At 68.2% G+C, this 56656-nt stretch carries 55 protein-coding genes and 1 pseudogene (1 of these 56 cut by a window edge); 39 read left to right on the top strand and 17 right to left on the bottom strand.

Going from position 1 to position 56656, the window contains the following annotated elements:
• The 5 genes from GOHSU_RS03120 to GOHSU_RS03100 all read left to right on the top strand — a co-directional run.
• A protein-coding gene (locus GOHSU_RS03120) for a non-ribosomal peptide synthetase (RefSeq protein WP_155820903.1) crosses the window boundary here: on the top strand, nt 1-10041 show its 3' portion. Its footprint begins 507 nt before the window's first position; the window shows 10041 of its 10548 coding nt (coding positions 508-10548); the start codon falls outside the window, past its left edge; the stop codon is at nt 10039-10041.
• Nucleotides 10041-10274, top strand: a complete 234-nt coding sequence (locus GOHSU_RS03115) for an MbtH family protein (protein WP_005936710.1) — start codon at nt 10041-10043, stop codon at nt 10272-10274. The genes GOHSU_RS03120 and GOHSU_RS03115 overlap by 1 nt, the downstream gene beginning before the upstream one ends.
• A gap of 252 nt (nt 10275-10526) precedes the next feature.
• A complete protein-coding gene (locus GOHSU_RS03110) occupies nt 10527-10832 on the top strand; it encodes a hypothetical protein (RefSeq protein ID WP_005936707.1) in 306 nt (101 codons plus the stop codon).
• A 147-nt stretch (nt 10833-10979) separates the two neighbouring features.
• The gene (locus GOHSU_RS16185; protein ID WP_005936704.1) at nt 10980-12134 is read left to right on the top strand and encodes a sensor histidine kinase; all 1155 of its coding nucleotides are present in this window, start codon (nt 10980-10982) and stop codon (nt 12132-12134) included.
• Between the two features lie 53 nt (nt 12135-12187).
• On the top strand, nt 12188-13252 hold the full coding sequence (locus GOHSU_RS03100; RefSeq protein WP_155820901.1) for a DUF8320 family protein: 1065 nt from the start codon (nt 12188-12190) through the stop codon (nt 13250-13252).
• A gap of 115 nt (nt 13253-13367) precedes the next feature.
• On the opposite strand, the gene GOHSU_RS03095 is transcribed toward GOHSU_RS03100, so the two are convergent.
• A complete protein-coding gene (locus GOHSU_RS03095; RefSeq protein ID WP_005936699.1) occupies nt 13368-13898 on the bottom strand; it encodes an MTB12 C-terminal domain-containing protein in 531 nt (176 codons plus the stop codon).
• Nucleotides 13899-14143: 245 nt separating this feature from the next.
• Here GOHSU_RS03095 and GOHSU_RS03090 point away from each other — a divergent pair, with 245 nt between their 5' ends.
• The 9 genes from GOHSU_RS03090 (at nt 14144) to GOHSU_RS03050 (ending at nt 20707) form a co-directional block, all read left to right on the top strand.
• Entirely contained in the window at nt 14144-14818 is a 675-nt protein-coding gene (locus tag GOHSU_RS03090; protein ID WP_035739893.1) for a response regulator transcription factor, read from the top strand.
• A gap of 12 nt (nt 14819-14830) precedes the next feature.
• Nucleotides 14831-16066, top strand: coding sequence for a sensor histidine kinase (locus tag GOHSU_RS03085; RefSeq protein WP_005936695.1), 1236 nt, complete (start codon nt 14831-14833; stop codon nt 16064-16066).
• Nucleotides 16063-17100: a DUF8320 family protein gene (locus GOHSU_RS03080; protein ID WP_005936692.1), complete on the top strand. Its 1038-nt coding sequence runs from the start codon at nt 16063-16065 to the stop codon at nt 17098-17100. Before GOHSU_RS03085 ends, GOHSU_RS03080 begins: the two co-directional genes overlap by 4 nt.
• A gap of 310 nt (nt 17101-17410) precedes the next feature.
• A complete protein-coding gene (locus GOHSU_RS03075; protein ID WP_005936690.1) occupies nt 17411-17779 on the top strand; it encodes a response regulator transcription factor in 369 nt (122 codons plus the stop codon).
• Nucleotides 17780-17893: 114 nt separating this feature from the next.
• A complete protein-coding gene (locus tag GOHSU_RS03070) occupies nt 17894-18970 on the top strand; it encodes an MBL fold metallo-hydrolase (RefSeq protein ID WP_005936687.1) in 1077 nt (358 codons plus the stop codon).
• A gap of 281 nt (nt 18971-19251) precedes the next feature.
• Nucleotides 19252-19620, top strand: coding sequence for a 50S ribosomal protein L14 (rplN, locus tag GOHSU_RS03065; RefSeq protein ID WP_005936684.1), 369 nt, complete (start codon nt 19252-19254; stop codon nt 19618-19620).
• Nucleotide 19621: 1 nt separating this feature from the next.
• Nucleotides 19622-19939 (top strand): 50S ribosomal protein L24, encoded by a 318-nt coding sequence (gene rplX, locus GOHSU_RS03060; RefSeq protein WP_005936682.1) that lies wholly within the window; start codon nt 19622-19624, stop codon nt 19937-19939.
• 2 nt (nt 19940-19941) lie between these two features.
• Complete coding sequence (rplE, locus tag GOHSU_RS03055; protein ID WP_005936680.1) at nt 19942-20520, top strand: 50S ribosomal protein L5; 579 nt, start codon at nt 19942-19944, stop codon at nt 20518-20520.
• A 1-nt stretch (nt 20521) separates the two neighbouring features.
• The gene (locus GOHSU_RS03050; protein ID WP_005936679.1) at nt 20522-20707 is read left to right on the top strand and encodes a type Z 30S ribosomal protein S14; all 186 of its coding nucleotides are present in this window, start codon (nt 20522-20524) and stop codon (nt 20705-20707) included.
• 344 nt (nt 20708-21051) lie between these two features.
• Here the strand turns inward: GOHSU_RS03050 and GOHSU_RS03040 are convergent, their stop codons facing one another.
• The gene (locus tag GOHSU_RS03040; protein WP_035739892.1) at nt 21052-21633 is read right to left on the bottom strand and encodes a hypothetical protein; all 582 of its coding nucleotides are present in this window, start codon (nt 21631-21633) and stop codon (nt 21052-21054) included.
• 38 nt (nt 21634-21671) lie between these two features.
• Nucleotides 21672-21908, bottom strand: coding sequence for a DUF5652 family protein (locus GOHSU_RS03035; protein ID WP_005936675.1), 237 nt, complete (start codon nt 21906-21908; stop codon nt 21672-21674).
• Nucleotides 21909-22196: 288 nt separating this feature from the next.
• Between GOHSU_RS03035 and GOHSU_RS03030 the strand changes: the two genes are divergently transcribed.
• The 3 genes from GOHSU_RS03030 (at nt 22197) to ppsA (ending at nt 26012) form a co-directional block, all read left to right on the top strand.
• Complete coding sequence (locus GOHSU_RS03030) at nt 22197-22835, top strand: DUF6230 family protein (RefSeq protein ID WP_005936673.1); 639 nt, start codon at nt 22197-22199, stop codon at nt 22833-22835.
• Between the two features lie 9 nt (nt 22836-22844).
• Nucleotides 22845-23561, top strand: a complete 717-nt coding sequence (locus tag GOHSU_RS17055; RefSeq protein WP_024332749.1) for a DUF6114 domain-containing protein — start codon at nt 22845-22847, stop codon at nt 23559-23561.
• A gap of 126 nt (nt 23562-23687) precedes the next feature.
• Entirely contained in the window at nt 23688-26012 is a 2325-nt protein-coding gene (gene ppsA / locus GOHSU_RS03020; protein ID WP_005936669.1) for a phosphoenolpyruvate synthase, read from the top strand.
• Nucleotides 26013-26189: 177 nt separating this feature from the next.
• Here the strand turns inward: ppsA and GOHSU_RS03015 are convergent, their stop codons facing one another.
• From GOHSU_RS03015 to GOHSU_RS02990, 6 genes are read right to left on the bottom strand one after another with little or no spacing between them, the layout of a single operon-like run.
• Nucleotides 26190-26534, bottom strand: coding sequence for a cupin domain-containing protein (locus GOHSU_RS03015; protein WP_005936667.1), 345 nt, complete (start codon nt 26532-26534; stop codon nt 26190-26192).
• Between the two features lie 4 nt (nt 26535-26538).
• Nucleotides 26539-27771: an MFS transporter gene (locus GOHSU_RS03010; protein WP_005936664.1), complete on the bottom strand. Its 1233-nt coding sequence runs from the start codon at nt 27769-27771 to the stop codon at nt 26539-26541.
• A complete protein-coding gene (gene narI / locus GOHSU_RS03005; protein WP_005936661.1) occupies nt 27768-28514 on the bottom strand; it encodes a respiratory nitrate reductase subunit gamma in 747 nt (248 codons plus the stop codon). Before narI ends, GOHSU_RS03010 begins: the two co-directional genes overlap by 4 nt.
• A 7-nt stretch (nt 28515-28521) precedes the next feature.
• Nucleotides 28522-29232: a nitrate reductase molybdenum cofactor assembly chaperone gene (gene narJ, locus GOHSU_RS03000; RefSeq protein ID WP_005936658.1), complete on the bottom strand. Its 711-nt coding sequence runs from the start codon at nt 29230-29232 to the stop codon at nt 28522-28524.
• On the bottom strand, nt 29232-30887 hold the full coding sequence (gene narH / locus GOHSU_RS02995; RefSeq protein ID WP_005936654.1) for a nitrate reductase subunit beta: 1656 nt from the start codon (nt 30885-30887) through the stop codon (nt 29232-29234). The genes narJ and narH overlap by 1 nt, the downstream gene beginning before the upstream one ends.
• Nucleotides 30887-34612 (bottom strand): nitrate reductase subunit alpha, encoded by a 3726-nt coding sequence (locus GOHSU_RS02990; RefSeq protein WP_005936651.1) that lies wholly within the window; start codon nt 34610-34612, stop codon nt 30887-30889. Before GOHSU_RS02990 ends, narH begins: the two co-directional genes overlap by 1 nt.
• 124 nt (nt 34613-34736) lie before the next feature.
• On the opposite strand from GOHSU_RS02990, the gene GOHSU_RS02985 reads away from it, so the two are divergent.
• Nucleotides 34737-35768 (top strand): tellurite resistance/C4-dicarboxylate transporter family protein, encoded by a 1032-nt coding sequence (locus GOHSU_RS02985; protein WP_005936634.1) that lies wholly within the window; start codon nt 34737-34739, stop codon nt 35766-35768.
• Nucleotides 35769-35933: 165 nt separating this feature from the next.
• On the opposite strand, the gene GOHSU_RS02980 is transcribed toward GOHSU_RS02985, so the two are convergent.
• Both GOHSU_RS02980 and GOHSU_RS02975 read right to left on the bottom strand, forming a co-directional pair.
• The gene (locus GOHSU_RS02980; protein ID WP_005936631.1) at nt 35934-36689 is read right to left on the bottom strand and encodes a DUF2127 domain-containing protein; all 756 of its coding nucleotides are present in this window, start codon (nt 36687-36689) and stop codon (nt 35934-35936) included.
• 115 nt (nt 36690-36804) lie between these two features.
• Nucleotides 36805-37809 carry a hypothetical protein gene (locus tag GOHSU_RS02975; RefSeq protein WP_024332748.1) on the bottom strand — a complete coding sequence of 335 codons (1005 nt, stop codon included), beginning with the start codon at nt 37807-37809 and terminating at the stop codon, nt 36805-36807.
• Between the two features lie 483 nt (nt 37810-38292).
• On the opposite strand from GOHSU_RS02975, the gene rpsH reads away from it, so the two are divergent.
• From rpsH to map, 9 genes are all read left to right on the top strand, one after another.
• Nucleotides 38293-38691 (top strand): 30S ribosomal protein S8, encoded by a 399-nt coding sequence (gene rpsH / locus GOHSU_RS02970; RefSeq protein WP_005936625.1) that lies wholly within the window; start codon nt 38293-38295, stop codon nt 38689-38691.
• Between the two features lie 15 nt (nt 38692-38706).
• Nucleotides 38707-39243, top strand: coding sequence for a 50S ribosomal protein L6 (gene rplF / locus GOHSU_RS02965; RefSeq protein ID WP_005936621.1), 537 nt, complete (start codon nt 38707-38709; stop codon nt 39241-39243).
• A gap of 3 nt (nt 39244-39246) precedes the next feature.
• Entirely contained in the window at nt 39247-39645 is a 399-nt protein-coding gene (gene rplR, locus GOHSU_RS02960) for a 50S ribosomal protein L18 (RefSeq protein WP_005936617.1), read from the top strand.
• A 46-nt stretch (nt 39646-39691) separates the two neighbouring features.
• Nucleotides 39692-40357: a 30S ribosomal protein S5 gene (gene rpsE / locus GOHSU_RS02955; RefSeq protein ID WP_005936613.1), complete on the top strand. Its 666-nt coding sequence runs from the start codon at nt 39692-39694 to the stop codon at nt 40355-40357.
• Nucleotides 40358-40360: 3 nt separating this feature from the next.
• Complete coding sequence (gene rpmD / locus GOHSU_RS02950; protein WP_005936610.1) at nt 40361-40546, top strand: 50S ribosomal protein L30; 186 nt, start codon at nt 40361-40363, stop codon at nt 40544-40546.
• Complete coding sequence (gene rplO, locus GOHSU_RS02945; protein ID WP_005936606.1) at nt 40543-40986, top strand: 50S ribosomal protein L15; 444 nt, start codon at nt 40543-40545, stop codon at nt 40984-40986. The genes rpmD and rplO overlap by 4 nt, the downstream gene beginning before the upstream one ends.
• 242 nt (nt 40987-41228) lie before the next feature.
• Complete coding sequence (secY, locus tag GOHSU_RS02940) at nt 41229-42563, top strand: preprotein translocase subunit SecY (protein ID WP_005936603.1); 1335 nt, start codon at nt 41229-41231, stop codon at nt 42561-42563.
• Nucleotides 42560-43108, top strand: coding sequence for an adenylate kinase (locus GOHSU_RS02935; RefSeq protein WP_005936601.1), 549 nt, complete (start codon nt 42560-42562; stop codon nt 43106-43108). Before secY ends, GOHSU_RS02935 begins: the two co-directional genes overlap by 4 nt.
• 7 nt (nt 43109-43115) lie before the next feature.
• Nucleotides 43116-43916: a type I methionyl aminopeptidase gene (map, locus tag GOHSU_RS02930; protein WP_005936597.1), complete on the top strand. Its 801-nt coding sequence runs from the start codon at nt 43116-43118 to the stop codon at nt 43914-43916.
• Nucleotides 43917-43932: 16 nt separating this feature from the next.
• Here map and dtd read toward each other — a convergent pair whose 3' ends face one another.
• Genes dtd through GOHSU_RS02910 form a run of 4 tightly spaced genes read right to left on the bottom strand, consistent with a single transcriptional unit; the run spans nt 43933 to nt 46600 of the window.
• Nucleotides 43933-44382, bottom strand: coding sequence for a D-aminoacyl-tRNA deacylase (gene dtd / locus GOHSU_RS02925; protein WP_005936594.1), 450 nt, complete (start codon nt 44380-44382; stop codon nt 43933-43935).
• Nucleotides 44382-45263: a formate dehydrogenase accessory sulfurtransferase FdhD gene (fdhD, locus tag GOHSU_RS02920; protein WP_005936591.1), complete on the bottom strand. Its 882-nt coding sequence runs from the start codon at nt 45261-45263 to the stop codon at nt 44382-44384. The genes dtd and fdhD overlap by 1 nt, the downstream gene beginning before the upstream one ends.
• A gap of 32 nt (nt 45264-45295) precedes the next feature.
• On the bottom strand, nt 45296-45703 hold the full coding sequence (locus GOHSU_RS02915) for a phage holin family protein (RefSeq protein WP_005936587.1): 408 nt from the start codon (nt 45701-45703) through the stop codon (nt 45296-45298).
• 39 nt (nt 45704-45742) lie between these two features.
• Nucleotides 45743-46600: a variant leucine-rich repeat-containing protein gene (locus tag GOHSU_RS02910; protein WP_024332747.1), complete on the bottom strand. Its 858-nt coding sequence runs from the start codon at nt 46598-46600 to the stop codon at nt 45743-45745.
• A gap of 294 nt (nt 46601-46894) precedes the next feature.
• Here GOHSU_RS02910 and infA point away from each other — a divergent pair, with 294 nt between their 5' ends.
• The 8 genes from infA to truA all read left to right on the top strand — a co-directional run bounded on the left by infA (nt 46895) and on the right by truA (nt 51647).
• Nucleotides 46895-47116, top strand: a complete 222-nt coding sequence (gene infA, locus GOHSU_RS02905; RefSeq protein ID WP_005936580.1) for a translation initiation factor IF-1 — start codon at nt 46895-46897, stop codon at nt 47114-47116.
• A gap of 80 nt (nt 47117-47196) precedes the next feature.
• Nucleotides 47197-47310: a 50S ribosomal protein L36 gene (rpmJ, locus tag GOHSU_RS02900; RefSeq protein WP_024332746.1), complete on the top strand. Its 114-nt coding sequence runs from the start codon at nt 47197-47199 to the stop codon at nt 47308-47310.
• Nucleotides 47311-47489: 179 nt separating this feature from the next.
• Complete coding sequence (rpsM, locus tag GOHSU_RS02895) at nt 47490-47858, top strand: 30S ribosomal protein S13 (protein ID WP_005936576.1); 369 nt, start codon at nt 47490-47492, stop codon at nt 47856-47858.
• Nucleotides 47858-48265 (top strand): 30S ribosomal protein S11, encoded by a 408-nt coding sequence (gene rpsK, locus GOHSU_RS02890; RefSeq protein WP_005936574.1) that lies wholly within the window; start codon nt 47858-47860, stop codon nt 48263-48265. Before rpsM ends, rpsK begins: the two co-directional genes overlap by 1 nt.
• A gap of 24 nt (nt 48266-48289) precedes the next feature.
• The gene (gene rpsD / locus GOHSU_RS02885; protein ID WP_005936572.1) at nt 48290-48895 is read left to right on the top strand and encodes a 30S ribosomal protein S4; all 606 of its coding nucleotides are present in this window, start codon (nt 48290-48292) and stop codon (nt 48893-48895) included.
• Between the two features lie 78 nt (nt 48896-48973).
• Nucleotides 48974-50026, top strand: a complete 1053-nt coding sequence (locus GOHSU_RS02880; RefSeq protein ID WP_005936569.1) for a DNA-directed RNA polymerase subunit alpha — start codon at nt 48974-48976, stop codon at nt 50024-50026.
• A gap of 60 nt (nt 50027-50086) precedes the next feature.
• On the top strand, nt 50087-50683 hold the full coding sequence (gene rplQ / locus GOHSU_RS02875; RefSeq protein ID WP_005936567.1) for a 50S ribosomal protein L17: 597 nt from the start codon (nt 50087-50089) through the stop codon (nt 50681-50683).
• Between the two features lie 124 nt (nt 50684-50807).
• On the top strand, nt 50808-51647 hold the full coding sequence (gene truA / locus GOHSU_RS02870; protein WP_005936565.1) for a tRNA pseudouridine(38-40) synthase TruA: 840 nt from the start codon (nt 50808-50810) through the stop codon (nt 51645-51647).
• 61 nt (nt 51648-51708) lie between these two features.
• Here the strand turns inward: truA and GOHSU_RS02865 are convergent, their stop codons facing one another.
• Both GOHSU_RS02865 and GOHSU_RS02860 read right to left on the bottom strand, forming a co-directional pair.
• Nucleotides 51709-52767, bottom strand: a complete 1059-nt coding sequence (locus tag GOHSU_RS02865) for an alpha/beta fold hydrolase (RefSeq protein WP_024332745.1) — start codon at nt 52765-52767, stop codon at nt 51709-51711.
• 118 nt (nt 52768-52885) lie between these two features.
• Nucleotides 52886-54355, bottom strand: coding sequence for a nucleotide-binding protein (locus tag GOHSU_RS02860; RefSeq protein WP_005936561.1), 1470 nt, complete (start codon nt 54353-54355; stop codon nt 52886-52888).
• 236 nt (nt 54356-54591) lie between these two features.
• On the opposite strand from GOHSU_RS02860, the gene GOHSU_RS02855 reads away from it, so the two are divergent.
• From GOHSU_RS02855 to GOHSU_RS02840, 4 genes and pseudogenes are all read left to right on the top strand, one after another.
• Nucleotides 54592-54969, top strand: a complete 378-nt coding sequence (locus tag GOHSU_RS02855; protein ID WP_024332744.1) for a hypothetical protein — start codon at nt 54592-54594, stop codon at nt 54967-54969.
• Nucleotides 54966-55313, top strand: coding sequence for a YbaB/EbfC family nucleoid-associated protein (locus GOHSU_RS02850; RefSeq protein ID WP_024332743.1), 348 nt, complete (start codon nt 54966-54968; stop codon nt 55311-55313). The genes GOHSU_RS02855 and GOHSU_RS02850 overlap by 4 nt, the downstream gene beginning before the upstream one ends.
• Before the next feature lie 102 nt (nt 55314-55415).
• Entirely contained in the window at nt 55416-55721 is a 306-nt protein-coding gene (locus GOHSU_RS02845; RefSeq protein WP_005936554.1) for a hypothetical protein, read from the top strand.
• Nucleotides 55718-56656: pseudogene (locus GOHSU_RS02840) on the top strand (hypothetical protein); the annotation flags it as partial. The gene GOHSU_RS02845 and the pseudogene GOHSU_RS02840, both read left to right, overlap by 4 nt.

The raw sequence follows: 56656 nt of genomic DNA, 5'->3' as shown, positions 1-56656 counted from the left end.
GTGATCTACACATCGGGTTCCACCGGTCGGCCAAAGGGTGTGGCGATCGCCAACAGCGGGATGGTCGATCTTGTAGCGAATCTGCAGAAGGTCACCGGGTCTCGTGAGGACGACCCCGATACTCGCGTGCTCCATGTCGGGGCGTTGAGCTTCGATGCGTCGATTCTGGAGATGGTGTGGGGCATCAGTGCAGGCCACACACTGGTTCTTGCTCCGCACACAGACTATGCGGGTGCGGCGCTCGACGAAGTCATCGAGCATGGTGAGGTGACCGACCTGATCGTCACACCCTCGGTCCTGGCAACCCTGAACCCCGAACGCGCAGCCACGGTGCGCAATCTCGTCACCGGCGGCGAGGCATGTCCGCCGGAACTGGTCCAACGGTGGGCGGCGCGTGGTCGTCGGCTCTGGAACTTCTACGGACCGACCGAGATCACCATCTGGGCGACGCGTGCGCGGATGACGCCGCGAAAACCCGTCACCATCGGCCGAGCCCAAGGGGGATTCACGGCACGCATCCTCGACCAGCGGCTGCACGAGGTGCCCGACGGGGTCATGGGGGAGTTGTACCTGTCGGCTTCGGGCCTGGCCCGAGGCTATCTGGAACGGCCCGATCTGAGTGCGACGAGCTTTGTCGCCGACCCCTTCGGGGCTCCGGGTGCGCGGATGTACGCCACCGGGGACATGGTCCGACTGGTCAAGGGCGACCTCGAGTTCGCGGGCCGCGCCGATCACCAGGTGAAGATCAACGGTCAGCGAGTGGAACTCGGCGAGATCGAGGCCGTCCTGGCCGATAGCCCGGGTGTCGCGCAGGCCGTCATCATCGGCCGCGAAGTCGAGCAGGGCGATCGCAAACACACCCAGCTGGTCGCCTACCTGGTCCCACGTCCCGGCGAGAGCATCGATCCCGACGCGGTGGCAGCGGAGGCTGCGAATCACCTTGCGGCCCATATGATCCCGGCACAGATCCTGGTGATCGACGACATTCCGCTGACCCCCTCGGGCAAGCTCGACCGGGCGGCACTGCCCGAACCGGAAGGTGGAACCCGGCGCCCTGACTACATCGCGCCGAAGACCGATCAAGAGCGGTTGCTGGCCGACATCATCGGGGGGCTCCTCGGGGTCGAGCGGCTCGGCGTCACCGAGTCGTTCTTCGCCCTCGGTGGTGACTCGATCATGTCCATCCAGGTGGCCTCGGCGGCGAAAGCGGCTGGCGTGGGCATCACCCCGCGCGAGATCTTCGAGCACAAGACGGTGCGCGGGATCGCCCGTGCAGCGACGTCGGGCGCGGCGGCCTTGCCGATCCTCGACGATCCGGATGACGGGCGCGGCGAGCTCGCACTGTCCCCGGTCATGTCGTGGATGACCCAGGCGGCACCGACTCCCGCCGACTTCGCCGACTTCAACCAGGCACAGATCCTCTTCGCCCCCGCCGAGATGAGCGTCGAGGACCTGGCGGAACTGCTGGCGGCCGTCGTCGAAGCACACCCGATGCTCTCGGCGCGCCTCGTCCGCGAGGACAAGCCCGCGGGCCTGTGGTTCTCGCTCGACAAGGGCAAGTCGCTGACCACGATCGTCGGCGACGCAGTCAGTGACATGCTGACGCCGGGTGGTCGGTGGGTGCTGACCGCCGGCGAGCCTTTCGACGCGGCCGCATCGGTCGGAACCTTCGAAGTCGCAGCCGACGCCGGCAGTGACGAGTTCGTCGCTGCAGTCACTGCGGCCCATGCGGCAGATGCGGCCCGGCTCGATCCTGCGACCGGCCGCTTGGTCCGGGCCACACTCGTCACCGGCAACGACGGTGCTCGCGTAGTCCTCACGATCCACCACCTCGCAGTCGACACGGTGTCCTGGCCGGTGATCCTCGAGGATCTGGTGACAGGGTGGGCGCAGGTGAGCGCCGACCAGCCGATCGCCCTGCGTGGCGAGGTGACCTCCGAGCAGGCGTGGAACAACGCCCTTGCAGCACGCGTCGGAGAGTTCGCCGGCGAACTCGACTACTGGCTCGCTCGGAGCCCGCAGCGACCGACCGACCTCGGCCGGGAGTTCGACCCGGCGGCGACGCGGTACTCGGAGACCTCCTCGCATCTGCACGAATTGGCTCCGGACCTGACCTCGGCACTCCTACAGAGGGTGCCCGAAGCATTCGGCGCTCAGCTGACCGATGTTCTGCTGGCGGCGCTGGCGCGCGCGGTGCGCTCGTGGCAGCGTGACCAGGGGATCGACGACGGTGCACCCGTCGGAGTGCTGTCCGAGGGCCACGGCCGCTACGAAGAGATCCTGGCACAGGGCAGCGATCCGCGGCGTGCCGACCTCGCGCGTACGGTCGGCTGGTTCACCAGTATCGCCCCGCTGTCGATCGACCCGTCCGCCGACCCGGTCCATGCGGTCAAGGCCGCCAAGGAAGAGCGGCTGAGCCGCCCGAACCAGGGCATCGGGTTCGGTCTGCTGCGGTACGGCGGTAACGACGAGCTCGAGGCGCGTCCGCTGCCGTCGATCGCCTTCAATTACCTCGGCGGTGGCGGCGGTGCGGACCAGCCGACCGCGACTCCGGCCGGTGAACCCATCCCGCTGCTTCCGGCGGGCGACGCCGTGTTCCTGCCCGGTGCGGTCTCCGGAGGCATGGCCGCGATGAGCCCGCTGGTGATCAATGCTCAGACGATACGACGCGCCGACGGTCCGGTGATCGCGGCCGACTTCCGCTTCCCCGAATCGGTTCTCTCGACCGCCGATGCCGAAGACATCGCCCGCCGATGGAGTGACGAACTGGCTACAATCGTCGCTGCAGTGGCGGTCGGCGATCCCGGGCTCTCCCCGTCAGATGTGCCGGGCACCGGAGTGACGCAGGACGACCTGGATCTGCTCGCCGAACGCTTCCCTGGAGCGGACGTGTGGCCGCTGACACCGTTGCAGCGAGGCCTGTACTTCCAGTCCGAACTCGCGGGCGACGAGACTGTCGACGTCTATCTCACGCAGGCAACCCTGCGTCTCGGCGGAGACGTGGATCTTGGGCGCCTTCGGCGAGCCACCGACGATCTGCTCGAACATCATCGTGCGCTTCGTTCGGCGTTCGTGCGGGTGCCCAGCGGTGCCGTCGTCACCGTGATCGTCGACGGCGTTCGCGCCGGCTGGCGAGAAGTGGACCTGGGTGCTGCCGATCGCGAAACCGTCGAAGAGCGCATCGCTGGCATCGAACGGGAAGAGAAGCTGAAGCCGTTCGCCCTCGACGCATCGCCGCTGCTGCGGGTCGTCGTCGTGCGTTACGACGGTGGCCTGGCGGTAGTGATCACCAACCACCACCTGCTGTTCGACGGCTGGTCAGGCCCGCTGGTCATGGCCGATCTGCTGGCGATCTACGGGACCGGATTCACCTATACCGGTCGGCTGTCGAGTCCGGACACCGATTTCGCAGCCTATGTGCGCCGGATCGGTGCCGCCGACCGGGCAGCAGGGATCGCAGCCTGGCGGCCGATCCTCGACCGTATCGACGAGCCGACCCTGTTGGCGCCGGCTGCCGAGGCGTCTGCGGAGACTCTCCCGCGGGACCTCGTGGTGCCATTGGGTCGCGAACTGGCCGAGGCGATCGACCAACTCGCCCGCGAACAGGGCGTCACGATATCGACGATCCTGCAGTTCGCGTGGGCGGTCCTTCTGTCGCGGTTGACCGGAAACCGAACGGTTGCTTTCGCCGAAACCGTGTCAGGTCGACCTGCGGACCTCGACGGCGTCGAAACGATGGTCGGTCTGTTCATCAACACGCTGCCAGTCGTGGTGGACGTCGACCCGGGCGCCGCCGCCTCCGAGGTGCTCAGGGTATTGCAAGGCGACAAGGTCGCCGTCCTCGACCATCAGCACCTCGGACTGCCGGAACTGACAGCGCTGACCGGGCTGCCGGTCCTGTTCGACACTCTCACCGTCTACGAGTCGTACCCGGTGGACACTGAGAGTCTCAGCACCGTCGACGCCTCCGCGGCCGGAGGACTGGAGATCGTCGGAGCGACCGCCTCGGATGCGACGCACTACCCGCTGAATCTGGCGGGTGCACCGACGGCAGACGGGCTGCAACTCACGCTCAAGTACCTGCCGTCGGCGTTCTCCGAGGATGACGTTCAGACTTTCGGTCGCGCTCTCGAGAACATTCTCGGCGCGGTCGCGGCCGATCCCGCACTGAAGACGGTGCAGATTCCTCTGCTCGCCGGTGCAGACTCCGACGAGGGGATCGTTCCTGCGGACGCACCGGCCGCGGAGGAACTGACGCTCATCGAGCAGTTCAGTCGACGCACCCTCGACCCGCAACACCCCGCCCTCATCTGCGGTGATGAGGTGATCGACTACGCGGAATTCGAGTCGCGAACCAACAGTGTGGCGCGCTCTCTGCTGGCTCGCGGGATAACCCCGGGTCAGATCGTCGCGGTCGGTCTGGTGCGCTCCATCGACTCGGTGGTGGCGATCTGCGGCATCCTCAAAGCCGGAGCCGCGTACGTTCCGATCGACCCGAACTATCCCGAGGATCGGGTCGCCTTCATGATCTCCGACTCGGGTGTCCGGATAGGCGTGACGGACTCGGACACCCGCGCGCAGCTCGGCGGCGACTGTGAATGGATCGGGCTCGCCGAACTTCTGGATGCTGCTGATGATCCGATCACGGACGCCGACCGCGGCCGTCCGGTGACGCTGGATGATTTGGCCTACCTGACTTACACCTCCGGCACTACCGGCCGACCCAAGGCTGTCGGCAACACCCAGCGCGGCACGGCCACCCTCGCGCTGGGACTCTCGGATCTCACTCGGGAATCGGTATCCGATGGTGACGCGCGGATTCTGCACGTCGCCTCTCCCAGCTTCGACGCGGCGTTCCTCGAATTCGCCTGGTCGATCGTCGCGGGACGCACGATGGTCATCGCACCGGCCGATGCTTACGCGGGTCCTGCCCTAGAGCGTGTCCTCGACGAGGGCCGGGTGACGAGCGGTTTCATCACCCCGTCGGTGCTGGCGACTCTGGATCCGGGGGCAGGCACCGCCCTGCGGGTCATTGCGGTCGGCGGCGAGGCCGTGCCGCTCGAACTTGTGGATCGCTGGGCCTCTCGCCCCGGCCTCCGAGTGGTCGACGCCTACGGCCCGACTGAGACCACGGCTCTGGCGATTCGCGGCGATCTGCGGCCCGGCGAACGGGTGGTTATCGGGGGGATGTGGCGCGGCTTCACCGGCTATGTGCTCGATAACGGCCTCAATCCGGTGCCGCAGGGCATGACAGGCGAGCTGTACCTCTCGTCTCCCGTCTCTCTTGCGCGTGGCTACCTCGGTCGGTCCGCCCTGACATCCAGCCGTTTCGTCGCTGACCCTTTCGCAGACCGGCTCGGCGCGCGCATGTATGCCACCGGCGACCTCGTCCGGGTCACGGGCGAGCGGGCCATCGACTACGTCGGACGTATCGACCACCAGGTCAAGATCAACGGTCAACGGATCGAACTCGGCGAGGTCGAAGCTGTACTTGCTGCGCTGCCTGGGGTCGCCGAGGCCGTCGTCGTGGCTGTCGGCACTCCGGCCCGTTCACTCGCCGGCTATGTAGTCGGGGACGGTGAGACCGTGCTCGACGAGGTCGTGCTGATCGCAAAAGCTGCGTGCCGCCTACCCGGCTACATGGTTCCCGCATCGATCACGGTGCTCGAGTCGATGCCGCTGACTCCGGTCGGCAAACTCGACCGCGCCGCGCTGCCCGAACCTGCTGACGCGACCGTCGGTACCGCTTACGTCGCACCTGCCACGGAAGACGAGCGGGCGGTCGCTGAGGTCTTTGCAGAGGTCTTGGGAGTCGACCGTGTGGGAGCTCTCGACTCGTTCTTCGAGCTCGGCGGCAACTCGCTGTCGGCGACACGACTGGCAGCCCGCGCAACGGCGGCCCTGGGCCGTGAGATCGGCGTCCGCGACGTGTTCACACGTCATACCGTGCGCGAACTGGCTGCGACCCGGTCGACAAGCACTTCGGCCCTGGCGCCTATCACGGCCGTCAGTCCCCGGCCGTGCAGGATCCCGTTGTCGTTCGCTCAGCAGCGGATGTGGTTCATCAATCAGCTGGCTCCGGGGGACGCGACCTACAACATCCCGGCCGTCATGCGATTGACCGGAGACTTGGACGTCAACGCACTTCGCGCCGCGGTGGTCGACGTGGTCGAGCGCCACGAAGTGCTGCGGACGGTGTTCCCGGAGTCTGACGGTGTTCCGTACCAGTCGATCGCGCCACGCGGTGAGGTGAACGATGGGATCGACTGGAAGCTGGTCGATTCGCAGACCGAACTCGAAGTGGACGTCCGGACCGGTTTCGATGTGACCTCGCAGTGGCCGTTCCGCGTGCGGTTGTGGCCGGTCGCGCCGGGTGAGTACGTGCTCGCCGTCGTCGCGCACCACATTGCCGCCGACGGTGCATCGGTTGCACCGCTCGTGGCGGACCTGCTGACGGCGTATGCAGCGAGGATGGCTGATGATGAGCCTCAGTTCGTGCCGCTTGACGTGCAGTTCGCCGATTACGCGATCTGGCAGAACGCGGAGTTGGGTGCAACGGACGATCCAGATTCGGTGATCGGTAGACAACTGGATTACTGGCGCATTCAGCTTGAGGATTCCCCGGATGTGCTGGAACTGCCTTCCGACCGGCAACGGCCCGCCGTCGCTTCGGGGCGAGGCGCACGCCACGGATTCAGCATCCCGGCGGACACGGTTGCCGCTGTCGAGTCGGTTGCTCGTGTACACGGAGCGACGCCGTTCATGGTGATGCATGCAGCCCTGGCTGTGCTGTTGTCGCGGCTGGCCTCGGTTGATGACGTGTCGGTGGCGACTCCGGTCGCAGGGCGAGGGCACCAGGTCCTGGACCCACTCGTCGGCATGTTTGTCAACACCCTGGTGCTGCGCACCGTCGTCGACGACACTGAGACCTTCGGTTCGTTCCTGGATCGAGTCCGGGAAATCGATCTGCAGGCGTTCGCGCACGCTGATGTGCCGTTCGAGTCGATCGTCGACGCGATGAGTCCGGTGCGTTCGCAGGCGTTCGCGCCCCTCGCCCAGGTGATTCTGTCGTTCAACAACGCCACGGTGACCGAACGCGGCGGCCTCGGGACGCTGGAGATCACAGCTGTGGAGGCGCCGGAGCCGCCTGCGCGGGTGGACCTGCAGTTCGAGATTCAGCCCGGCTCAAGCGACTGGCTCGTTTCGGCGATCTACGCCACCGATCTGTTCGATGAGGTGGCGATTGCCGCTTTGGCGGATCGGTATGTACGGCTCCTGGCCGATCTGGTGACCGATCCGTTGCTGCCGGTCGGCGACGTGGCCGTGTTGTCGGCGGCGGAGGTCGAGGTACTGGCGGCTTTGCCGGCACCGGTGACGGAGACCGTGCACGCCGGGTACTCGTTGGTGGACCTTTTTGCGGGATCTTCGGCTGCTTTCAGCGAGCGGATGGCGGTGTCGACTTCGGAACGAAGCCTGTCGTATCGCGAACTCGATGCGCGCGCCGATGCGATAGCTGCGGGTTTGTGGGCGCAGGGTGTGGGGCCGGGTGATGTGACCGGTGTGGCTACGGCGCGGTCAGTGGACCTGGCTGCGGCGATTCTGGGTGTGCTGAAGGTCGGTGCGGCGTATCTACCGCTTGATCTGGGCAATCCGGTGGAACGCCTGCGGTTCATCGTCGCCGACGCGGCGGTCGACGTTGTGCTGACTGATTCGTCGTCGGCAGGCCATCCGCTGTGGGAATCGGTGGGCGATGCTGCTGTGGTCGATGTGGATGCGCTGATCAAGGCGAATCTCGGTTCGTCGGCCCCACAGATCGTGGTGCAGGCTGATAGCCGGGCGTATGTGATCTATACGTCGGGGTCGACGGGTCTGCCGAAGGGGGTGGAGGTCACTCACCGGGATGTGGTGACGTTGATGGACACGGCTGCCGCGGATTTCGATTTCCGCGCCGACGATGTGTGGACGATGTTCCATTCGTATGCGTTTGATTTCTCTGTGTGGGAGTTGTGGGGTCCGCTGTTGTCGGGTGCGCGGCTGGTCGTGGTCGATCGGGAGTTGGCTCGTGACCCGGAGGCTTTTGTCGGGTTGTTGGCGGATGAGGGTGTGACGGTGTTGTCGCAGACGCCCTCGGCGTTTTATCAGTTGATCGATGCCCGGTTGCGGACGCAGGCGGAGCTGGGTCTGCGGTATGTGGTGTTCGGCGGCGAGGCGCTGAGTTTTGAGCAGGTGCGGCGCTGGTTCGATGAGTTCCCCGAGGATTCGGCGGAACTGGTGAATATGTACGGCATTACCGAGACCACGGTGCATGTGACGTTCCGGTCGTTGGATCGGGCGTTGGTCTCGGCCGGTGATGCGTCGCTGATCGGCCGTCCGTTGGCGTCGTTGGCGATTCATGTGCTCGATGAGCGTTTGCATCCGGTGCCTGACGGGGTGGTCGGTGAGATGTATGTGGCCGGTGGTCAGTTGGCGCAGGGGTATTTGAACCGGTCTGGGCTGACCTCGTCCCGTTTCGTGGCCGACCCGTTCGGTGCGCCGGGAAGACGTTTGTATCGCACGGGTGATCTGGCGCGGCGGGTCGGCGGTGACATCGAGTATCTGGGTCGTGGGGATGCGCAGGTGCAGTTGCGTGGTTTCCGGATCGAGTACGGCGAGGTCGAGTCGGGGTTGTTGCGGGCCGGCGGGGTGGCCGCTGCTGCGGCGCGGGTCTACGACGATCCGGTGCGCGGTGAGCAATTGGTCGGGTACGTGGTTCCTGAGGTCGGTGCCGTTGTTAATCCTGCCGTGGTCCGTGCAGCGGCGGCTGATTTCGTCCCGAGCTACATGGTTCCTGACGTGGTGATGGTGATCGACGGGCTGCCACTCACCGCCAACGGCAAGCTCGATCGCGACTCGCTCCCACTGCCTACCACGGTCGTCGTAGCCGAATACGTAGCTCCAGAGTCGGATGTGGAAGAAGGGATCGCGGCGGCTTTCGCCGACGTGTTGGGTGTGGACAGAGTCTCGGTTCGCGATTCGTTCTTCGACGTAGGCGGTAACTCGCTGTCTGCGGTGCGGCTGCGGGCGCGGCTGCAGAGCGAGTACGGCCTGGACATCGAACTGGCGTGGCTGTTCAGCAATCCGACGCCGCGCGCGCTCGCGGCACAGATCGTCGACAGAAGTTCGATCACCGGCGAGGTCGTGATTCCTCTCCGATCGGACGGTGACGGGGCCCCGCTGTTCTGTGTCCATCCGGCCGGTGGTCTGGCCTGGTTCTACGGCGGCCTGGTTCCGTTCGTCACAGATCGCCCGATTTACGGGATCCAGGACCCCTATGTGGTGACTGGTGAGCCGCAGGTTCTCGACGCCGAACAGCTCGCTGCGCGGTATGTCAGCGAAATCCGGCAGGTACAGCCGCACGGTCCGTACCATCTTCTCGGGTGGTCGATCGGCGGTGCCATCGCGCATGCAATGGCGACCCATCTGGAGGCCGAGGGCGAGTCGGTCGCCTACCTCGGGATCATGGATGCCGCTCCCGTTCCGGAAGACGTCGTCGACCCTCTGGAAGTCGGCCCTCTGGAAGAGGAGAGCGCCGACGACGTCGGCGAGGCCGACGTTACGCAGACCGCGGCCGATCTACTCGGCGGATGGCGTGACCTGTTCGGTCTCGGCGAAGAGGTCACCGCCGCCACGGTGGACGAGGTCTCGGCGGTGGTCCGTGATCAGATCGCAAGCATGGGACTTCTGGACGAAGACCAGGTGGATCGCATCGTCGAAACCTTCGCGACTTCCGATCAGATGCTTGCCGGATACCGGCCGCAGAGCTTCGATGGGCCGATCCAGCTCTTTGTCGCCACCGCGGACAAGGGCGACCCCGACGCTCTTGTGAGGGCCTGGGACGGGCACGTGGCACATGTCGAAACGATCATGGTCGACACCCATCACCTCGGAATGGCGAATGCCGAGGCGCTGGCGGTGATCGGCCCGGAGATCGACGCGCGGTTGAGTGCTCCCGAAACCGAACCCATGAAAGAATCTGAAACAAGTAGAGAGGATCACATCTGATGACCAACCCCTTTGACGACGAGAACGGTCGCTTCTTCGTCCTCGTCAACGACGAGAACCAGCACTCGCTCTGGCCGACCTTCGCCGACATCCCGGCCGGCTGGACCAAGGTCTTCGGTGAGGACAGCCGCGATGCATGTCTGGCCTATGTAGAGGAGAACTGGACCGACCTGCGGCCCAAGAGTCTGATCGAGGCGATGGAACGCGATGCAGCAGAACGGGCCGGCAACTAGCCTGCCTACCTGTCGGTAAGCATCGCGAACAGGTTACAGTTTCACATCCATCACTCGTCCACCATCCGTCACGCACGCAATTTCGGGCACACTCGGTTTCGGGTGCCGAGAAAGCTGTCACGTGATTTTCGACACAGAAATACGTCGAATCCTTTGCGTGGTCGCAAGCTTCTGAGACACTCTCCTGAGAAAGTCCCCCGTTTGGTGGACACCAAGGATGGGGACGCGTCCCCGCCGACGATGGGTGAGTAGATGACCGACCTCTTTGTGCAGATCGAGGATCGTGCCGTGTCGACGCCGCGGATGACCGCGGTGCGCCTTGACGGTGAGGCCGTGACCTTCGACGCTCTCCATCAGAAGATCACCGAGTACGGCCCCGTCGTCGCTGCGCAGGGACTGTCGCGAGGTGCGGCACTGGCTGCGGCGCTGATGAGTCTGCTGCCGCAGCGAGTTCGCGAACTCTCGCCGGTGGAACAGGGCGAGTGGGTCGCAGCCGCAACGCAGTGGCTGGGTCGGGGTCTCGCCGACGTCGGCAGCCCGCTGGGCGAAGCCGTCTAACCGAACCGCAAAAGCAAAGGGCGGCCCACCGGATTGTGTGGGCCGCCTTTGCTGTGTCGTGCTCTGACAGAATCGCACCTTCGTTCTGTAAGGTTTCTGATCATGCGCTGCACAGCAGGGCTCTTGCCAGGGTGCGAGGGCTGAACGGTGAGCGTTCGGCGCATCCGGAGTGCTGCCGCCATGGGTATAGGCGTGATGTTCCTTCTGACGCCCCTGCTTGGTATCGGCACCATGACCCGCCTCGCGGAGCAGACGGCGGCGTGGTGGACTCCGGTGTGCATCGCCCTGTTCCTTCTTGCCGGGGTGGGGATGATCGCGGCTTCGGCCGACCGGCACTACCACCGACTCGCCACGGCGATGGTCCTCGCTGCGGGTGTGCAGTGGCTGGCGGTGCTTCTCTGGTTCCCCGCCTGGACCGGAGAGTTGGTCGGCACCGACTTCATCAACCCGCTCTGGGTGTCGGCGGCTGCGACCCTGATCGGCGTCGGCCTTGTCACGGTCTTGCCGTATTGGGCGGCCGTGGCATACACCGCGGTCATCCTCACGACCCTTGCTTTCGCGTACAGCCTCGCATACAGCGGCCAAGTCCTGGTTATGGCGGAAGCGATGCGAGCGGTGATCAGCGGCGGGATGATCGGCGTCTTTCTGGCAGTTGTACAGGCAGCGATGTCGGTCGCCAGGAACGTCGATGGAGATCGCGATCGTCTGCTGAGCGCCGCAGCCGGCACTGCGGCACGTGAGGCACGGGCCCTGGAACGAGATCGGATGGATGCGGTGGTGCGTGATGAAGTGATCACCGTCCTGCGGACCGCGCGCGCTGGCTCGCCGGCACGGATCCAGCAGGAGCAGGCGGTGGCGGCGCTGACCGCGCTGGAAGGAAGCGCGCGCGAGCGCCCGCCGACGGTATCCCCGGAGATGGCATATCGCCGGTTGCGTCAAATGGTGGTCGATTACAGCGACCGTATCGAGGTGATACTGGAGGTGGATCCGGCCGCCGGCGACTATCCGTTGGCGGCTGTCGACGCGATGATCGGGGCCACCAGCGAGGCGGTGGTGAACAGCCTTCAACACGCCGGACCGGACGCCTCCCAGGTCGTGGTCGGTCAGTTCGGTCCAGAGAGCATCCGAGTGCGGGTGGTCGATGACGGGACCGGGTTCAATCCGGATCGAGTGCCGGGAGACCGGATGGGTATCGCGGCAGGAATCCGGAAGCGAATGCAGCAGATCCCCGGTGGGAGAGCCGTGATCGACAGCGCAGTGGGCGACGGCACGATGGTGTCGCTGGAATGGCGGCACCGATGACCGACAACGCCAGCGCTATTCACGCGCATCCTCCGAGAGCCGAGGGTGCGGATGTGCGTGCACCGGCGTCGGGAGTGCCGGATCTACCGACTCTTCTGGGTTTGCGGTCGCCGATCGTCGCATTCTCGATCACCTTGCTTGCGATCGGCTACACGGTGGTCATCGCCAGCACCGCCGGGGCCGAGGTGATCGAGAGCTTCTGGACGGCACAGCTGTCCGCTTTGGCGCTGGCATTGGCAGCGATCGCAACCAGTCTGCTGATCCCTGCTGATCCGTTGCCGGTCTGGTCGGGGGTCATCTTGGTGCTCGCCGCGCTAGCGGCCTTGGCGCTGGCCTGGTGGCACCTGCCCGGCGACGGTGGACAGTGGTGGATGCAGATGACCGCACCCCCGGCGATGACAGCCATCGTCGCCGGCTTCATGGCGTTGCGCGGGCGCAGCGGACTGGCTTGGCTGACGCTGGCCGGTTCCCTCGGCGTGGCGGCGGTCTGGACGGTGGATCACGGTGCACCGCTGAGTCAGATGATGCCGATGACCAATCGGGTACTCACCACGGTGCTGCCGGCGACGATCATCGCGCTGATGGTGCGGCCGTTGATGACACTGATGGGTGCGCTGCGCGAGCGGGAGATGGAGGCGGTCGCCGTCGAGGCGGCGTCTGCGGCCACGCTCGCCGAACGCGACGGCCGGCTGTCGATGTTGGAAAACGATGCCCGGCCGCTGCTGGAGCAGTTCGCGGCCGGCGAACCGCTGAGCGAAGACCAGGCACTGACGGCCCGGCTGATCGAGAACACGCTGCGCGATGAGGTTCGCGGCCGCGGCTGGACCAGCGAAGGGGTGCGGTGGGCGGTGCGTAACGCCCGTTCACGCGGGGCGCAGGTCCACCTGCTCGACGACGGTGGACTGGACCTGGACCGGCTCACCGCCCGCGAGGCCGACACACTGCACGGTGAACTGATCCGCACCGTCACCGAGCTGGAGTCCGGAACGGTGATCGCCCGCATTCTGCCGCCGGGCCGCGATGCGGTCGCCATGCTGACCGTGATCGACGGTGAGGTCCAGCATCGGTGGATCTGCCAGGTGGCGCCGGTCGGGTTGCATTGGGCCCCGGCCGATTAGAGCCGACCCTCGGCACCCCCGCATCTCCGCCGGACAGGCGCCCGCAGATGCGGAACGCCGCGCCGCTCCGTGGAGGAACGACGCGGCGCTCGGTCGCGAAGTGACGGCTACCGGGTCAGCGGCGCTCGGCCATGCTTGACAGCTGGGTCACGGCATCGGCCGACAGCTTCCAGTCGTCGCCGACCTTGACGTACACCAGGTCCAGGTCGATCGGATCGGGTGCGTGCGGCGAAGCCACAGCCACGGTCACGGTAGCGGCGTCGTTGCCGTCGACCTTGTCGGTGGACTTCACGGACTTCACGGTGAAGATGTCCGGGGTGTAGCCGGCCCGCGAGGCGCCCTTGGCGAAGCCGGTGATGGCCTGCTCGGTGCCCGGGGTGCTCACGTCGACCACATCGCCGATCTGGTCCGACGGGGTGTCGGGGTCGACGGCGGTGCGCACGATCTCCTGTGCCTTCGAGACGTCCAGGCCCTGCACGGCAGCCTGGGCCGAATCGGCTGCGGACGAGGCGGCCTCGGTTGCCGAGCTCGCTGCGCTGCTGACGGCCTCCTTGGTGTCGTCGCTGGAGCAGCCGGTCAGGGCGATCGCCGCACCGGCGGCCAGGGCCGCCGCTGCCAGCACGGGCTTACGCAAAGTCTTCTGCATCTTCAGTCCTCCTCTGGACGTGTCAGGTGACCCTAACCTACCGCGCGGAGGCGCGCCCGGCGAGACCCGGCCCACTGTCCCTGTTTTGGGGGAACCGGATTCGCCAATTCGCGCCGAGTCGGTCAACTGTCCGAGCCGCTCGATAGAATCAGCGCGAAGACCGAGTCGGAGACGACATGGAATCTCAGGCGACGCGGCAACGCCGTCGCCAGCAGTGATAGGGGCGGGGCGTGGACGATAAGGAAATGGGGACGCCTGCGGCGCCGGACGAGGTGGTCCGGGTCGGCATGGTCGACGATCACCGGGCGCCGGTGTGGGGGATCGAACGGATCCTCGAAGACGTCGACGATCTGGTCCTGGTGGCCTCGGCGGCGACCGTGGCCGATCTGCTGGCCCAGACCACTGATCTGGATGTGGTGATTCTGGATCTGCGGCTGGGGGACGGGACCTCGCCGCGGGAGAATGTCGCGCGGCTGGCCGAACACGGCATCGGCACCGTCGTCTACACCTCTGGCGAGCACCCGGACCTGTTGCGCTCGGCGGCCCGCGCAGGAACCCTCGGCGTGGTCCTCAAATCCGCGCCGGAGGAGGAGATCCTCGGTGCTGTGCGCGCCGGCGGCCGCGGCCAGGAGGTGCTCACCACCGAGTGGGCCGCCGCCATCGACGGTGACCCCAATCTGGATGCGGTGGCATTGAGCCCGCAGTTGCAGCGGGTCCTGACCCTGTACGCCTCCGGCGGCACCTCGGTCAGCGTCGGCGAGGAACTCGGCGTGGCCGCGGACACCGTCAACGAGTATCTTAAGCGGATCCGGCAGAAGTACGCCGACGCCGGCCGGCCCACCCGCACCAAACTGGACCTGTTCAAACGCGCCGTCGAAGACGGCTGGCTGCCGATGCCGCACCGGTCGCGGCCGGACTAGCGGTCCGTTCCGATGGACTCGTCTGCGATAACGCAGGATCGCTGGACGCCGTACCGTCGGCCGCCGGAGCGAGGGGGAGCCGAGGACGCCCGCATCGCCACGGTGATGGCGCGCTTCATCGGCGTCGGCTTCGCCGCCTACTTCCTGATCACGATCCCCGCGCTGGGGCAGCCGCCCGGTCTGGTCGCGCCCTGGTTCACGCCGATCGCGGTGGTCCTGGCCTTCGGGCCCGGCTTCACTCTGCTGGTCGTGGCTTCGGTGTCGACGGGGCAGCGGTACCTGCAGCCGCTGGTGTACTCGTGCGCGGCCGGCTATCTGCTGGCCGGTCTGCTGTGGTTTGCCGCCTGGTCCGGTGAGCCGGTGGCCGACGTACGAGTCTCCTGGCTGAGTACCTTCGCGGGCCTGCCGGCCATGGCGGTGGCGCTGTACCGGCTGCGGGCAGCACTGGTCACGCTGGTGCTGTGCTCGGCGTTGAACGCGGCGATCACCGCGGCCGGGCGCACCGACGACGTCGTCGACACCACGGTGATCAGCGAAGCGGCCTGGACAGTCCTGTTCACCGTGTCGTTCGTCGTGGTCACCGCGCTGGTGGTGCGGATGGGCGGGATCCTGGATCGCACCCGCGCCGCCGCGGTCGCCGCGGCCACCGCCTCGGCCTCGGCCGCCGCCCGCAACTCCGAACGCTCCCGCATCGATGCGCTCATCCATGACCGGGTGATCGCCACTCTGGTCGCCGCCAAAGGGCACCCCGACGATCCGCGCCTGCCTCGACAGGCACGCGATGTCCTCGGCGAACTCGACGAACTGGCCGCGGCAGAGGGGGTGATCGACGGGCAGCTGAGCGTGAACGAGGCGGTCGCGCGGATGCGGACCCTGGCTGCGACCATCGACGCGGACGTGCCGATCGGAGTGCATGCGCCGGAACAGCTAGACCGCACCGTCGCGCGCTACCCCGAGCCGGTGATCCGGGCGATGACCGAGGCGATGGGCGAGGCGCTGCGCAACTCGGTGCTGCACGCCGGACCCGATGCCGAACGGGTGATCCTGATCGAGCCCGCCGAGGAGCAGATCGCGGTGTCGGTCGCCGACAACGGTGTCGGCTTCGATCCGGCGCAGGTGCCGCCGGAAAGGCTCGGGATCAGGGTGAGCATCCGGTCCCGGCTGGCCGAGGTGCCCGGCGCCAGCGCACAGATCCAGAGCACCGTGGGCCGCGGCACCGTCGTACGGCTTGACTGGAGCAGGCCGTGAGCGCCCCGCCGGTAGGGCTCCGGCTGCCGGGGATGTACCTGCTGGCCGCGGGTGTCGTGGCCGGTTCCACCGTTCTGGGGCTGGCCTCAGCCGGAGTGGTCCACCCGTGGCTGTATCTGCTGGCGATGGGACTCGACGCGGTGGCCGCGCTGGTCCTGCTGGCCGCACCGGGCGATCCCCTCCGATGGCCGGCCACCGCGGTCTGCGTGACACTGCCGGTGATCGGGCTGGTGCTGGTGGCCTTCGCCACCACCGCCGAACCGAACTGGGCCTCGGCCACGGCCTCGGGAATGCTGGCCATCGTCTTCGGCTTCGTCTGTGTGCGCGGACGGGTGTGGGTGGTCTGGCCGGTCTTCGTCGTCGCCACCGCACTGGTCGTGGTGCTCGACCGGGTCCGTGCTCCCGCGCCCTCATTGATCGATGCGCTGGCGCCGAACTTCGCGGTGCTGCTGATGGCGACCTTCTTCGCCGCGATCGTGCGGCCCCGCGCCCGCCAGATCTATGCGCTCAGCGCGCAGGCCGAACGCCAGAGCGCAGCGGCGGCGGCCCAGCAGGCGGCGCTGGCGGTGCGTGACCAGCAACTGGAGTATCTGGGGCAGCGCGCTCGTCCCCTGCTCGAGCGGATCTCCTCGGGCCGCGCGCTGGATGCCGACGTCATCGTGCGCTGCGGTCTGGTCGAGGCGAATCTGCGCGATCGGATCCGCGCTCCGGGCCTGGACGTGCCGGAGGTGGCGGCGGCCGCCTGGGACGCTCGTGCCCGTGGAGCCCGGGTGGTATTGCTCGACGACCACGACTGGACCCTGGTGGCGCCGGCGGAGCATTCGGCTCCCACGGAACTGCTCGGGCCGTTGCGCCAGGACGCCGTCGCCGCACTGAAGCGGTCCGGTGCGCACAGCAGTGTGACAGTGCGGATCCTGCCCGCCGGCCGGGACCTGCTGGCGACCATCGCCGTGGATGCACCAGACCACCGCAGTCGCCGAGAGTTCGCGCTGGACGGCCGGGCACGCCGCCGCGGGCCTGAATCGGCTCCGTGATCGAGGCCGAAGGTCCCGAATCGCAGTGGTATAGGTCTCATTTGCCGGATTCGGGTGAGGTGGGCCGCCGGCCGCCCGGCGTCGGCCGGACCGCTGCTGACCAGCGGGTAAGTACCGCCCGGACCGGTGTCGTCTGACCGAACGATTGACCCGGCGCGGTTCACGTGCGCACACGTGTCCCTATTTCTGGGTCTAGTTCGCGGCGCAACCTGTTCCTAACCTGTGAGTTGCCTTTGAGGCGTCGTCTGCCCTGCAGCGAAAACGCAAGGGCACGTTGATATTTGGGTCGGGGAGTGTAAGGGGAACACAGGTGACGGCAGCAGTAACACCGGAGGGCATCGAGTTCGATGCGAGGGGCGTCGCATCCGCGATGCGCGGAACCGGGGCAGCAGCCACATCCGGAATCGTCACCGATATCGCGGCCTTCCGGTCGCAGGACGCACGTCCGCTGAATCGCCCGGCGCTGTCGCGTCGCGAGGTCGAGGTGCTCCTGGCCTGGCTGGCCGCAGACTCGAAGGAAGAGGCCGCAGCCCGGCTGTTCATCTCGGTGTCGACGGTCAGCACGCATGTCTCGCGGATTCGCAACAAGTACAACGCCGTGGACCGGCCGGCGCCGACCAAGGCGCACCTGCTGGCCCGCGCGTTGCAGGACGGGTACACCACCGTCGCCGACTGGTGATCGGGAGATCGGCCCAGTGCCGATCGGCGAAACGAGGGGTGCGACGAGGACCCGCGAGCATCAGGCTCGCGGGTCCTCGTCGTTTCCGCCGGCGCGCCCACTAGGCTCACGGCTATGCGTCGTGTGCTCGTCGTTCTCGGAATGGTCCTGGCTCTGGTCGGTTCGACCGTGGCCGGAGGGGCTCTCCCGGCCGGCCGGGCCGACGCGGCGAGTGAACTGGTGGCCGCCCGCACCGCGGTCTTCGGGGCCACGAACGTGGACCAGGCCACCGGCGCCGTGCGTGCCGACCGCGTCCTGTTCTCCTGGTTCGGGGTGGCCAACTTCGCCGTCGCGATGGGCGGACAGGTGTTCCTGGTCGACGCCTGGGTGCCGAACGTCTACCCCAGGCACGTGCCGACCACCCCGGCGCAGCTGGCGGCGCTCAAGCCGTCGCACATCTTCATCGGGCACGCCCACTTCGACCACGCCGCCGACGCGGTCGACATCGCCCGCGCCTCCGGTGCCCGCCTGGTCGGCTCGGCCGAGCACTGCGGCTTCTTCCGCGGCCAGGACGCGGCCCTGCGCTGCGATGTGGTCAGTGCGGCCGGGGCACGTCCGGCGAGCACCACCACCTACCGGGGGCTGCCTGGCATCGAGGTGACCGCCCTGCGGCACCTGCACTCGCAGATCAAGGCGCCCACCGGGGCGTTGCCGCCGCTGTTGCCGCTGCCGCCGAGCGACAAGCTGCTCACCGATCCGCCCGGCCCGGCCGAACTGGCGCGACTGGCCCCGCACCTGAACGACCCCGAGGGCGGCAGCATGGCCTACAAGTTCACCGTCGGCGGCACCTCGGTCCTGTGGCACGACTCGGTCGGCCCGGTGAGCCACGACCCGGCCGGCCCGGCGATCCTGGCGGCGCTGCGCCGGCTGGGACCGGTGGATCTGCACGTCGGTGCGATCCAGGGATTCAACGAGATCGCCAACGGCCTGCACGATGCGATGGCCTACATCGACGCGGTCGGCGCCACCGTGTTCGTGCCCAGTCACCACGACGACTGGTTCCCGGTCCTGGCCACCCCGGCCACCGGCCGGGAAGCGGCCTTCTTCGCCGCCCTGAAGACGATCGACCATTCCCCGCAGGTTCGGTATCTGCGTGACCCCGCCGACTATCTGAACCCCGATCGGGTCAGCATCCCGGTGAACCGGCCCTGATGGCCGTTCCCGGCATCCGGGCGCGAGCCTGGGGTGCCGGTGCCGCGGGGCGGCGACGTCGTCGTACCGGCAGGTGACCGGATTTGGCGTCGACCTGCACTGACGCCTACACTGAAACGGTTGCCTGCGGTGCGTGCACCGCGAATCGGCTCGTGAACCCACTGGGATTCCGCCCGCGCAAGCGGCGAAATCCCAGGCAGGCGCGTGTTCGGTGGCGACGGACCGTGTACGTCGGGTCGGAAATCCGGCGTACAGAATTAGCCAGGTCAAGGAGACCACTAGTGATTCAGCAGGAATCGCGCGTGCGGGTCGCCGACAACACCGGTGCCAAGGAAGTCCTTTGCATCCGGGTGCTCGGCGGATCCAAGCGCCGCTACGCCGGCGTGGGTGACGTGATCGTCGCCACCGTCAAGGACGCCATCCCCGGCGGCAACGTCAAGAAGGGCGAGATCGTCAAGGCGGTCATCGTGCGCACCGCCAAGGAGCGCCGCCGCCCGGACGGCTCGTACATCAAGTTCGACGAGAACGCTGCCGTCATCCTCAAGAACGAGACCGAGCCGCGTGGCACGCGCATCTTCGGCCCGGTGGGCCGCGAACTGCGCGACAAGCGCTTCATGAAGATCGTGTCGCTGGCTCCGGAGGTGATCTGACATGAAGGTGCACAAGGGTGACACCGTGATCGTCATCGCGGGTAAGGACAAGGGCGCCAAGGGCAAGGTGATCGAGTCGTACCCGACCCGTGAGCGCGTGCTCGTCGAGGGCGTCAACCGCATCAAGAAGCACACCGCTGCCTCGGCCAACGAGCGCGGCGCCGAGTCCGGCGGCATCGTGACCCAGGAAGCCCCGATCCACGTCTCGAACGTGATGGTCGTGGACTCCGAGGGCAACCCGACCCGCGTCGGGTACCGGATCGATGAGGAGACCGGCAAGAAGGTCCGCATCTCCCGCAAGACCGGGAAGGACATCTGACAATGACCGCTTCTGAGAAGGTCCAGCCGCGACTGAAGACTCGCTACCGCGAGGAGATCAAGTCCGCGCTCAACTCCGAATTCAACTACGACAACGTGATGCAGATCCCGGGTGTCGTGAAGGTCGTCGTGAACATGGGTGTCGGTGACGCCGCCCGCGACGCCAAGCTGATCAACGGTGCCGTCGCCGACCTGGCGCTCATCACCGGTCAGCAGCCCGAGATCCGTCGTGCCCGTAAGTCCATCGCACAGTTCAAGCTGCGCGAAGGCATGCCGATCGGCGCCCGCGCGACTCTGCGCGGCGACCGCATGTGGGAGTTCCTCGATCGCCTGGTGTCGATCGCGCTCCCGCGTATCCGCGACTTCCGCGGCCTGAGCGATCAGCAGTTCGACGGGAACGGCAACTACACCTTCGGCCTGAACGAGCAGTCGATGTTCCACGAGATCGATATCGATTCGATCGACCGCCCCCGCGGTATGGACATCACCGTCGTCACCTCGGCCACCAACGACGAGGAAGGCCGCGCGCTGCTCAAGGCGCTGGGCTTCCCGTTCAAGGACTCGAACGCGAAGGACAACTGACATGGCAAAGAAGGCGCTGCGGATCAAGGCCGCCAAGAAGCCGAAGTTCAAGGTGCGTGGCTACACGCGCTGCAACAAGTGCGGGCGTCCGCACTCGGTGTACCGCAAGTTCGGCCTGTGCCGGATCTGCCTGCGCGACATGGCGCACGCCGGCGAACTGCCGGGCGTGCAGAAGTCGAGCTGGTGATCTGACGCCGGTCGATGTGGCCGCCCACCGGTAGCCACTGACGCTTGAACGACGAAGGCTCCGTCTCCCTGCCGGGAGACGGAGCCTTCGTCCATATGTGCGGGTGCCTACTTGAGGCGGTCCTGCTCTTCGCGCTCGAGGCGCTCGCGCTCCTTCTGGCGGGCGCGCTCCTCTTCTTCGATGCGCTGCTCGTGCTCGTCCTTGTTGCTCATCGCGAGATCCTTGCGTTGGGGAAACTTGTCGCCCACGACGGTACGCGGTGACTGTGCGTCCGGCGGCATGCGGTGGGTCCGGTGGACTCGCGGGCTGAGGCAGAGGCGTCAGAACGGGCTGAGGCAGAGGCGTCAGAAAAGGTCGTAGGCGATGTCGGAGACGGTGAAGCCGCGGCCGGTGCCGTCGTTGCGGCAGGTGACCCCGGCGGTCTGATCGATGCTGCAGCTGAAGCCGTTGATCGTCAGCGTCTGCCCGTACGGCAGCACCGGGGCGGTCCGGCCGGACTGCAGCATGAACTCGGGGCTGGAGAACTTGACCAGCTCGGCGGCGCCGGAACCCACCACGGCACCGGTCGGGCGCTGACCGTAGGACAGCGGTGCACCCGCCGGCAGCGGGCCGTGACAGCCCGCATCGGCACGCCGGATCCCGCACTTCCACTTGCCGCTGGCCGAGCTGAAGAAGTAACCGGCTTCGGCGGCGTAGTCGCTGGGATCGGCCGCTGCGGGGGCGGCGGGCTCGGGCGGGGCGGCCGGACCGGAGTCCTGCAGCGGCTGCTGCTCACCGGCGGTCGCCGTGACGATCTCGGTGACCACCACCGGCTCGCCGGACTGGGTACCGGAGCTGCAGGCGGCCGTGGCCGTCACGGAGCCGATCGCCAGCGCGGTCAGCAGCAGGCGCCGCACGCGCCGGGCGGGAGTCGTCGGCAGGGGCATCGTCGTTCCTTCGAAGGTGGAGCCGGGGCGGTCGGGACTCAGGCGTCGGTCGGCCGGCGGCGGCCTCGCAGTAGATAGATCACCGGCAGCACACCCACCGAGTTGACCACCGACAGCCCCAGCGTCCACAACCACTTGGGGCCGGCGACCTGCTCGGCCGGCCGGCCGGCCAGATCGCGGCCTGCCCACGCGCGCAAGCCCGCGTCGACGGCGGTCACCGCGATGATCGCGCTCTTCTGTCCGGTGGTCAGCTGATTCCATGCGGTCTTGAGCATCGGCCCGACTCCCTTTCTGGTGATCCCGGCGGTTCTCTGGTGATCCGGGCGGGGTCCTCACCCCGGCATCGCCACTGTAGTGGCCGGGCGCATCCGGTGATGCGCTCTGTCATCGCGCTGCTTTCGGCGATCCGGTGACGCGCAGCAGCGCGGCGGCGGGGCGCGTTCGGTGCCTGCAGATGCGCAGTTTGCGCCCAAACCGATGGGCGGTTCGGTCAAACAGGTTCTGGCCATTAGACTTGCCAGCGGTAATCCACCGGCCGGGGGCCCGTACGCGGATGAGGCGAGATGAAGGCTAAGCAGAAGAAGACCAAGCGTGTCCGACAAACTCGGCCGAAGATCTTTGTCCCCGCATTGATCCTGGGTCTGGGCGTGACCACGGCGATGGGCGTGGGCATGGTGCGCGGTGACGTGCCCGTGCAGATGGCCGTCTCCGGGGAGAACTTCCAGGCCACCCTCTCGAGCCTGGAAGGCACCGACGTCGCTGTCTACCCGCGCGCGATCGAGACCACCCGCAACGGCCGGATCGAGACCGTGGTGGTGACCATGGGCACGGCCACCCTGACCGATCTGTGCCTGGCGATGTCGGCTCCCAACCTGCCCGGTGTCGGCACCGTGACGATGGTGATCAAGGCGCCCGGCCCGAGCACCAAGGCCATCGACATGATGATGGACGTCGACGGCCTCGGCGCGTCGATGACTCTGACCAACGCCGTCGTCGGCTCGGCCCAGGCCGCCGTCGATTCCGAATCCTCCGAGCTGGCCACCGCCATCGCCGCGCCGTCGGCGTCGATCCTCGACGTCGGCGCCGATGTGCAGGCCATGCGCGCGGCGAAGCTGACCGTCGACGGGGCCAAGGTGAGCCTGAGCCGGGAGGCCAATCCCTGCGGTGGCGTCGCCAGCGGCGACAGCGGCGGCGGGAACTAGCCGGTGGCGGTGAAGGAGAAGTTCGCGACCTTCCGGCGCTGGAAGGTCGGACGGCCCTTCGGGGGTGCGGTCTGCCTGCTGCTCTCGGCGATCCTGCTGGCCCTGCCGTCGGTGAACAACCTGCGGATCGGCGATCTGATCCTGACGGTGTCCACCGTCTCCGGGGTCTCGACGGTGATGCTGTCGGTCCTGATGGCACTGTGCGGCATCGCCGCCCTGGTGTGGCTGCATACCCGGGTGATCGCCGGTATCAGCGCGATGGTGATCGCGCTGGTGGCGTTCCCCGCTGCCAACTTCGGCGGGTTCATCGTCGGAACACTGCTCGGTGTGGTCGGGGCCGCCCTGGTTCTGGCCTGGCGCCCGCTGCCCGACGACGCTGGTGCCAACGACGACGCTGGTTCGTCCGGCGACGCGGTGGCTGTTGCTGACGGCGGCGTCGTCGACTCCGGCGGAACCGCGGAGTCCGGCAGCGTCGTCGAGGAAGAGACGACTGAAACGGTGGTGCTTCCGGGCCCGGACACCGGTGTGAGCGAGGCGGTCACCGAGACCATGGTGGTGGTGCAGGAGCCGGCCGACGGGGCCAGCGCCGCCGAGCAGGACGCACCAGCAGACGGTGCTGCCGCCCACAACGTTGTTGCCGAGGACAGCGCTGCCGATCAGGGCGCCGGCGACCAGAGTGCGGCCGCCGATGAGGGCGATCCCGCCGACGGCACGCCCGCCGGCTGAGCGAACCGATCCGAGGAATCCGGGGACTTTTGCCCCATGCCCGCCCCGCACCGCGTCTGTAGTGTGGATCACATCGACGGCCCGGAGTGATCGGGATCGTCGGGGTTCGGTGATCCAAGGGGAGGGGTGCCGGTGGCACAGCAATGGGTTCGCTCACTCGAAGAGCTCGGTCTGCGCGATGCGCCGACCGTCGGAGGTAAGGGAGCCAATCTCGGGGAGCTGATCCGCGGCGGCTTCCCGGTACCCGGCGGTTTCGTCGTCACCAAACAGGCCTATCTGGCCGCGATGGATGCGGCCGGGCTCCGTGAGGAGCTGGCTGCTGCGGCGTGGCCCCCGGACGGCATGACCGAACACGAACTGCTCGAGCGTGCCGACCAGTTGCGTGCTCGCGTGGCCGCGGCGCCGGTGCCCGAGGACATCGCGGCGTCGATCGTGGAGGCCTACGGGCGGCTCGGTGACGACCGCCGGGTCGCGGTGCGCTCGTCGGCCCCGTCGGAGGATGCCGCCGACACCTCGTTCGCCGGCATCCACGACAGCTTCACCGATATCGAGGGCGGCGATCACCTGATCGAGGCGATCGTGCGCTGCTGGATGTCGCTGTGGTCGGCGCGGGCGATGACCTACCGCAAGGTCCAGCACGTCGACGTGGAGCCGTCGGTGGCGGTGGTGGTGCAGCTGATGGTCGACTCGGTGAGCGCGGGCGTGATGTTCACCGTCGACCCGCTGACCGGCGACCAGAACCAGATGATGATCGAGGCCGCCCTGGGCCTCGGCGAGGTGGTGGTCGGCGGCCAGGTCGAACCGGACACCTATGTGGTGAGCAAGGGTCCGCCGCGCGAGGTGGTCAGCGCGCACCTGGGCGCCCAGGAATTCCAGTTCGTCGCCGGCCAGTCCGCCGACGAGATCCCCGAAGCGATCGCCGAGGCCGACCGCGGCCGGCGCGTGCTGACCGAAGAGCAGGTCCTGGCGGTCGCCGACGTCGGTGTGCGCGCCGAGGAACACTACGGTGCGCCGCAGGATATGGAGTTCTCGTTCTGCCTGCCCGCCGACGGCGACGAGTCGAACCTGCAGCTGTTCATCGTGCAGTCGCGGCCGATCACCACCCTTGGCGGCGACGGCGGAGCGACGGACGCCGACGACGGCGCCGGCAGCGGTGAGCCGCTGGTGACCGGACTGGGCGCTAGCCCCGGGGTGGCCAGCGGGCGGGTACGGATTATGCACGAGGTGTCCGACGCGGGCAGCCTCGACGACGGCGACGTTCTGGTCGCACCGATGACGCGGCCGGACTGGCTGCCGGTGCTGCGGCGCGCGTCGGCGATCGTCACCGACGGCGGCGGGATCACCTGCCACGCGGCGATCGTCGGACGCGAGCTCGGCAAACCGGTGGTGGTCGGCGCACGTGGAGCTACAGGCACCCTGACCGAGGGTGCTCTCGTAACGGTGGATGGCAGCGCGGGCACGATCTCGGCGGGGGCTCCGGCGCCTGCCGAGGTACGGCCGCTGCCGTCCGCTGACCCTGCCGCCGGTGCCGCGTCGCCGGCGCGGGAAGTGACCGCGACCCGGGTCTACGTCAACCTGGCGACCCCCGATTCCGCGGCGGAGGTGGCGGCGATGGATGTCGACGGCGTCGGCCTGCTGCGCGCGGAGTTCATGATCACCGAAGCGCTGGAGGGCCTGCACCCGGCCCGCCTGCTCGCCCAGGGCCGACGTAGCGAATACGTGGAGAAGATGGCCAAGGGAGTCTCGGCGATCGCCGGGGCGTTCGGCGACCGGCCGGTGGTCTACCGGGCCATCGATCTGCGCTCCAACGAGTTCGCCGCACTCGAGGGCGGCGACGTCGAACCGGTCGAAGACAATCCGATGATCGGCTACCGCGGCTGCTACCGGTACATCCGCGAACCCGAACTGTTCCGGCTCGACCTGGACGTCCTGCAGGCCGTGCGGCGCCGGCACCGGAACGTGCACCTGATGATCCCGTTCGTGCGGACCAAATGGGAGCTGACCGAAGCTCTGGCGCTGCTCGACGCATATCCCCTCGGCGGCGACCGCGGTATGAAGCGGTGGATCATGGCCGAGGTCCCCTCGGTGGTGTACTGGCTGCCCGAATACGCGCGGCTGGGGATCGACGGGGTGTCCATCGGCTCCAACGATCTGACGCAGCTGGTGCTCGGGGTGGACCGGGACTCCGAGGTCTGCAAGGAACTGTTCGACACCCGCGACGGCGCCGTGCTCGATGCGATCGACCAGATCATCGATCGGGCCACCGCCGCGGGGTTGACCACCTCGCTGTGCGGGCAGGCGGTGTCGCTGTATCCCGAGCTGGCCGAGCATCTGGTGCGCCGCGGCATCACCTCGGTGTCGGTGACCCCCGATACCGCGGCACGGACCCGGCGCAATGTCGCCGTGGCCGAACGGGCGATCCTGCTCGACGCGGCGCGTCGTCGCGACTGATCGCCTGCTGCGGGTGAGCGAGGCCGCAGAGCGGCTGGTGGTCGCTCGGGACGGCGGGCGGCAGCACCCCGCGGGGACCTCCGAGGCTCGTGACCTCTCTGTGGTCACACCGCTCGGAGAAGGGGTGCGGCGCCGGCAGCAGGAGCAGCGCCGGGCGCCGGACTACAGGGCGCCGGACTACAGGGCGACGGTGAGCAGCACCACCGCGTCGGTGTCGGCGGACAGGCCGTGACGCATGGGCGGGATATCGGTGCGATCCCCGGCGACCAGGGCCGCCTCGCCGCCACCGGTGCCGTCCGGTCCGGCCGGCACGGTCAGGCGCACCTCGCCGCGCAGCACCTGCAGGGTGGCCTCACCGGGACTCTCGTGGTCGTTGAGGGCCTGACCGGCCAGCAGCGCGATCACCGTCTCGCGCAGGCGATCGCCGTGACCGCGGACAGTCTCCGAGGCCCGGCCGGCACGGGCCTCCCGCGCCTGCTCCAGCAGCCGGTCGGCGAGGGTGTACAGGTTGTTCGTCGTCATCGAATCACTTCTTCTCGTTCTCGCTTCGGGCGATGCCGAAGATGGTGAACAGACAGGCCGCGGCGGCGAAGGCCACCAGCAGTCCCAATCCGATTGTGTACGAGTGCGCCGGGGCGTCGTAGGTCGCGCCCATCACCAGCGGCGGGAAGAAGCCGCCGAGGCCGCCGGCGGCGCCGACCAGACCGGTCACCGCGCCGACCCGCGCCGGCGGGGAGGCCAGGGCCACCCAGGCGAACACCGAACCGGCACCCATGCCCATCATGACCGCCATCAGCAGGAAGTCGGCTCCGGCCCACCACGGCATCTCCGGTTTGGTGATCATCCAGACCGCCAGCACCGCCGCGCCGCCGCAGGAGATCGCGGTGATCAGGCGCGGGCCGAATTTGTCCGAGAGCACACCGCCGATCGGGCGGGCGATGACCGCGGCGATGGCGAAGCCGGCCGTGCGGGCGCCGGCCACCTTGAGGTCGTGCATGGAGTAGACGTCGTTCAGGTAGGTCGGCAGGTAGGTGGAGAAGGCGACGAAGCCGCCGAAGGCCGCCGCGTACAGGAAGCTCATCTGCCAGGTGATCGGCAGCTTCAGGGCGTCGACCAGCTTGGGCACCGCCGGATCGGTGTTCGGGGTGAACGACGGTGCATCGCGCATCATCACCCAGCAGATCAGGCCCATGGCGACCAGGGCGACCGCCATGATCACGTGCGTGGGGAAGTAGCCGAACCACTCCCGGAACCGCGGGGTGAAGAACGCCGACAGGGCGGTCCCGCCCATACCGGCGCCGAACAGGCCGGTGGCGAACCCGCGGCGGCTGGGCTGGTACCAGTTGTTCACGAACGGGATCCCGGCGGCGAAGCTGGTGCCGGCGATACCGAGGAAGAAGCCCATGGCTACCATCAGCGGGTACGACTTCATCTCCCCGGCCAGGGCCACCAGCAGCACGAACGGCGCCGAGATGAAGCACAGCGCCGCGAACATCACCCGGCCGCCGAAGCGCGGGGTGAGCACACCCACCGGGATCCGGCCCAGCGAGCCGACCAGAATCGGCACCGCGATGAGCACCGACTTCTGCGCCGGGGACAGGTCCATCTGGTCGGGACGGGCGTAGAAGACGCCCAGCGGGGCGATCAGGTTCCACGCCCAGAAGGTGATCGCGAAGGCCGCGGTCGCCAGGATCAGGTTCCGCCACTGCGCCGAGGAGGTGACTCCCGGGGGTGCGTCGGAGACGGTTGCGGTACTCACTTGCGGTCCTCCGTGCCGATGGGCGCCCAGGCCTTCGACGCCGGCTGCGCGCCGGGCGCGACCGTGACGTCACGGCTCCGGTAGACGATGTACGGGCGGAACAGGTAGTGCAGCGGGGCGGTGAAAATGTGGATCAGCCGGGTGAACGGCACCAGGATGAACATCGCCATCCCCAGCAGCACGTGGATGTGGAAGCGCAGCGGGGCGGCCTCCATCGCCGCGATGTCCGGCTGCAGCGCGAAGATCGACCGGAACCACGGGGACACCGTCTCCCGATAGTTCACGCCCGCACCGTGCGGGTCGATCATGCCCACGATCGTGATGTAGGTGCCGGCCAGGATCGCCGACATCAGCACCGCGTACATCAGCTTGTCGTTGCGGGTGGTGGCGGCGAAGACCGGTCCCACGGTACGACGGCGGTAGACCAGGATCGCCACGCCCACGATGGTGGCGATCGCCGCGATCAGGCCGCCGACGGCGGCGACCCAGTGGTACATGTCCTCGCTGATGCCGACCGCATTGGTCCACGACTCGGGAATGATCAGGCCGATCACATGCCCGACGATCACCAGCAGGATGCCGTAGTGGAACAGCGGCGAACCGATCCGCAGCAGCCGCGACTCGTACAGCTCCGACGACCGCGTCGTCCAGCCGAACTTGTCGTACCGGTACCGCCAGATGGTGCCGCCGATCACCGACAGCAATGCGATGTAGGGGATCACGCCCCACAGGAAGATTCCCATCGCTTCCTCACCTTCCTCGTCGTGCGGGACCGCCGGTCATGGCGGCCATCTCGGTGGTCGTGAACAGCGGCAGCAGCCGGGGATCGCCGGCATCCAGGCCGACGTGCTCGACCGGTGGCGGCTGGCGCAGCGCCAGGGCACTGGCCTTATCGGCCGGGGATTCGCCCGGCAGCGTCGCACACACCGCGACCAGCGCGTGCGCATACGGGGAGTCCTTCTCCTGCAGGGCGAGCCGGATCAGCTCCAGCGAAGCCCGGTGGGAGATCAGCAGCTCCCGGCCGCCGTCGGGGTTCACCCGCGCGGTGAACTCCAGGATCATCGGCAGGTAGTCGGTCAGCTCCCCGCGGGTGTCGACCAGGAAGTCGGATTCGCGGTAGAGCGCCTTGATCTCGGCCAGCGCCCCGCCGCGGCGGCGGGTGTCCCCGTCCGACCAGTAGGTCAGATACAGGGTGTGCCGGCGGGACAGATCGAACAGGTCGATGTAGTCCTGCCGCAGCTGGTCGGGGTCACCGGTGAGCAGATGCTCTACCAGCCGGCGCAGGTCGGCGGTGGGGCCGGTCTGCGGCTGCTGGCTCAGCGCCGATTCCAGCAGCGGCAGCGAGGCCAGCAGCTCGGTGTCGGGGTACTGCAGGCACAGCGACGCCGCCTGATAGAGCACCCGGTGGTCGGCGGACTTGCGGCGCTGCCGTGTCCCCGCGGTGGCGAACGGATTGCGCATCAGTCGTCCTTGGATCCGGTGCCCACCGGGGAGCCGTTGCCGTCCCAGTTGAGCAGATTGACCCGGCGGCGCAGCTGACCCTCGTCGGCGGCGTGATCGCTGGTCTGGCGCTGGCGCAGCGCCTGGAAGGTCTCCACCGACACCGGGGTGGCCCGGCCGCTGGCCTCACCGAACGGACCGGACTCGTACATGCCGGGGCCGTCGTCGTAGTCCAGCGAGCAGCCCATCTCCTCCAGGTTGTGGGCCTGCTCCACGTGCGCGGTCGGGATGACGTACCGGTCCTCGTACTTGGCGATCGCCATCAGGTGGTACATCGCCGTCATCGATTCCTCGTCCATGCCGACCGAGGCCGGGATGAGCGGATTCGGTTCGCGGCCCAGTGCCACATCGCGCATGTAGCTGCGCATGCCGGCCAGCTTGCGCAGCACGTCGTGGATCAGCGAGACGTCACCGGCGGTGAACAGCTCGGCCAGGTACTCCATCGGGATGCGCAGGGTGTCGATCGCGCCGAACAGGTTTTCGGCGGACTCGCCGTCGTGCCCCTGTTCGGTGAGCAGGTCCACGATCGGCGACAGCGGCGGGACGTACCAGACCATCGGCATGGTGCGGTACTCCGGATGCAGCGGCAGCGCGACCTTGTAGGTCTTGGCCAGCGCGTACACCGGGGACCGTTGCGCGGCGTCGATCCAGTCGTCGGGGATCCCGGCCTCGCGGGCCAGGGCGATGATCTCCGGATCCGACGGATCGAGCATCAGGTCCAGCTGGGCCTGGTACAGATCCTGCTCGTTCGGGGTCGAGGCGGCCTCGGTCACCTTGTCCGCGTCGTACAGGAAGATCCCGATGTAACGCAGCCGGCCCACGCAGGTCTCCGAGCACACCGTCGGCTGCCCGACCTCGATGCGCGGGTAGCAGAACGTACACTTCTCGGCTTTGCCGGTGCGGTGGTTGTAGTAGATCTTCTTGTACGGGCAGCCGGTGATGCACTGGCGCCAGCCGCGGCAGCGGTCCTGGTCGACCAGCACGATGCCGTCCTCTTCGCGCTTGTAGATCGCACCGGACGGGCACGAGGCCATGCACGACGGATTCAGGCAGTGTTCGCAGATCCGCGGCAGGTAGAACATGAACGTCTGCTCGAAGGAGAACTTGATCTTGGCCGAAGACTCCTCCCGCAGCTTCTGCAGGATCGGGTCCTGTGCCGCGGTGGCCGCCGAACCGCCCAGGTTGTCGTCCCAGTTGGCCGACCAGGTGATCTTGGTGTCCTCACCGGTGATCAGCGATTTGGGCCGGGCCACGGGGATGTCGTCGCCCAGCGGTGCCGAGATCAGGTTCTCGTAGTCGTAGGTCCACGGCTCGTAGTAGTCCTCGAGCGTGGGCTGGACGGGGCTGGCGAAGATGGTCGCCAGCTTCTGCAGGCGCCCGCCGGTGCGCAGCCGCAGCTGCCCCCGCCGGTTGAGCTCCCAGCCGCCCTTCCACTTCTCCTGATCCTCATAGCGTCGCGGGTAGCCCTGGCCGGGCCGCGTCTCGACGTTGTTGAACCACACGTATTCGGTGCCGGCGCGGTTGGTCCACGCCTGTTTGCAGGTCACCGAACATGTATGACACCCGATGCATTTGTCGAGATTCATCACCATCGCGACTTGAGCCATGACTCGCATCAGTAGGTCACCTCCTGGCTGCGCTTGCGAACGATGGAGACGTTGTCTCGCTGGTTTCCGGTCGGTCCGAGATAGTTGAAGGCGTACGAGAGCTGCGCGTAGCCGCCGATCAGATGCGACGGTTTCACCAGCACGCGGGTCACCGAGTTGTGGATGCCGCCGCGTTTGCCGGTGGCCTCGGATTTGGGTACGTCGATGGTGCGCTCCTGCGCGTGGTGCACATAGGTGACGCCCTCGGGGATGCGGTGGCTCACCACCGCGCGGCCGACGAAGACGCCGTTGTTGTTGACGCACTCGATCCAGTCGTTGTCGACCACATCGATCGCGGCGGCGTCCTCCGGCGACAGCCAGGCCGTGGGCCCGCCGCGCGAGAGCGACAGCATGAACAGGTTGTCCTGGTACTCCGAGTGGATCGACCACTTGTTGTGCGGAGTCAGGTACCGGACCACGATCTCCTTCTCCCCGTTGGGGCCGAGCTTGGGCTCGTTGAACAGCCGATGCATGTCCAGCGGCGGCCGGTAGATCGGCAGGGCCTCACCGATGTCGAGCATCCAGTCGTGGTCGAGGTAGAAGTGCATCCGCCCGGTCAGGGTGTGGAACGGCTTCTCCCGTTCGATGTTCATCGTGAACGGGGCGTACCGTCGCCCGCCGGTCTCGCTGCCCGACCACTCCGGCGAGGTGATCACCGGCTGTGGACTGTCCTGGGTCATCGCGAAGGTGATGCGCTTCTCCTCCGAGCCCAGCGCCAGATCGACGAACTCCTTGCCGGTGTGGCGCTCGAGCTTCTCGAAACCGTCGACGGCCAGTTCGCCGTTGGTGGTGCCAGAGAACATCAAGATGGCCTCGGCCAGCTTCACATCGGTGTCGATCGCCGGGCGCCCGTCGACCACCGAGGTGCCCGATTCGGACATCATGACCCCGTTCTTGGCGGCCAGCTTCGGCATCTGCGAGGCGATGTCGAAGGTGATGTCCTTGACGGTGAACCCGAGCTCGTCAGCCAGCGGTCCCACGGTGGACAGCTTGTCGGCCAGCGCCGTGTAATCACGTTCGACGACGGCGAAGTTCGGCAGGTTCTTCCCGGGCACACCCGGCTTGTCGCCGCCGAGCCAGTCGTCGACGATGCCGTGCGGGTTGGCCGCCTCGGCCGGGGTGTCGTGCTGGTTGGCCACCGACACCAGATCGTGCACGGTGCCCAGATGCTTGACCGACTGCCGCGAGATCTCCTGCGCCAGCAGGTGGAACAGGTCGAAGTCGCTCTTGGCCTCCCACGGCGGATCGATCGCCGGGGTGAAGGCGTGCACAAACGGGTGCATATCGGTGGAGCTCAGGTCGTACTTCTCGTACCAGGTGGCCGCCGGCAGCACGATATCGCTCATCAGCGTGGTCGAGGTCATCCGGAAGTCCGCCGACAGCAGCAGGTCCAGCTTGCCCTCGGGGGCTTGGTCGTGCCATGTCACATCGCGCGGACGCGGGGTCTCGGGCAGCTCCTGGCCGATCACGTTGTGCTGGGTGCCCAGCAGATGCCGCAGGAAGTATTCGTCGCCCTTGGCCGAGGAACCCAGCAGGTTCGAGCGCCACAGGATCAGGGTGCGCGGCCAGTTCTCGGGGGCGTCGACATCGGCGATCGACGGTTCCAGGGAGCCGTCGAACAGCGACTCGGCCACATACTGCGCCGGGTTCTCGGCGGTGCCGGCCTCCACCGCGGCGCGGGCATCCTCGGCCACCTGCAGCGAGTTGGTCTTGAACTGCGGGAAGAACGGCTGCCAGCCCAGCCGCGCGGACTGGGCGATCGCGTCGGCGGTGTGCTCGTGGTTCAGCGACCCCTTCGACAGCGGGGAGGCCAGCGAGCCGGTGGAGTAGCCGTCGCCGCGCCACTGGTCGGTGTGCATGTACCAGAACGACGTGCCCGGCTGGGTACGCGGCGGGCGGGCCCAGTCCAGCGCGTTGGCCAGCGAGATCCAGCCGGTGATCGGCCGGCACTTCTCCTGGCCGACGTAGTGGGCCCAGCCGCCGCCGTTGCGGCCCTGGCAACCGGTGAGCATCAGCAGCGCCAGGATCGCGCGGTAGGTGGCGTCGGCGTGGAACCACTGGCAGATGCCGGCGCCCATGATGATCATCGACCGGCCGCCCGAGTCCAGCGAGTTCTGTGCGAACTCGCGGGCGATGCGGATCGCCGCCTCGGCCGGGACGGAGGTGATCTCTTCCTGCCAGGCCGGGGTGTACGGGGTGTTCACATCGTCGTACCCGGTGGCCCAGTCGCCGGGCAGACCGTCGCGGCCCACGCCGTACTGGGCGAGCATCAGGTCCAGCACCGTGGTGTACAGGCGGCCGTTGATACGCCGGGCCGGGACGCCGCGGCGCAGCACCGAGCCGCTGCCGTCGGGCGCCTCGAAGGCCGGGACGCTGATCTGGACGCGCTCGGCTGCCGGGTCGTCGTACAGGCTCAGCCGCGGCACCACCTCGCCCAGATCCAGGTTCCAGTCGCCCTCCTCGGCCTGCGAGTAGCGGTGGCCGATCGAGCCGCGCGGGGCCACCAGCTCACCGGTGACGTCGTCGAGCAGCACCGTCTTCCACTCGTCGTTCTCGCCGTTGCCCAGCCCGACCTGCTCGGCGGTGAGGAACTTGCCGGGGATCAGGGTCGCGGCGCCCTCGTGCTCGTGATCGTCCAGACCGATCAGGTACGGCAGGTCGGTGTACTGACGGACGTAGCCGTTGAAGAAGTCCGTCGAGGTGTCGACGAAGAACTCCTTGAGGACCACGTGCCCCATCGCCATCGCCAGGGCCGCATCGGTGCCGGCCTGCGCGGGCAGCCATTCGTCGGCGAACTTGGTGTTGTCGGCGTAGTCGGGGGAGACGCTGACCACCTTGGTGCCGCGGTACCGGACCTCGGCCATCCAGTGGGCGTCGGGGGTGCGGGTGACCGGGACGTTGGAGCCCCACATCATCAGGTAGGTCGCATCCCACCAGTCGCCGGACTCGGGGACGTCGGTCTGGTCGCCGAAGACCTGCGGGCTGGCCACCGGCAGGTCGGCGTACCAGTCGTAGAACGACGTCATGACGCCGCCGATCAGCTGGATGAACCGGGTGCCGACGCAGTGGCTGACGATCGACATCGCCGGGATCGGCGAGAAGCCGGTGCAGCGGTCGGGGCCGTAGGTCTTGATGGTGTGCACGTGGGCGGCCGCGGCCATCTCGATGGCCTCGCCCCAGTTGACGCGGACCAGCCCGCCCATGCCGCGGGCGCGCTGGTAGGCGCGTCGTCGTACCGGATCACCGGTCACATCGGCCCACGCCTCGACCGGATCACCGAGGCGCTTCTTGGCTTCGCGGTACATCTCCAGCAGCACCCCGCGCGCGTACGGGTGACGCACCCGGGTGGGGGAGTAGGTGTACCAGGAGAAGGCGGCGCCGCGGGGGCAGCCGCGCGGTTCGTACTCGGGGCGGTCCGGGCCGACGGACGGGTAGTCGGTCTCCTGGGTCTCCCAGGTGATGATCCCGTCCTTGACGTAGACCTTCCACGAACACGAGCCGGTGCAGTTGACACCGTGGGTCGAGCGCACGATCTTGTCGTGACTCCAGCGGTCCCGGTAGAAGACGTCGCCTTCGCGGCCGCCTTCGCGGAAAACGGCGCGTTTGTCCGCGGTCTCGTCCCAGCGGGTGAAGAATCGACCTATGTCGAGGAGTGCCTGCGCCGCGTCGCCCTGAGTTCTAGCTGTGCCCGTCATGGCTCTGACCCTAGGCGTATTTGAACGCAGTGGGCATTATTTAAAGTAAACCGCGTGCATTGAATGGGGAGGTGGTGTACCGGCTATGGACCAAAGACTCTTGACCAGCTGGCGAGGGCTTCGGTTGGAACATTTCACCTTCGTGATGGCGACCGGGATCGTCTCGACCGCACTGCACAATTCGCTCGCATTGTGGCCTGCGGGAACCGTGGCCGGTCGGCTGGCCGAAACGGTCTCGCTGATCCTGTTCTGGCTCGCGCTGGCGGGCTACTTTCTGCTGCTCTCGGGGGTGCTGGCCGGGTTCGCCGGCGGGGTCACCACCCCGCGCCGGGAGGTGACGGCGCGGTCGACCCGGACGCTGGCCTTCGTGGCCGCCGGCGGAGTGATCGCCGCGCGCATGACACCGCTGGGCTGGCACGTTTTCGCACTGGTTGTGATCATTGTCTCGGCGGTCGCCTGGGTGTCGTTGCAGTACGGCATCCTGGCCGCTCTGGTGGTGCGCGCCAGCACCCGCGGGCGGCGCTCGCTGCGGATGTTCGACGGCACCTGGTTCCTGATCGTGGTGTCCACGCAGGCGCTGGCGGTGTCGCTGGGGGCGTGGTCGAAGGCGACCGGTGCCGATGTGGGCGCCACCTTCGCGGTCCTGTTCTGGGGGCTGGGGGTGCTGCAGCTGATCCTGGTGGCGGCGCTGGTGGCGCTGCGGCTGTTGGCGGCGGGCGTGCGGTCCGGTGACGAGGTGGCCCCGTACTGGGTGTTCCTGGGCGCCGGGGCGATCTCGATCCTGGGTGCCGCCGAGGTGCTCGGAACCGCCGAGGAGCAGCTGGTGATGCCGCGGATGCTGGTCGGCGGGGTGGCGATGGCGCTCTGGGCGTTCGTCACCTGGATGATCCCGCCGACCATCGCGCTGCAGGTGTGGCAGCGCACCCGGCGCGGGGCGATCCGCGGCTACCGGGCCGCGCTGTGGGCGATGGTGTTCCCCATCGGCATGTACGGCGAGTCCTCCCGCGAGCTGGGCGTGATGCGCGGGACGGGCTGGCTCGACGAACTCGGGACCTGGGAGGCGTGGGTCGCGTTCGCGGTGTGGCTGGTGGTGTTCGGGGGTCTGCTGATCGCGACGGTGCGGCGGCTGGGTGGTCGTCCGGTGACGCTGGGCTGAGGGGCGGGTGGCGGCGTCGCGCCGCTCACCGTTCGGTGGCGACCTCCGAGCCGGGTGACGGCAAAGTGGTCACGGCGCGCGGAAGTCCGGCCAGGACGGCCGGCGCACGACGGCCGCCGGCCAGTCGGTGCCGCCGGACCGGATCACGCAGATACCGACGGGGGACTACGAGGGGTCGTCCTCGGTGAGGAGGTTCGCGGCCGCATGCTGTGCGCGGTTCGCAGCCTGCCCGCCGTGGACGCCGAAAAGCCGTTTACGCCAGACCAGCCAGATCACCGCGGCAACGTTGATGACGAGGGCGGCGACCTTGAAACCGGTCACCCGGTCGAGGAGCTCGTAGATCTCCAGCGGGATGAAGATGCCGGTCACGAGGACGGAGAAGTACTCGCCCCAGCGTCGGCCGAGCCACAGTCCGGTGGCCTCGACGAGTTCGAGCAGGCCGTAGGCGAGCACCCCGGCCCCGATCCAGGTGACGGTGGCCGCGCTGAGGTCGACCGCCTCCTCCAGCGTGCGGAACGCATTCCAGTCGGCCACGTTCCAACCGAGCTGACTGAAGGCCGGCTCCAGGCGCGGCACCGCAGCCTCGAACTGGTCGCGGAGCGTGGCGCCCTCGGTGAAGTGCACGGCGAGGATCACCGCGCCGATCACGGTGAATCCGAGGAAGTGGATGAAGCGGTCGACGGCGAGCAGCCGCATGATCACCAGATCGCGGAGCACGCCGCCGCGAGCCACCGCAGGGGCATCGGCGGCCGGGCCGCTGCGCGCCGGATCGCCGGGGACGAAGTCGCCGCAGCGCAGGCAGCGCCATGCCTCGCCCGACGGGGTCGTCGTGCGGACGCGGCCGGCGATCTCGGCCTCGTCCGGCCGGTAGGTCTCATGCCCGCGGATCCCGCACGCGAACAACTCCCAGTCGACCTTCACCCCCGGCACGCTACCGGTCGGCGGGTGACCCGGCCCGCCGAGGACAGCGGTGCGGCGAGCACCTTCCGGGCCTGGCGACGCGGCAGGTGCGGATGCGGCGCGAGGTACCCGGCGTTCACGGCGGGGGCGGCCAGCGGAGGGTGCAGGCGATCCGACAGCGCGTCGGGGTGCCGGTCCAGCCGTGGGCGGTGAGCAGTCGGGCCACCTTCTGGGCGGTCTGGCACGGGCGGTCGTACACCTGGCCGGAACCGACCCGGGCGGTGACTCCGATGCCGCCGATGAGCGCATCGAGGTCGCGCTCCAGATCGCGGTCGCGGGCGGCGGCGTCGTCGTGCCCGAACCGTCCGTCGAGTTCGACGATCACCCCGGCCTCGCCGTACAGCACGTCGCGGAATCCCTTGCGGCCCACTGCGGTCGGTGCCTGACGCGTACCGGCGGGGAGTCCGTGACCACGCTCGACGTCGGTGAGGTAGCGGTGTTCGAGCACCGAGCAGGTGCCGTCGCGGATATCGGCCAGGACCTGCTCCAGAAAGGTCTGCCTGCGGTAGTTGTGCCGGCTGCCCAGGACGGTGAGCATGCGCTCGGCGGTCACGATCCGGGAACCGACCCCCTCGGCGAGGCGGGCGACGGCCCGGTGCTCGGTGTCGGCCTGCCCCGCCACGCGCAGCACCGCGTACTCGGGCCGCAGGCGTGCGGGGCGGACATTGATCAGCGACTTCTCGGCGAGACCGCTGATGTAGTGCACGACGACCGGCTCGACGCGCGCCGACCGCCGGCGCAGATTGCCGTGACCGTCGACGGCGATGTGCACCGCGCCGTCGTCGTACCGCCGGCCGTCGACGCTGCCGCCGGCGGCGAATACGGCCGAGCGATCGCACAGCACCGCCCCGGCGCCGCCGCCGAGTAGGGCGAGCCAGGTGCGCTGGCGGGGGCTCGGGTCCCCGGTGTGCGTGAGGTAGACCCCCGGGTACTTGCGCACCCACTCGCCGCGGCGCAGTTTGCTGCGCACCAGCGCCGGAGTGCCGCCGCCGTCGAGGATCTGCCGGCGGGTGATCACCCCGTCCTGCTCATCGAGCAGCGCGGGCAGATCCCCGGGAAGCGGTACGACGATGCGCGGCATACTCGCAGTCTGCGGTCCGTCGCCGCCGCGGAGAAGGAGCGCAACCCGGCGCTTGTGGACAACCCCCTGCGCCCGTGCTGCCTGTGGGCAACTCATGCCGCGGCGGACCTCCGAGTCCGGTGACCCTCTCGTGGTCGCGGGCCTCGGAAGTCGTCGTCGTACCTGGGGCGACCTCCGAGTCTGGTGACCGTCTCGTGGTCGCTGGACTCGGAGGTCGCACTCCGACCGGCGGCAGGAGCGGGGAGCGGGGCGATTTGGCCTGGGCGCGGGAGTTTTCTACACTTGAGCGGTTGCCCGGGTGAACTGTGCCCCCGGGAGCCACAACTTCATACCTTCCCGGTGCCGGCGAAAAGCCAACGGCATCGGTGGGGAAGAACCTTGCACAACTATCCACTTCGTGGAAGGCCCACCGCAGGTCGACGGGGTAAAACCCGGGGTCCAGCGCTGTATGGGAACCGCTACGAGAAAGGTTGACGGTCAACCATGACCATGACTGACCCGATCGCAGACTTTCTGACACGTCTGCGTAACGCCAACTCGGCGTACCACGACGAGGTGAGCCTGCCGTCGTCGAAGATCAAGGTGAACATCGCCGAGATCCTCAAGCGTGAGGGCTACATCGCCGATTTCCGCGTCGAAGACGCCGAGGTCGGCAAGAAGCTCACCGTGGACCTGAAGTACGGCCCGAGCCGCGAGCGAAGCATCGCCGGCCTGCGTCGTGTCTCCAAGCCGGGCCTGCGCGTGTACGCCAAGTCCACCAACCTGCCCAAGGTCCTCGGCGGCCTCGGCGTGGCGATCATCTCCACGTCGTCCGGTCTGCTCACCGATCGACAGGCAGCCAACCAGGGCGTGGGCGGCGAAGTCCTCGCCTACGTCTGGTAAGGGGCGCTAAGAACAATGTCGCGTATCGGTAAAAACCCCATTGAAATCCCCGCCGGTGTCACGGTGACCATCAACGGCCAGGACGTCGCGGTGAAGGGCCCCAAGGGCGAACTGAGCCTGACGGTGACCGACCCCATCCAGGTCGCGCAGGAAGACAACACCATCGTGGTGACCCGGCCGAACGATGAGCGCCGCACCCGCGCGCTCCACGGCCTGAACCGCTCGCTGGTCAACAACCTCGTCGAGGGTGTCACCAAGGGCTACACCACCAAGATGGAGATCTTCGGCGTCGGCTACCGCGTCCAGGCCAAGGGTAAGGACCTCGAGTTCGCCCTGGGCTACAGCCATCCCGTGCCGATCGAGGCCCCGGAGGGCATCACCTTTGCGGTGGAGTCCCCGACCAAGTTCTCGGTCTCGGGTATCGACAAGCAGCAAGTCGGCCAGATCGCGTCGAACATCCGCCGCCTGCGTCGTCCGGACCCCTACAAGGGCAAGGGCATTCGCTACGAGGGTGAGCAGATCCGCCGCAAGGTCGGAAAGACGGGTAAGTAAGACATGAGTGAAGCAGCAATCGACCGCACACCCATCGGCAAGGACGTGTCGACCCGTCGCCGCAGTGCGACCAAGCGTCGTCACTTCCGCCTGCGCAAGAAGGTCAACGGCACCGCGGCCCGTCCGCGCATGGCCGTCAAGCGCAGCAGCCGCCACATCCACGTTCAGGTGATCGACGATCTGACCGGCCACACCCTGGCCGCCGCCAGCTCGATCGAGGCCGACGTGCGTGCCGCCGGCGGCGACAAGAGCGCGCAGGCCGCCAAGGTCGGCGAGCTCGTCGCCCAGCGGGCCAAGGCCGCAGGCATCGACACCGTGGTCTTCGACCGCGGCGGCAAGGCCTACCACGGCCGTATCGCGGCACTGGCCGATGCCGCCCGTGAGGGAGGCCTGGCGTTCTGATGATGACCAAGATCAACACCATGACCAAGACCGGAGGGAACCTCTGATGCCCGGACGTCAGCGTGACGGCGGTAACGGACCCGCCGGCACCAACCCCAGCAATGACAATCGCGGCGGCGGCGAGCGCCGTGGCCGCGGCGACCGTCGCGACAACCGCGGCGGCCGTGGTGAGCGCGAGGAGCGTAACCACCTCGAGCGCGTCGTCACCATCAACCGCGTCTCCAAGGTCGTCAAGGGTGGTCGGCGCTTCAGCTTCACCGCCCTCGTCGTCGTCGGCGACGGCCAGGGCATGGTCGGCGTCGGCTACGGCAAGGCCAAGGAAGTGCCTGCCGCGATCCAGAAGGGTGTCGAAGAGGCTCGCAAGAACTTCTTCCGCGTCCCGATGATCGGCGGCACCGTGACCCACCCGGTTCAGGGTGAGGCCGCGGCCGGTGTCGTGATGCTCCGCCCGGCCAGCCCGGGTACCGGTGTGATCGCCGGTGGCGCCGTGCGCGCCGTCCTGGAGTGCGCCGGTGTGACCGACGTGCTCGCCAAGAGCCTGGGCTCGGACAATGCGATCAACGTGGTGCACGCGACCGTCGAGGCACTCCAGTCGCTGCAGCGCCCCGAAGAGGTCGCTGCCCGACGTGGGTTGTCCGTCGAGGAAGTCGCACCGGCCGGCATGCTGCGCGCTCGCGCCGCTGCCGCCGCCGCTGCGACCGAAGGGAAGTAAACCATGGCACAGCTGAAGGTCACCCAGATCAAGAGCACCATCGGTACCAAGAAGAACCAGCGTGACAGCCTGCGCACCCTTGGCCTCAAGGGCATCCGCCAGACCGTCACCCGCGAGGACACGCCGATCAACCGCGGCCTGATCAACGTCGTTCGGCACCTCGTGACTGTTGAAGAGGTCAACGAATGAGCGCTATCAAGCTGCACCACCTTCGCCCCGCACCGGGGTCGAAGACCGAGAAGACCCGCGTGGGTCGCGGTGACGGTTCCAAGGGTAAGACCGCCGGTCGCGGCACCAAGGGCACCAAGGCACGCAAGAACGTGCCGGCTCGCTTCGAGGGCGGCCAGATGCCGATCCACATGCGGCTGCCGAAGCTTCGCGGCTTCACCAACCGCAACCGGGTCGAGTACCAGGTCGTCAACGTCGGCGACATCGCCCGCCTGTTCCCGCAGGGTGGCACCATCGGTGTCGCCGAGCTCGTCGCCGCCGGCGCCGTGCGTAAGAACAAGCTGGTCAAGGTCCTGGGCGACGGCGAGCTGAACGTCAAGGTGGAGATCACCGCTGACAAGTTCACCGCCTCCGCCAAGGAGAAGATCGCCGCCGCAGGCGGCACCTGCACCGAGCAGTAAGACTGCTTGTGGGCACCTGCCGATGACGCTCCGGTCAGGTGCGCTCTGACGCCCACCCGCCAGCCGGGTGAAGCGCGGGGCGCACCTGACCGGTCGCGCTTGGCAGACTGTTAGAGTTTTTGTTCTGCGGGGATCCTCCCCGTCCGCGGGCCGTTCCGACGCCGGTGTGCGGAGTAAGACGAGTAGACAGCCGAGAGCCGCTCGTGGTCGTACGACGACCGCGCGGCCGTAGGAGGAGATCAGTGCTTTCCAGCCTCGTGGCGACCTTCCGGACGCCTGACCTGAGGAAGAAGATCGTCTTTGTCCTCGGCATCCTGGTGCTGTACCGCTTCGGTGCGACGCTGCCGTCGCCGGGAGTGGACTTCCGCGCCATCAACGACTGTGTCGACGCCGCCGCGCGCGGCGACTCGGCGCAGATCTACTCGCTGATCAACATGTTCTCCGGCGGCGCGCTCCTGCAGCTGTCGGTGTTCGCGATCGGCATCATGCCGTACATCACCGCGTCGATCATCGTGCAGCTGCTGACCGTGGTGATCCCGCGATTCGAGCAGTTGCGCAAGGAAGGCCAGTCCGGCCAGGCCAAGATGACGCAGTACACCCGCTACCTGACGGTGGCGCTGGCACTGCTGCAGTCCACGGGCATCGTCGCCCTGGCCGCCTCGGGCAGCCTGTTCCCGACCTCCGGCGCCGAGGGCTGTGATCCACAGGCGATCGTGCGCAGCGACGGCATCATGGAACTGTCACTGATGGTCCTGGTGATGACCGCCGGTGCGACGCTGGTGATGTGGTTCGGCGAGCTGATCACCGAACGCGGCGTCGGCAACGGTATGTCGCTGCTGATCTTCGCCGGTATCGCCGCCCGACTGCCCGCCGAGGGCCGCACCATCCTGCAGACCCGCGGCGGCCTGGTCTTCGGCCTGGTCTGCCTGGCGGTGCTGATCATCCTGCTGGCCGTGGTCTTCATCGAGCAGGGCCAGCGCCGGGTGCCGGTCCAGTACGCCAAGCGCATGGTGGGCCGTAAGATGTACGGCGGCTCCTCGACCTACATCCCGATCAAGGTGAACACCGCCGGCGTCATCCCGGTGATCTTCGCCTCCTCGCTGCTGTACATCCCGCAGCTGATCATCTCGATCACGCAGGGTTCGGCGGACGTGTCCGGCTGGCAGCTGTGGATTCAGGACAATCTGGTGAACCCGGGCAGCTGGGTGCACATCGCTGTCTACTTCCTGCTGATCATCTTCTTCACGTACTTCTACGTCGCGGTCACCTTCAATCCGGAGGAACGCGCCGACGATATGAAGCGCTACGGCGGCTTCATCCCGGGCATCCGTCCGGGCAAGCCGACCGCGGACTACCTGAGCTTCGTGCTGAGCCGGATCACGCTGCCCGGTTCGCTGTACCTGGGCATCATCGCGATCCTGCCGAACCTGTTCCTGGAGATCGGCAACAGCAGCAGTGTGGCGAATCTCCCGTTCGGCGGTACCGCGCTTCTGATCATGGTGGCCGTCGGCCTCGATACGCTGAAGCAGATCAATAGTCAGCTCATGCAGCGCAAGTACGAAGGGTTCCTCAAGTGAGACTCATCATCGTCGGTCCTCCCGGAGCAGGTAAAGGCACGCAGGCCGAGCTCCTGTCCGAGTCGCTCGGTATTCCGCACATCTCCACCGGTGACCTGTTCCGCGCGAACATCTCCCAGGGCACCCCGATCGGGCTCGAGGCCAAGAAGTACCTCGACGCCGGCGATCTGGTGCCGCCGGAGATCACCGTGAACATGGTGCGCGAGCGCCTGGTGGAACCGGATGCCGCCAAGGGCTTCATCCTCGACGGCTTCCCGCGGTCGGTGGAGCAGGCCCAGGCCCTCAGCGAGATCCTGGACGAGACCGGACTGGCCCTCGACGGCGTGTTGTCGTTCGTGGTCGACGAGGACGCCGTCGTCGAGCGCATGATGGCCCGTGGCCGCGCCGACGACACCGAGGACGTGATCCGCAACCGCATGCGGGTCTACGCCGAGGAGACCGCGCCGCTGCTGACCCACTACGCCGACCAGATCACCGAGATCGACGGTATGGGCGAGGTCGCGCAGGTGCACCAGAGCGTGCTGGCCAAGCTCGGCAAGGCCTGACCTGCCGGTGGCTCGATTCCGCAAGCGGAAGGTGGTTCCCTTCCGCTCCGCAGGTGAACTGGACGCCATGGCCGCCGCCGGCGCGATCGTCGGCGCGGCACTGGTGGCCGTGCGGGAGGCCGCCAAGCCCGGGGTGAGCACCCTGGAGCTCGACGAGGTCGCCGAAACGGTGATCCGCGAGGCCGGCGGTGTTCCCTCGTTCAAGGGCTACCACGGCTTCCCGGGCTCGATCTGCAGCTCGGTCAACGACGTGGTGGTGCACGGGATCCCCAGCGCCGGCAAAATCCTGGCGCCGGGCGATCTGGTGTCCATCGACTGCGGTGCGATCCTGGACGGCTGGCACGGCGATTCCGCGTGGAGTTTCGGGGTCGGCGAACTCTCGCGCGCGGATGCCGAGCTGAGCGAGGCCACCCGGCTCTCGCTCGAGTCGGGGATCGCCGCGATGGTGCCCGGCAACAAGCTCAACGACGTCTCCCGCGCCATCGAAGCGGGTACCCGCGCCGCCGAGAAGCGGTTCAACCGTCGGTTCGGCATCGTCGACGGCTACGGCGGCCACGGAATCGGCCGCGAGATGCACATGGATCCGTTCCTGCCGAACGAGGACACCCCCGGCCGCGGCAAAGAGGCGCTCGTGGTGGGCTCGACCCTGGCGATCGAGCCGATGCTCACCCTCGGCGGCGGGGACACCACCGTGCTCGACGACGAGTGGACCGTGGTGACCGACGACGGGACCCGTGCGGCGCACTGGGAACACACCGTCGCGGTGACCGACGACGGGCCGCGGATCCTCACGCTGCGCCCGCAGTAACCGCACCTGTCCGGGCTCAGACCTCCAGCATCAGGGTCACCGGGCCGTCGTTGGTCAGGCTCACCGCCATATCGGCACCGAAGCGGCCGGTGGCCACCGTGGCGCCGGATTCCCGCAGCGCCTGCGCGAGCGCGTCGACCAGCGGCTGGGCGACGGGGCCGGGGGCGGCGGCGTTCCAGGACGGGCGCCGGCCCTTGTCGGTATTGGCGTACAGGGTGAACTGGCTGATCACCAGGATCGGCGCATCCAGGTCGGCGGCGCACTGTTCGGGGCCCTGCTCCCGGTTGAAGATCCGGAGTCGCCAGATCTTCTCGGCCAGGGCCCGCGCCTGGGCGGGCGTATCGGTGTGGGTCACGCCGATCAGGGCGAGGAGCCCGTAGCGGCCGTCGGCCAGATCCAGCGCCCCGATCACCTCGCCGTCGACCGACACCGAGGCCTCGCTCACCCGCTGGACCACTGCTCGCATCAGGTTTCCCCTTCGCCGTCGTCGGTGTTCCGGTGTTCTTCGTCGATCACCCGGTCGGGCCGGCTGTAGAGGACCAGGGAGTCGCCGCGGACGAAGCCTGCCAGCGTGAGGCCGCGCGCAGCGGCCAGATCCACCGCCAACGACGACGGCGCCGACACCGCCGACAGGATCGGCACCCCGGCCATCGCCGCTTTCTGCACCAGTTCGAAGCTGGTGCGGCCGGAGACCTGCATGACGCTGCGGCGCACCGGCAGACGGCCCTGCAGACAGGCCCAGCCCAGCACCTTGTCGACCGCGTTGTGCCGGCCGACGTCCTCGCGCGCCACCAGCAGCTCGCCGGAGTCGGCGTCGAACAGTGCCGCCGCGTGCAGGCCCCCGGTGCGGGCGAAGACCTCCTGCCGCTCACGCAGACGCTCGGGCAGCTCCAACAGGAAGTCGGCGCCGACCCGGACGTCGTCGTCGGCCGGATCGAACGACGACGCCGACTCGAGGGCCTCGATCTGGGCGGTCCCGCACACCCCGCACGAGCTGGTGGTGGCGAAGTTGCGCAGTGCCGTGGCCGGCGGCCGGGCCCCCGGACCCAAGGCCACCTCCAGGACGTTGTAGGTGTTCTGTTCGGTCCCGCCGGGCCCGCTGGCCACCGCACCGGCGCAGTACCGGGCGGTCACGAACTGCTCCGCAGCGTCGATCACGCCCTCGGCGAGCAGGAAACCGGCCGCCAGCTCGACGTCGTGCCCGGGGGTGCGCATGGTCACGGTGAGCGGGGCGCCGGCCAGCCGGATCTCCAGCGGCTCCTCCACGGTGAGGACATCGGCGCGGGTATCGGGAGCACGGCCGCGGCGGATTCGGGTGACGCGGCGCCGATCGGTGATCCGTCCCATGGCTGAGACTGTATCGGCCGTCGGCGGCCCGCTCAGGAGTAGAGGTTGTCGGGCTTGTCGGGCAGCAGCATCGCGGTCAGCCAGCCGACGATCGAGATGACGATCGCGCCGAAGATCGCGGCCCAGAAGAAGCTGTCGACCTCCAGCCCCCAGTGGGTCAGGTTGTTGGTGATCCACGCGGTGATCTCCAGCATGAACGCGTTGATGACGATGTGGATCAGGCCCAGGGTCAGGATGTACAGCGGGATCGACAGCAACTGCACGATCGGCTTGACGAAGGCGTTGACCACGCCGAAGACCACGGCGATCAACAGCACGACACCGAACTTGGCCCACCAGTTGGTCAGATCGCCGAAGTCGAAGCTCAGGCCGGGGACCAGGGAGACCGCCACCCACAGCGAGAAAGCGGTGAAGACGGTCCGGATCACGAAGGCTTTCATGGCTCCAGTGTCTCAAACAAGAGGCCGGCAGGACGGGATCTAGTGACGGGGATTCGTCGTGGGCGGCTGGTGCGGGTTTTGAGACTGGTGCGGCTGGGACTGGTGCGGCTGGGACTGGGGCGGCGGCGCTGACTGGGGCGGCGTGGCGGCCCCGGGGGAGACGACGGGGTTGCCGCTGATGATGGTCGCCTCCGGATCGGGTGCCGGCGCCGCCGGCCGTACGGCGGGATTGCCGGGCGCCGCCGAGAGCCCGGCGGCAGGGGGCTGGCCGGCAGACGGCTGGGCAGGATACGACTGGGCAGGATACGACTGGGCAGGATAGGACTGGGGAGGATACGGCGGAAGGGCACCGGGCGCTGGGACGCCAGGAGCCGGGACGCCGGCCGCGGGAGAACCGGGTGCTGCCGGGTGGGGTGAACCAGGGTTGGGAACAGCGACGGGAGGCGCCGCAGGATGGGGCGCGGCGGCGGCGCCGCGGCTGCGCAGTGCCTGGTCGACCGCCGGATCCCGCAGCGTGCTCAGATACTGCAGCAGCCCCGGATCGGTCGCCGGATTGGCCGCTACATAGGGGCGCAGACGCGGATCGCCGTACACCATCGCCGCCAGGGTCGCCGTCGGTGTAGCAGGGTTCATCGCGACCGCCACATCCTGGGCGGCGGGTGGCGGCACGGGACCGCCCGGGTAGCCGGGCTGCGGTGCCCCGCCCTTGGGGCCCGAGTCCGCGTCCTTGCCGCGGATGGCGACGACCACGCCGATGATCAGCGCCAGGAGCAGTAGGCCCGCAGGCCCGATCAGGAAGCGGAAACCGCCGAACCCGCCCTGTCGGCGGGCGAGCAGCTCGTCGGCGAGATCGGACATGGAGGGGTCGGCGAGCAGGATCGCCACATCGGAGAACATCTTCGGAGGGTAACGCCTACCTGTCCCCCCGGAACCGGCGCCTCTCCGGCGACGATCTGCGGTGCTGGTCGGCCGCGTGCGCACGCCGTCGGGGATGGTCTTGCGGCCGGGTTTGGTCGCCGCGCCGCAGCGGCGTACTATGGACTCTTGGTGCATCGCGGCGTGACGCATGCTCGACATCGCTCTCCGTGCAGGAAGCGGTCCGGGTGGGAACGTCGTATGCACCGACCGTAGCGGAAAACCAAGGATTCAACCGGGAGACGCACATCGTCGTCGACCAGAATCGCGGAGGACATGGCCAAGAAAGAAGGAGCCATTGAGGTCGAGGGTCGCGTAGTCGAACCCCTGCCCAATGCGATGTTCCGCATTGAGCTGGAGAACGGCCACAAGGTACTCGCCCACATCAGTGGCAAGATGCGGCAGCACTACATCCGTATCCTGCCCGAAGACCGGGTCGTCGTGGAGCTCTCGCCCTACGATCTCGATCGCGGCCGCATCGTCTACCGCTACAAGTAGGGCCGACTCAACCAGGACGCCGGCCCTGGTAGACCGCCCGGGCCAGCACGCGCCCGGTAAGTGAATAAGGAGAAGCTGACGTGAAGGTCAACCCGAGCGTCAAGCCGATCTGCGAGAAGTGCAAGGTGATCCGCCGCAACGGTCGGGTCATGGTGATCTGCGAAAACCTGCGTCACAAGCAGCGTCAGGGCTGATCTGCGTCCTTCTTCAGGTCCGCTTGAAGAAACACACAACTCAATATCGTCACCACCGATGAACTTCCAGCACCAGCGGGCATAGACGAGTGTCCGCCTACCCCCGGTCAGAGGCCGGGGCCCGACGCAGAGCCGGGACGGACTGGGAGCAGACCTCTGAAAATTGAAGGAAACACCACATGGCACGTGTTGCTGGTGTCGATCTTCCCCGCGAGAAGCGGCTGGAGATCGCACTCACTTACATCTACGGAGTTGGTCGCACCACCTCCCAGGAGATCCTTGCCGCGACCGGACTCAGCCCCGATCTGCGTGCCAAGGACCTGACGGACGCTGACGTCAGCAAGCTCCGTGAATACATCGAATCCTCGGTCAAGGTCGAGGGTGACCTGCGCCGCGAGGTGCAGGCCGATATCCGTCGCAAGATCGAGATCGGCTGCTACCAGGGTCTGCGGCACCGTCGTGGTCTGCCGGTCCACGGTCAGCGCACCAAGACCAATGCCCGCACTCGTAAGGGCCCGAAGAAGACCATCGCCGGGAAGAAGAAGTAATGCCGCCCAAGTCTCGTAGTGCCAGCCCCAAGAAGGGCACTCGTCGTCGCGATAAGAAGAACGTTCCGCACGGCCAGGCACACATCAAGTCCACGTTCAACAACACGATCGTGTCGATCACCGATCCCGAGGGCAACGTCCTGAGCTGGGCATCGTCCGGCCACGTCGGCTTCAAGGGCTCGCGTAAGAGCACCCCGTTCGCCGCGCAGCTCGCTGCCGAGAACGCCGCCCGCAAGGCGATGGAGAACGGCGTCAAGAAGGTCGACGTCTTCGTCAAGGGTCCCGGCTCGGGCCGTGAGACCGCCATCCGTTCGCTGCAGGCAGCCGGCCTCGAGGTCGGCACCATCTCCGACGTGACCCCCCAGCCGCACAACGGCTGCCGTCCGCCCAAGCGGCGCCGGGTCTAGCGGGAGAGGGAGAAAGAGAAAAACATGGCTCGCTATACCGGCCCCGCAACCAAGAAGTCCCGTCGTCTCCGCGTCGACCTGATCGGTGGAGACCAGGCGTACGAACGTCGCCCGTACCCGCCCGGCCAGCACGGCCGCGCGCGGATCAAGGAGACCGAGTACCTGCTGCAGCTGCAGGAGAAGCAGAAGGCCCGCTTCACCTACGGCGTCATGGAGAAGCAGTTCCGTCGCTACTACGAGGAGGCCAACCGCCGCTCGGGTAAGACCGGTGACGAGCTGCTGAAGATCCTCGAGTCGCGTCTGGACAACGTCGTCTACCGTGCAGGCCTGGCCCGCACGCGTCGGCAGGCCCGCCAGCTGGTGACCCACGGTCACTTCACCGTGAACGGCCACTCGGTGGACGTTCCCAGCTACCGCGTCAGCCAGTACGACATCATCGACGTGAAGCCCAAGTCGCTGCAGACCATCCCGTTCCAGATCGCCGCCGAGACCCTCGGCGACCGTCCGGTCCCGGCCTGGCTCCAGGTGGTCCCGTCGAACCTGCGGATCCTCGTGCACAACGTGCCCGAGCGTGCGCAGATCGACGTCCCGCTCACCGAGCAGCTCATCGTCGAGTACTACAGCAAGTAATCGCCGAGACAGCACCAGCTGTCCGGTCCACCCTCGAGGCCGTCAAATAGCGGTCGGCCAAAGGAGAAGCACTCACCAATGCTCATTTCACAGCGACCCACTCTGTCCGAAGAGGTCATCGCCGAGAACCGCTCGAAGTTCGTCATCGAACCGCTCGAGCCGGGCTTCGGCTACACCCTGGGCAACTCGCTGCGGCGCACGCTGCTGTCGTCCATCCCGGGCGCAGCGGTCACCAGCATCCGCATCGACGGCGTGCTGCACGAGTTCACTACCGTCCCGGGGGTGAAGGAAGACGTCACCGACATCATCCTGAACCTCAAGGGCCTGGTGGTCAGCTCGGACGAGGACGAGCCGGTCACCATGTACGTCCGCAAGCAAGGCCCTGGGGCCGTCACCGGCGCCGACATCGTGCCGCCGGCCGGTGTCACGGTGCACAACCCGGACCTGCACATCGCGACCCTCAACGACAAGGGCAAGCTCGAGATTGAGCTGGTCGTCGAGCGGGGCCGCGGCTACGTGCCGGCCGTGCAGAACAAGGCCACCGGCGCCGAGATCGGCCGTATCCCGGTCGACTCGATCTACTCGCCGGTCCTGAAGGTGACCTACAAGGTCGAGGCCACCCGCGTCGAGCAGCGCACCGACTTCGATCGTCTGGTGCTCGATGTGGAGACCAAGAACTCCATCACCGCCCGTGACGCCCTGGCGTCGGCCGGTAAGACCCTGGTCGAGCTGTTCGGCCTGGCTCGGGAGCTCAACGTCGAGGCCGAGGGCATCGAGATCGGACCCTCGCCCGCCGAGGCCGATCACATCGCCGCGTTCAGCCTGCCGATCGAGGACCTGGATCTGAGCGTCCGCTCGTACAACTGCCTCAAGCGCGAGGGCGTGCACAGCGTCGGTGAGCTGGTGGCCCGTACCGAGTCGGATCTGCTCGACATCCGGAACTTCGGCCAGAAGTCGATCGACGAGGTGAAGGTCAAGCTGTACGACCTGGGCCTGTCCCTGAAGGACAGCCCGGCCAGCTTCGATCCGTCGCAGGTCGTCGGCTACGACCCGGCCACCGGGACGTGGAGCGATGAGGCGCCGGTGGTCGATGACGCCGGTGAGGACTTCGCCGAGACCGAACAGCTGTAGCCAGCAGAAACATTTCGAGACCGTCGGTCGCTCGATCGGCGCCCCTCCTAGGAGAAACCAATGCCCAAGCCCACAAAGGGAACCCGCCTCGGCGGGTCGGCCAGTCACCAGAAGGCGATGCTCGCCAACCTGGCGACAGCGCTCTTCGAGCACGGCCGCATCACCACCACCGAAGCCAAGGCCAAGCGGCTGCGCCCGTACGCCGAGAAGCTGATCACCCAGGCCAAGCACGGCGAACTCGTGAACCGTCGCCAGGTGCTCAAGGACATCCGCGACAAGGATGTCGTGCACAAGCTGTTCGAGGAGATCGGCCCGTTCTACTCGGACCGTGACGGTGGCTACACGCGCATCATCAAGCTGGAGAACCGCAAGGGCGACAACGCCCCGATGGCGGCGATCGCGCTGGTGACCGAGCGCACCGCCACCGCCGAGGCCAGCCGTTCCACCCGGGCGGCCGCGTCGAAGCAGAAGGCTGCCGCCGAGGCCGCCGCACAGACCGAGAACCCGGTCGAGGACGTGATCGACGAGGCCACCCCGGCCGAGGTCGAGAACGCCGAGGCCGTCTCGGAGGCCGCCGACGAGAACCAGGCCGCCGCCACCGCGGACGAGGCCCTGGCCGCCGGTGCCGACGTCGACGGTTCGAACGAAGAGAAGTAGTCGAGGACTCGCCATCAGCGAGAATCCGATCGCCGAACCCGCCGATCCCCGACAGGGGGCCGGCGGGTTCGTCGTTGCTGCGCCCGGGACGGCCGGAGTCGGCGAGCCCGGCGAGCTACTGCGGTTGCGGCTGCTGATCGGATACGACGGCACCGACTTCTCCGGCTGGGCCACCCAGCCGGGTCGGCGCACCGTCTGCCAGACCCTGGAGACCGCGCTGGGCACGGTCCTGCGGGTGCCGGTGCGCCTGACGGTGGCCGGACGCACCGATGCCGGGGTGCACGCCACCGGGCAGGTCGCCCACTTCGACGTCCCGGCGGCAGCGCTGGCGACCCGCTCGATCGACGGTGATCCCGCGCGTCTGGTGCGCCGGCTGGCCAAGCTGCTGCCCGCCGATGTGCGCATCAAACAGGTCGACGCGGTCTCCGCCGACTTCGATGCGAGGTTCTCGGCCCTGGCCCGCCGCTACGAATACCGGTTGGCCGATGCCCCGTGGGGAGCCGAACCGGTGGTGGCCCGCCGCACCGGCGAATGGACGCGGCGGCTGGACGTCGAGGCGATGAACGACGCCGCCGCGACCCTGTTGGGCCTGCACGACTTCGCCGCCTTCTGCCGCTACCGCGAGGGTGCGACCACCATCCGGCAGCTGCAGGAGTTCCGGTGGCACCGCGGCGACGACGGGGTGCTGATCGCCCGGGTCAAGGCCGACGCCTTCTGCTGGTCGATGGTGCGCTCACTGGTCGGGGCGGTCGCCTCGGTCGGCGACGGGCGCCGCGACATCGGCTGGTGCGCGGGACTGCTCGACGAACGTGCCCGCAGCCCGCAGGTGCCGGTGGCGCCGGCGTGCGGGCTGGCGTTGGCGCAGGTGTACTACCCGCCGTCGACGCAGTGGGCGGCGCGCAATGCGCTGACCCGCGATGTGCGCTCGGCCCAGGATCTGGCCGGCGGTTGCTGCGGCGACTGAGCCGCCGCGGGGGCTGTCGCCGGCGCAGCAGCGAGCGCGCAGCGAGTGAGGGTGCGGGCCTTTAGTTGACGCTGCGCTCGTCTTCCAGGGCCTCGAAGACCTGCTCGAGGATGTCGTCGTCGCCGACCATCTCCTCCAGCTGCGGGCCCGCCGACATCAGCCGATGCCAGTTGTACGGGTCGAAGTCCATCGCCTCGGTGGTCTCCATGAACTCGCGGACCAGGGTGATGAACCGCTGCGGATCGTCGCGGAACGGGAAGTGTCCGGCGCCGTCGAAGATCTCCACCCGCGCGTGGGGCAGCGCGGCGCCGGCCAGCTCGGCATGGTGGGCCGGGATCACCGTGTCCTTGCTGCCCCAGATGATCATCATCGGCAGCCGCGCGGTCAGATAGGCGCGGTCGAGGAAGGTCACGGCCTGTCCGCGCCAGTCCACGACGGCGCGCAGGGTCCGGATGAAGGCCCGATGCGCCTCGTCGTCGGCCAGATCGTCGATGATCCGCAGCAGATCCTGATGGTCGGTGATCAGATTGCGCGGAGCCAGCCGTTCGGGCATACCGGGCAGTCCGTCGGCCTTGGCCAGCGAGCGCCCGACCGCCCGCAGCAGCGGCAGCGCCCCGGGCAGACCGAGTCCGCGCAGGACATACGGCACACCGGGCACCGATACCGCCCGCAGCGCCGGGCTCACCTCGCTGGTGACGCCACCGGGCGCCACGAGCATCAGCCGCTGCACAAAGCGCGGGAACTGATAGCAGAACTGCATAGCCACACCGCCGCCGAGGGAGTGGCCGACCACGGTCACCTTGGTGATACCGAGGACCACCAGCAGATCGCGCATGCCGTTGGCGAAGGCGGACACCGAGTAGTCGGCCTTCGGCTTCTCCGACAGGCCGTGTCCGAGCAGATCCGGGGCGATCACCGTGTAGTCGCGGGCCAGCTCGCCGATCACCTCGTTCCAGGTGGTCGAGTTGTCGCCGATCCCGTGCAACAGCAGGATGGCCGGACCCTGCCCGGCGATCCGGTAGGCCCGCCGGTACCCGTGGATGGTGTGGTACTCCAGGCGCACCACCGGCGCATCGTCGAGGATCGGATCGACCGTCGTGGCCGGGCTGGGCTGACCCATGGGAACCTCCGGGTTCGCGTCGCGGTCCGGCGCAGACGCCGGACTCTTGAGTTCCATTTAACTCCGGCGGCGGCGATCTTGCCAATGTGCAATGGCGTGATCGCCGGTGATTCGGCGCTCACTCGCCGTAGAACGGTGGCTGGCGTCTCAGCACGGTGCCGCCGAAATCGTCGGCGATGGTGGCGGCCAGTTCGACGAAGCCGCGCCGTGTGCGCCGCGACAGCAGCTCCAGATCGATGTCGGCGCCCTCGGCCAGGTGATCGTCGAAGCCGATCGAGTGCACGGCCCGGGCACGGGTGAGGAAGTGCTGGGCCAGCTGATCGGTGTCGATCGACGACGATCCCGGGCGCGCGGAACTGAGAACGACGACGCAGCGGCCGATCAGATGCCCGAAGCCGTGCCCGGCCAGCCAGTCCAGCGTCGCCCCGGCGCTGCGGGCACCGTCCAGGGCCGGCGAGCTGACCAGCACGATCGCATCGGCCAGGTCGAGCACGCCGCGCATGGCGCTGTGCGACATGCCGGTGCCGCAGTCGGTGAGGATGATGTTGTAATACCGCTGCAGCAGGCCCATCACCCCGCGGTACTCCTGCTCGCTGAACGCCTCGGCGGCGGCCGGATCGCGTTCGGAGGCCAGCACCTCCAGCCGGCTGGGCGCCTGCGAGGTGTGGGCCCGCACATCGGAATAGCGGTGGATGGCCGGATCGGCCAGCAGATCGCGGACGGTCGACTCGGTCTGCAGCGGGATCCGCTGGGCCAGGGTGCCCAGGTCGGGGTTGGCGTCGACGGCGATCACCCGATCCCCGCGCAGGGCCGCGAAAGTGGAGCCGAGGCCGATGGCGGTGGTGGTCTTGCCGACGCCGCCCTTGAGAGAGAGCACCGCGATCCGGTAGTCGCCGCGCACCGGTCGCCGCACCCGTTCGAGCAGTTCCTGATATTCCAGCTCAGCCGTCGACTCTCCGGGGTTGATGGTCCCGGCGGACAGGTTGTGGACGGCCCGGCGCCAGCCGCGGGCCGGGGCCCGGCGGGCCTTGCGCAGCAGGGCCACCTCATCGAGTGCCGGGCCGGGTTCGTGCTGGCGCGAGAAGGCGTCCGGCCCGTCGACCGCGTGATTCGCTCCCGGGCGTTGCGGGATCGGGCGTGGTGCACGCGTGCGCTGCATGCCGGTCTGCGGCATGCGCGTGTGCGGTGTGCCCGGGTGCGGTGTCTCCGGGACGGGAGCCGACGGAATCGCCTGGTGGGGACGGGCCTGCGCAGCTCTGGCCGGAGGCGCCGCGACGGCCGGGACGGCTGCCGGCCGATCGTGAGGGACGCCGACGCCGGACAGGTCGATGCCGGAAAAACCGATGCCGGACAGATCGGCCCCGGACAGATCGGCCCCGGACAGATCGGGGTCAGGCAGATCGGCGTCAGGCAGTGCAGCCTCGGACGGTTCGACTGCCCGCAGACCGGCCTGGTCGGCCGCGGCAGCTGCCGGTGGGTCGGCCGGCACCTCGTCGGCGGACCCGGCGAGCCAGGGCGGCAACACCATCGGCGTATCGGCCGGAGCGGTGTCGGTCGGCGGTGTTTTCGTCATGGGTGCTTCGGTCATGGGTCCCCCTTTGTCAGCGTCGCGGCGGATCGCTCCGCCGGTGGGTGAACGCTACGACCGCATGTGCGGGGCACGCCCGGGAAACCGATGATGGAACCGAACGACGATCCCGTGCGTCCAAGTCCTAATGGGCTCACCGACCGCCCGCGTGGACGGTGCCGCTGCGCGGGCCGGCCGCGACACGCGCGGGGACCGGTAGCAGGGAACCGGATCGGCCGAACGTGCGTCTAATCGGCATGGGGAACAGAAACGATCTGCTCGAGCCGGCGGCCTCGGCGCCGGAGTTGAGTCATGCCACCTCGACGTGTGGAGGGCTGGCGGTGACTACCACGGCCGACGGACTGCCGGTGGGCTTGCGTATCGCCCAGACGCAGCTGTCGGTGAGCCTGGAGGTGGTGGCCGAACGGATCGTGGCGCTGTGTGCCCTGGCCGCTGCCGGCAGCGGCTACCGGCGTCGCGAACAGCTGGCCGCCGCCGGGACCGCGACCCAGGTCCTCGACGCGTTGGGGTTGCCCGACCGCTCGGCCCTGCTGCGGATCGAAGAGAATGCCGAAACCTGGTGCCGTACCTCCGTGCCGCGGGCGCGGACCGCTGGTCACGGGCTCGGCTCATGACCAGCGCGATGGATGCGATCACCGCCGAAGCGGCCGCGCACCTGGCGGTCCTGGAACGTCTGCATCGCGAGCTGACCTCGCTGACGGTGACCGCGCGGGCCGATGAGGGTCGGGTCGTGGTGCAGCTGGACTGCGCGGGCGCGCTGGCGGGACTGCAGCTGCGTCCCGGAGCCGGTCGCGGAGATGCCGCAGTGCTCTCGCAGCTCATCGTGGAGGCCGCCGCGGCGGCTGCGCGGGAACTGTGCACCCGGCGGGCCGACCTGACCGCCGAATTCTTGGAGGAATTCGACGACACGCCGGGCGGTCAGGGAACCGAGGAAGCCTCCGGTGCGTCCAATCTCTGACCGCACCGCGTGCCGCGATCACCACAGGCTTGATCGCGGTAACGCCGACCGGTCGGCAGACAGCGACCGGGTGCACACAGACAGCCAGATGAGGGGGAACCGATGAATCACGTAACCGTCGTGACCGGGGCGGTGGAGTCGTTCGCCGCCAGTGCAGCAGCGCTGAGCGCGGCCACCGCCGCCGCCGGTACCGCCGATGCCGCGGTCCAGACCGCGGTGATGACCGGAGCGTTCGGGCTGATCGGGCAGGAGTTCCTGGCCGCCTTCGCCCTGGCCCAAGCCAATCACCTGGCATCGGTGGCCGCACTGGCCGTCGTCCAGTCGGCCACGGCCGGGGCCGCGACCGCGGGGCTGGCGGCATTGCACGGGTCTGACGCGGCTGCCGCCTCGGGAATCGGGCCGGCATGACGGCGCCGGAGGCTGCCGCCGCGGTCCTGGAACCAGCGGGCGGACACGCCGAACCCACCCTCGGCCAGCTGCTGGAGCCGACCGGGCTGACGGGGCTGCTGCAGCGCACCCCCTCGGAGTTGCTCAACGAGCTGGGGCTGGGGCATCTCGCCCCCGGCCCAGGACCGGCGATCCCGGATCCGCAGGAGTTGGGACGGCTCCTGGCTCCGCCCGGGCTGCCGGATCTGCCGGTGCTGCCGGTGCTGGACCCGCTGGCCTTGCTGGCTCCGCTCGCGGAGTTGCTGCGCACCTTCGGAACCGGAACCCTGCCCGGTGGCGGCGGTGATCCCACCGCTCACCTGAGCGGGCTGGCCTCGGCACTGCAGACCGGGATCGGGGCGGCCACCAGTGCGGTGCAGGCGCTGAGCGGGCTGTGGGACGGGACGTCGGCGACCGGAGCTGTCACCAAGACCATCGCGTCGTCGGCCGATGCGGGGCGGCTGATCGCGCAGGGCACCGCCATGGCCGCCGACATCCAGGGCGGTCTGGCGATCGTCGGGGCCGGTCTGGTTGCGCTGCAGGGTGTCATCGTCAAAACCGCCGGTCTGATCGCGGGAATCCTGCCGGCGATCATGACCCCGCCGGGGCAGCTGGCCGCCCTCGGCTTCGCAGCCGAAGGCCTCACCGAGGCGATGGCGGTGGTCGCGAGCACCCGGGCGCAATTGGCGGCACCGACGGCCAAGATGGTCGCCGACGGAGCGCCGGTCCCGGTGACCCCGCCGCCGCTGAGTCCGGAACTGCTCACCACCGTGATGCAGGCGGCTCTGCCGGTGGGTGGGGCGATGCTGCAGATCGCCGGGCAGCTGCTGTCGGCGGCCGCACCGTCCACGACTCCGGGAACGCCGTCGCCGGTCGCGCCGCAACCGGTCGCGCCGCCGCCGGGGGCCGGGGGGAGC

The sequence above is a fragment of the Gordonia hirsuta DSM 44140 = NBRC 16056 genome, assembly GCF_000333015.1.
Classification (GTDB): domain Bacteria; phylum Actinomycetota; class Actinomycetes; order Mycobacteriales; family Mycobacteriaceae; genus Gordonia; species Gordonia hirsuta.
This window is presented reverse-complemented; position numbering and strand designations above follow the sequence as displayed.

Excerpts from the sequence above, each read along its gene's own strand:
- GOHSU_RS02845 (WP_005936554.1), top strand. The coding sequence starts at position 55,416 with ATGAATCACGTAACCGTCGTGACCGGGGCGGTGGAGTCGTTCGCCGCC.
- rplQ (WP_005936567.1), top strand. The coding sequence starts at position 50,087 with ATGCCCAAGCCCACAAAGGGAACCCGCCTCGGCGGGTCGGCCAGTCAC.
- GOHSU_RS02910 (WP_024332747.1), bottom strand. The coding sequence starts at position 46,600 with ATGTTCTCCGATGTGGCGATCCTGCTCGCCGACCCCTCCATGTCCGAT.
- rpsH (WP_005936625.1), top strand. The coding sequence starts at position 38,293 with ATGACCATGACTGACCCGATCGCAGACTTTCTGACACGTCTGCGTAAC.
- GOHSU_RS03030 (WP_005936673.1), top strand. The coding sequence starts at position 22,197 with ATGAAGGCTAAGCAGAAGAAGACCAAGCGTGTCCGACAAACTCGGCCG.
- GOHSU_RS02990 (WP_005936651.1), bottom strand. The coding sequence starts at position 34,612 with ATGACGGGCACAGCTAGAACTCAGGGCGACGCGGCGCAGGCACTCCTC.
- narJ (WP_005936658.1), bottom strand. The coding sequence starts at position 29,232 with ATGCGCAATCCGTTCGCCACCGCGGGGACACGGCAGCGCCGCAAGTCC.
- rplE (WP_005936680.1), top strand. The coding sequence starts at position 19,942 with ATGACCGCTTCTGAGAAGGTCCAGCCGCGACTGAAGACTCGCTACCGC.
- GOHSU_RS03050 (WP_005936679.1), top strand. The coding sequence starts at position 20,522 with ATGGCAAAGAAGGCGCTGCGGATCAAGGCCGCCAAGAAGCCGAAGTTC.
- fdhD (WP_005936591.1), bottom strand. The coding sequence starts at position 45,263 with ATGGGACGGATCACCGATCGGCGCCGCGTCACCCGAATCCGCCGCGGC.
- GOHSU_RS03115 (WP_005936710.1), top strand. The coding sequence starts at position 10,041 with ATGACCAACCCCTTTGACGACGAGAACGGTCGCTTCTTCGTCCTCGTC.
- GOHSU_RS03095 (WP_005936699.1), bottom strand. The coding sequence starts at position 13,898 with ATGCAGAAGACTTTGCGTAAGCCCGTGCTGGCAGCGGCGGCCCTGGCC.
- GOHSU_RS02865 (WP_024332745.1), bottom strand. The coding sequence starts at position 52,767 with ATGGGTCAGCCCAGCCCGGCCACGACGGTCGATCCGATCCTCGACGAT.
- GOHSU_RS02860 (WP_005936561.1), bottom strand. The coding sequence starts at position 54,355 with ATGACCGAAGCACCCATGACGAAAACACCGCCGACCGACACCGCTCCG.
- rpsE (WP_005936613.1), top strand. The coding sequence starts at position 39,692 with ATGCCCGGACGTCAGCGTGACGGCGGTAACGGACCCGCCGGCACCAAC.
- GOHSU_RS03110 (WP_005936707.1), top strand. The coding sequence starts at position 10,527 with ATGACCGACCTCTTTGTGCAGATCGAGGATCGTGCCGTGTCGACGCCG.
- narH (WP_005936654.1), bottom strand. The coding sequence starts at position 30,887 with ATGCGAGTCATGGCTCAAGTCGCGATGGTGATGAATCTCGACAAATGC.
- narI (WP_005936661.1), bottom strand. The coding sequence starts at position 28,514 with ATGGGAATCTTCCTGTGGGGCGTGATCCCCTACATCGCATTGCTGTCG.
- rpsK (WP_005936574.1), top strand. The coding sequence starts at position 47,858 with ATGCCGCCCAAGTCTCGTAGTGCCAGCCCCAAGAAGGGCACTCGTCGT.
- GOHSU_RS03090 (WP_035739893.1), top strand. The coding sequence starts at position 14,144 with ATGGGGACGCCTGCGGCGCCGGACGAGGTGGTCCGGGTCGGCATGGTC.
- GOHSU_RS02880 (WP_005936569.1), top strand. The coding sequence starts at position 48,974 with ATGCTCATTTCACAGCGACCCACTCTGTCCGAAGAGGTCATCGCCGAG.
- GOHSU_RS03035 (WP_005936675.1), bottom strand. The coding sequence starts at position 21,908 with ATGCTCAAGACCGCATGGAATCAGCTGACCACCGGACAGAAGAGCGCG.
- rplO (WP_005936606.1), top strand. The coding sequence starts at position 40,543 with ATGAGCGCTATCAAGCTGCACCACCTTCGCCCCGCACCGGGGTCGAAG.
- infA (WP_005936580.1), top strand. The coding sequence starts at position 46,895 with ATGGCCAAGAAAGAAGGAGCCATTGAGGTCGAGGGTCGCGTAGTCGAA.
- rplR (WP_005936617.1), top strand. The coding sequence starts at position 39,247 with ATGAGTGAAGCAGCAATCGACCGCACACCCATCGGCAAGGACGTGTCG.
- GOHSU_RS03085 (WP_005936695.1), top strand. The coding sequence starts at position 14,831 with ATGGACTCGTCTGCGATAACGCAGGATCGCTGGACGCCGTACCGTCGG.
- GOHSU_RS02850 (WP_024332743.1), top strand. The coding sequence starts at position 54,966 with ATGACCAGCGCGATGGATGCGATCACCGCCGAAGCGGCCGCGCACCTG.
- GOHSU_RS02855 (WP_024332744.1), top strand. The coding sequence starts at position 54,592 with ATGGGGAACAGAAACGATCTGCTCGAGCCGGCGGCCTCGGCGCCGGAG.
- GOHSU_RS03070 (WP_005936687.1), top strand. The coding sequence starts at position 17,894 with ATGCGTCGTGTGCTCGTCGTTCTCGGAATGGTCCTGGCTCTGGTCGGT.
- GOHSU_RS02975 (WP_024332748.1), bottom strand. The coding sequence starts at position 37,809 with ATGCCGCGCATCGTCGTACCGCTTCCCGGGGATCTGCCCGCGCTGCTC.
- rplF (WP_005936621.1), top strand. The coding sequence starts at position 38,707 with ATGTCGCGTATCGGTAAAAACCCCATTGAAATCCCCGCCGGTGTCACG.
- rpmD (WP_005936610.1), top strand. The coding sequence starts at position 40,361 with ATGGCACAGCTGAAGGTCACCCAGATCAAGAGCACCATCGGTACCAAG.
- rplX (WP_005936682.1), top strand. The coding sequence starts at position 19,622 with ATGAAGGTGCACAAGGGTGACACCGTGATCGTCATCGCGGGTAAGGAC.
- GOHSU_RS03040 (WP_035739892.1), bottom strand. The coding sequence starts at position 21,633 with ATGCCCCTGCCGACGACTCCCGCCCGGCGCGTGCGGCGCCTGCTGCTG.
- rpsD (WP_005936572.1), top strand. The coding sequence starts at position 48,290 with ATGGCTCGCTATACCGGCCCCGCAACCAAGAAGTCCCGTCGTCTCCGC.
- rpsM (WP_005936576.1), top strand. The coding sequence starts at position 47,490 with ATGGCACGTGTTGCTGGTGTCGATCTTCCCCGCGAGAAGCGGCTGGAG.
- dtd (WP_005936594.1), bottom strand. The coding sequence starts at position 44,382 with ATGCGAGCAGTGGTCCAGCGGGTGAGCGAGGCCTCGGTGTCGGTCGAC.
- GOHSU_RS02915 (WP_005936587.1), bottom strand. The coding sequence starts at position 45,703 with ATGAAAGCCTTCGTGATCCGGACCGTCTTCACCGCTTTCTCGCTGTGG.
- GOHSU_RS03015 (WP_005936667.1), bottom strand. The coding sequence starts at position 26,534 with ATGACGACGAACAACCTGTACACCCTCGCCGACCGGCTGCTGGAGCAG.